The sequence below is a fragment of the Pseudoalteromonas sp. NZS71_1 genome (assembly GCF_015864305.1).
GTDB classification, from domain to species: Bacteria; Pseudomonadota; Gammaproteobacteria; order Enterobacterales; family Alteromonadaceae; genus Pseudoalteromonas; species Pseudoalteromonas arctica.
On the sequence record NZ_JADYXM010000009.1, the window covers coordinates 1 to 57,671 of the forward strand.

48 protein-coding genes, 8 tRNA genes and 1 other RNA gene (1 of these 57 running past the window's edge) are annotated in these 57,671 nt (G+C 39.5%); 37 read left to right on the top strand and 20 right to left on the bottom strand.

Features of this window, described 5'->3' with window-relative positions:
- Positions 1 to 687: 687 nt before the first annotated feature.
- From I6F43_RS13395 to I6F43_RS13410, 4 genes are all read left to right on the top strand, one after another.
- On the top strand, positions 688 to 1,863 hold the full coding sequence (locus I6F43_RS13395) for an exo-beta-N-acetylmuramidase NamZ family protein (RefSeq protein ID WP_197102739.1): 1,176 nt from the start codon (positions 688 to 690) through the stop codon (positions 1,861 to 1,863).
- A 9-nt stretch (positions 1,864 to 1,872) separates the two neighbouring features.
- On the top strand, positions 1,873 to 3,531 hold the full coding sequence (gene pbp4b, locus I6F43_RS13400; RefSeq protein ID WP_197102741.1) for a penicillin binding protein PBP4B: 1,659 nt from the start codon (positions 1,873 to 1,875) through the stop codon (positions 3,529 to 3,531).
- Between the two features lie 191 nt (positions 3,532 to 3,722).
- Complete coding sequence (locus tag I6F43_RS13405) at positions 3,723 to 5,099, top strand: Na+/H+ antiporter NhaC family protein (RefSeq protein WP_197102743.1); 1,377 nt, start codon at positions 3,723 to 3,725, stop codon at positions 5,097 to 5,099.
- A gap of 252 nt (positions 5,100 to 5,351) precedes the next feature.
- Positions 5,352 to 7,094: a potassium/proton antiporter gene (locus tag I6F43_RS13410; RefSeq protein WP_101216810.1), complete on the top strand. Its 1,743-nt coding sequence runs from the start codon at positions 5,352 to 5,354 to the stop codon at positions 7,092 to 7,094.
- 266 nt (positions 7,095 to 7,360) lie between these two features.
- On the opposite strand, the gene I6F43_RS13415 is transcribed toward I6F43_RS13410, so the two are convergent.
- From I6F43_RS13415 to I6F43_RS13430, 4 genes are all read right to left on the bottom strand, one after another.
- Complete coding sequence (locus tag I6F43_RS13415; RefSeq protein WP_197102745.1) at positions 7,361 to 8,860, bottom strand: hypothetical protein; 1,500 nt, start codon at positions 8,858 to 8,860, stop codon at positions 7,361 to 7,363.
- A gap of 127 nt (positions 8,861 to 8,987) precedes the next feature.
- Entirely contained in the window at positions 8,988 to 9,611 is a 624-nt protein-coding gene (locus I6F43_RS13420; RefSeq protein ID WP_197102747.1) for a hypothetical protein, read from the bottom strand.
- A complete protein-coding gene (locus I6F43_RS13425) occupies positions 9,598 to 10,200 on the bottom strand; it encodes a sigma-70 family RNA polymerase sigma factor (RefSeq protein WP_231614086.1) in 603 nt (200 codons plus the stop codon). Before I6F43_RS13425 ends, I6F43_RS13420 begins: the two co-directional genes overlap by 14 nt.
- 13 nt (positions 10,201 to 10,213) lie before the next feature.
- Entirely contained in the window at positions 10,214 to 10,843 is a 630-nt protein-coding gene (locus I6F43_RS13430) for an energy transducer TonB (protein WP_197102749.1), read from the bottom strand.
- A 155-nt stretch (positions 10,844 to 10,998) separates the two neighbouring features.
- Here I6F43_RS13430 and I6F43_RS13435 point away from each other — a divergent pair, with 155 nt between their 5' ends.
- The 3 genes from I6F43_RS13435 to I6F43_RS13445 all read left to right on the top strand — a co-directional run bounded on the left by I6F43_RS13435 (position 10,999) and on the right by I6F43_RS13445 (position 12,609).
- Positions 10,999 to 11,505: a DUF3087 domain-containing protein gene (locus I6F43_RS13435; RefSeq protein WP_007583795.1), complete on the top strand. Its 507-nt coding sequence runs from the start codon at positions 10,999 to 11,001 to the stop codon at positions 11,503 to 11,505.
- Positions 11,506 to 11,550: 45 nt separating this feature from the next.
- The gene (locus tag I6F43_RS13440) at positions 11,551 to 12,000 is read left to right on the top strand and encodes a low molecular weight protein-tyrosine-phosphatase (protein WP_197102750.1); all 450 of its coding nucleotides are present in this window, start codon (positions 11,551 to 11,553) and stop codon (positions 11,998 to 12,000) included.
- A gap of 99 nt (positions 12,001 to 12,099) precedes the next feature.
- The gene (locus tag I6F43_RS13445) at positions 12,100 to 12,609 is read left to right on the top strand and encodes a hypothetical protein (protein ID WP_007583799.1); all 510 of its coding nucleotides are present in this window, start codon (positions 12,100 to 12,102) and stop codon (positions 12,607 to 12,609) included.
- 56 nt (positions 12,610 to 12,665) lie between these two features.
- Here the strand turns inward: I6F43_RS13445 and I6F43_RS13450 are convergent, their stop codons facing one another.
- Positions 12,666 to 14,039 (bottom strand): IS4 family transposase, encoded by a 1,374-nt coding sequence (locus I6F43_RS13450; RefSeq protein WP_197102752.1) that lies wholly within the window; start codon positions 14,037 to 14,039, stop codon positions 12,666 to 12,668.
- A 132-nt stretch (positions 14,040 to 14,171) separates the two neighbouring features.
- A complete protein-coding gene (locus I6F43_RS13455; RefSeq protein WP_197102754.1) occupies positions 14,172 to 15,287 on the bottom strand; it encodes an energy transducer TonB in 1,116 nt (371 codons plus the stop codon).
- A 249-nt stretch (positions 15,288 to 15,536) separates the two neighbouring features.
- Here I6F43_RS13455 and I6F43_RS13460 point away from each other — a divergent pair, with 249 nt between their 5' ends.
- The 6 genes from I6F43_RS13460 (at position 15,537) to csrA (ending at position 21,609) form a co-directional block, all read left to right on the top strand.
- Positions 15,537 to 16,160: a GTP cyclohydrolase II gene (locus tag I6F43_RS13460; RefSeq protein ID WP_010555489.1), complete on the top strand. Its 624-nt coding sequence runs from the start codon at positions 15,537 to 15,539 to the stop codon at positions 16,158 to 16,160.
- A gap of 81 nt (positions 16,161 to 16,241) precedes the next feature.
- Complete coding sequence (locus tag I6F43_RS13465; protein ID WP_007378958.1) at positions 16,242 to 17,030, top strand: BPSS1780 family membrane protein; 789 nt, start codon at positions 16,242 to 16,244, stop codon at positions 17,028 to 17,030.
- Positions 17,030 to 17,482 carry a regulatory protein RecX gene (locus tag I6F43_RS13470; RefSeq protein ID WP_121954069.1) on the top strand — a complete coding sequence of 151 codons (453 nt, stop codon included), beginning with the start codon at positions 17,030 to 17,032 and terminating at the stop codon, positions 17,480 to 17,482. Before I6F43_RS13465 ends, I6F43_RS13470 begins: the two co-directional genes overlap by 1 nt.
- 19 nt (positions 17,483 to 17,501) lie before the next feature.
- A complete protein-coding gene (alaS, locus tag I6F43_RS13475) occupies positions 17,502 to 20,102 on the top strand; it encodes an alanine--tRNA ligase (protein ID WP_121954070.1) in 2,601 nt (866 codons plus the stop codon).
- Positions 20,103 to 20,108: 6 nt separating this feature from the next.
- Positions 20,109 to 21,326: an aspartate kinase gene (locus tag I6F43_RS13480; protein ID WP_197102756.1), complete on the top strand. Its 1,218-nt coding sequence runs from the start codon at positions 20,109 to 20,111 to the stop codon at positions 21,324 to 21,326.
- A 91-nt stretch (positions 21,327 to 21,417) separates the two neighbouring features.
- Positions 21,418 to 21,609, top strand: coding sequence for a carbon storage regulator CsrA (gene csrA / locus I6F43_RS13485; protein ID WP_004587515.1), 192 nt, complete (start codon positions 21,418 to 21,420; stop codon positions 21,607 to 21,609).
- A 50-nt stretch (positions 21,610 to 21,659) separates the two neighbouring features.
- Here the strand turns inward: csrA and I6F43_RS13490 are convergent, their stop codons facing one another.
- The 3 genes from I6F43_RS13490 to I6F43_RS13500 form a co-directional block, all read right to left on the bottom strand.
- Positions 21,660 to 22,127: a YcxB family protein gene (locus I6F43_RS13490; protein ID WP_010555487.1), complete on the bottom strand. Its 468-nt coding sequence runs from the start codon at positions 22,125 to 22,127 to the stop codon at positions 21,660 to 21,662.
- A 132-nt stretch (positions 22,128 to 22,259) separates the two neighbouring features.
- Complete coding sequence (locus I6F43_RS13495) at positions 22,260 to 22,451, bottom strand: hypothetical protein (RefSeq protein ID WP_007378921.1); 192 nt, start codon at positions 22,449 to 22,451, stop codon at positions 22,260 to 22,262.
- A gap of 58 nt (positions 22,452 to 22,509) precedes the next feature.
- The gene (locus I6F43_RS13500; RefSeq protein ID WP_002961939.1) at positions 22,510 to 22,683 is read right to left on the bottom strand and encodes a DUF1328 domain-containing protein; all 174 of its coding nucleotides are present in this window, start codon (positions 22,681 to 22,683) and stop codon (positions 22,510 to 22,512) included.
- 519 nt (positions 22,684 to 23,202) lie between these two features.
- On the opposite strand from I6F43_RS13500, the gene I6F43_RS13505 reads away from it, so the two are divergent.
- From I6F43_RS13505 to I6F43_RS13525, 5 genes are all read left to right on the top strand, one after another.
- Positions 23,203 to 23,445: an OadG family protein gene (locus I6F43_RS13505; protein ID WP_007583814.1), complete on the top strand. Its 243-nt coding sequence runs from the start codon at positions 23,203 to 23,205 to the stop codon at positions 23,443 to 23,445.
- A gap of 11 nt (positions 23,446 to 23,456) precedes the next feature.
- Entirely contained in the window at positions 23,457 to 25,238 is a 1,782-nt protein-coding gene (oadA, locus tag I6F43_RS13510; protein ID WP_165722092.1) for a sodium-extruding oxaloacetate decarboxylase subunit alpha, read from the top strand.
- Positions 25,239 to 25,251: 13 nt separating this feature from the next.
- On the top strand, positions 25,252 to 26,382 hold the full coding sequence (locus I6F43_RS13515; protein ID WP_197102758.1) for a sodium ion-translocating decarboxylase subunit beta: 1,131 nt from the start codon (positions 25,252 to 25,254) through the stop codon (positions 26,380 to 26,382).
- Between the two features lie 142 nt (positions 26,383 to 26,524).
- Positions 26,525 to 27,496 carry an aldo/keto reductase gene (locus I6F43_RS13520; RefSeq protein ID WP_007583820.1) on the top strand — a complete coding sequence of 324 codons (972 nt, stop codon included), beginning with the start codon at positions 26,525 to 26,527 and terminating at the stop codon, positions 27,494 to 27,496.
- Positions 27,497 to 27,509: 13 nt separating this feature from the next.
- On the top strand, positions 27,510 to 27,686 hold the full coding sequence (locus I6F43_RS13525) for a hypothetical protein (protein ID WP_007583822.1): 177 nt from the start codon (positions 27,510 to 27,512) through the stop codon (positions 27,684 to 27,686).
- 74 nt (positions 27,687 to 27,760) lie between these two features.
- Here the strand turns inward: I6F43_RS13525 and I6F43_RS13530 are convergent, their stop codons facing one another.
- Entirely contained in the window at positions 27,761 to 29,074 is a 1,314-nt protein-coding gene (locus I6F43_RS13530; RefSeq protein ID WP_007585425.1) for a peptidoglycan DD-metalloendopeptidase family protein, read from the bottom strand.
- 322 nt (positions 29,075 to 29,396) lie between these two features.
- Here I6F43_RS13530 and tyrS point away from each other — a divergent pair, with 322 nt between their 5' ends.
- A complete protein-coding gene (tyrS, locus tag I6F43_RS13535) occupies positions 29,397 to 30,596 on the top strand; it encodes a tyrosine--tRNA ligase (RefSeq protein ID WP_007585427.1) in 1,200 nt (399 codons plus the stop codon).
- Between the two features lie 95 nt (positions 30,597 to 30,691).
- On the opposite strand, the gene I6F43_RS13540 is transcribed toward tyrS, so the two are convergent.
- From I6F43_RS13540 to folE2, 4 genes are all read right to left on the bottom strand, one after another.
- The gene (locus tag I6F43_RS13540; protein ID WP_197102759.1) at positions 30,692 to 31,636 is read right to left on the bottom strand and encodes a cobalamin biosynthesis protein CobD/CbiB; all 945 of its coding nucleotides are present in this window, start codon (positions 31,634 to 31,636) and stop codon (positions 30,692 to 30,694) included.
- Entirely contained in the window at positions 31,637 to 32,344 is a 708-nt protein-coding gene (gene mtnN, locus I6F43_RS13545; protein ID WP_197102760.1) for a 5'-methylthioadenosine/S-adenosylhomocysteine nucleosidase, read from the bottom strand. It lies immediately after the preceding gene.
- Between the two features lie 122 nt (positions 32,345 to 32,466).
- Positions 32,467 to 33,063 carry a DUF2726 domain-containing protein gene (locus I6F43_RS13550; protein ID WP_007582968.1) on the bottom strand — a complete coding sequence of 199 codons (597 nt, stop codon included), beginning with the start codon at positions 33,061 to 33,063 and terminating at the stop codon, positions 32,467 to 32,469.
- 116 nt (positions 33,064 to 33,179) lie between these two features.
- Positions 33,180 to 34,100 carry a GTP cyclohydrolase FolE2 gene (folE2, locus tag I6F43_RS13555; protein WP_024589695.1) on the bottom strand — a complete coding sequence of 307 codons (921 nt, stop codon included), beginning with the start codon at positions 34,098 to 34,100 and terminating at the stop codon, positions 33,180 to 33,182.
- Positions 34,101 to 34,332: 232 nt separating this feature from the next.
- On the opposite strand from folE2, the gene arcB reads away from it, so the two are divergent.
- On the top strand, positions 34,333 to 36,651 hold the full coding sequence (gene arcB, locus I6F43_RS13560; RefSeq protein ID WP_165722089.1) for an aerobic respiration two-component sensor histidine kinase ArcB: 2,319 nt from the start codon (positions 34,333 to 34,335) through the stop codon (positions 36,649 to 36,651).
- 16 nt (positions 36,652 to 36,667) lie between these two features.
- On the opposite strand, the gene arcA is transcribed toward arcB, so the two are convergent.
- The 4 genes from arcA to trmB form a co-directional block, all read right to left on the bottom strand.
- Complete coding sequence (gene arcA / locus I6F43_RS13565; RefSeq protein ID WP_002962549.1) at positions 36,668 to 37,384, bottom strand: two-component system response regulator ArcA; 717 nt, start codon at positions 37,382 to 37,384, stop codon at positions 36,668 to 36,670.
- A gap of 491 nt (positions 37,385 to 37,875) precedes the next feature.
- Positions 37,876 to 39,480, bottom strand: coding sequence for a sensor histidine kinase (locus I6F43_RS13570; protein WP_024594519.1), 1,605 nt, complete (start codon positions 39,478 to 39,480; stop codon positions 37,876 to 37,878).
- Positions 39,481 to 39,631: 151 nt separating this feature from the next.
- Positions 39,632 to 40,657 (bottom strand): methyltransferase, encoded by a 1,026-nt coding sequence (locus I6F43_RS13575; protein ID WP_197102761.1) that lies wholly within the window; start codon positions 40,655 to 40,657, stop codon positions 39,632 to 39,634.
- Between the two features lie 66 nt (positions 40,658 to 40,723).
- On the bottom strand, positions 40,724 to 41,449 hold the full coding sequence (gene trmB, locus I6F43_RS13580) for a tRNA (guanosine(46)-N7)-methyltransferase TrmB (RefSeq protein WP_007582957.1): 726 nt from the start codon (positions 41,447 to 41,449) through the stop codon (positions 40,724 to 40,726).
- A 161-nt stretch (positions 41,450 to 41,610) separates the two neighbouring features.
- On the opposite strand from trmB, the gene mutY reads away from it, so the two are divergent.
- The gene (gene mutY, locus I6F43_RS13585; RefSeq protein WP_197102762.1) at positions 41,611 to 42,672 is read left to right on the top strand and encodes an A/G-specific adenine glycosylase; all 1,062 of its coding nucleotides are present in this window, start codon (positions 41,611 to 41,613) and stop codon (positions 42,670 to 42,672) included.
- 35 nt (positions 42,673 to 42,707) lie between these two features.
- The gene (locus I6F43_RS13590; protein WP_007582954.1) at positions 42,708 to 42,980 is read left to right on the top strand and encodes an oxidative damage protection protein; all 273 of its coding nucleotides are present in this window, start codon (positions 42,708 to 42,710) and stop codon (positions 42,978 to 42,980) included.
- Between the two features lie 52 nt (positions 42,981 to 43,032).
- On the opposite strand, the gene I6F43_RS13595 is transcribed toward I6F43_RS13590, so the two are convergent.
- On the bottom strand, positions 43,033 to 45,810 hold the full coding sequence (locus I6F43_RS13595) for an ATP-binding protein (protein WP_197102763.1): 2,778 nt from the start codon (positions 45,808 to 45,810) through the stop codon (positions 43,033 to 43,035).
- A 341-nt stretch (positions 45,811 to 46,151) separates the two neighbouring features.
- On the opposite strand from I6F43_RS13595, the gene I6F43_RS13600 reads away from it, so the two are divergent.
- The 11 genes from I6F43_RS13600 to I6F43_RS13650 all read left to right on the top strand — a co-directional run bounded on the left by I6F43_RS13600 (position 46,152) and on the right by I6F43_RS13650 (position 53,838).
- Positions 46,152 to 46,227, top strand: a tRNA-Phe gene (locus I6F43_RS13600).
- 71 nt (positions 46,228 to 46,298) lie between these two features.
- Positions 46,299 to 46,374 (top strand) — tRNA-Thr (locus tag I6F43_RS13605).
- 193 nt (positions 46,375 to 46,567) lie between these two features.
- Positions 46,568 to 46,643 (top strand) — tRNA-Phe (locus I6F43_RS13610).
- Positions 46,644 to 46,700: 57 nt separating this feature from the next.
- A tRNA-Thr gene (locus tag I6F43_RS13615) sits at positions 46,701 to 46,776 on the top strand.
- Between the two features lie 55 nt (positions 46,777 to 46,831).
- Positions 46,832 to 46,907 (top strand) — tRNA-Phe (locus tag I6F43_RS13620).
- Between the two features lie 57 nt (positions 46,908 to 46,964).
- Positions 46,965 to 47,040, top strand: a tRNA-Thr gene (locus I6F43_RS13625).
- Positions 47,041 to 47,095: 55 nt separating this feature from the next.
- Positions 47,096 to 47,171: transfer RNA gene (locus tag I6F43_RS13630), tRNA-Phe, on the top strand.
- 102 nt (positions 47,172 to 47,273) lie between these two features.
- Positions 47,274 to 47,349: transfer RNA gene (locus tag I6F43_RS13635), tRNA-Thr, on the top strand.
- 687 nt (positions 47,350 to 48,036) lie between these two features.
- A complete protein-coding gene (locus tag I6F43_RS13640) occupies positions 48,037 to 49,452 on the top strand; it encodes an efflux transporter outer membrane subunit (protein ID WP_197102764.1) in 1,416 nt (471 codons plus the stop codon).
- A complete protein-coding gene (locus I6F43_RS13645; protein ID WP_010554901.1) occupies positions 49,442 to 50,758 on the top strand; it encodes an efflux RND transporter periplasmic adaptor subunit in 1,317 nt (438 codons plus the stop codon). The genes I6F43_RS13640 and I6F43_RS13645 overlap by 11 nt, the downstream gene beginning before the upstream one ends.
- Complete coding sequence (locus I6F43_RS13650) at positions 50,755 to 53,838, top strand: efflux RND transporter permease subunit (RefSeq protein WP_007587324.1); 3,084 nt, start codon at positions 50,755 to 50,757, stop codon at positions 53,836 to 53,838. The genes I6F43_RS13645 and I6F43_RS13650 overlap by 4 nt, the downstream gene beginning before the upstream one ends.
- A gap of 188 nt (positions 53,839 to 54,026) precedes the next feature.
- On the opposite strand, the gene ssrS is transcribed toward I6F43_RS13650, so the two are convergent.
- A non-coding RNA gene (gene ssrS / locus I6F43_RS13655) (6S RNA) lies at positions 54,027 to 54,209 on the bottom strand.
- Positions 54,210 to 54,402: 193 nt separating this feature from the next.
- Between ssrS and I6F43_RS13660 the strand changes: the two genes are divergently transcribed.
- The 4 genes in view from I6F43_RS13660 to I6F43_RS13675 are tightly spaced (at most 30 nt apart) and all read left to right on the top strand, a layout consistent with a single transcriptional unit that may run on beyond the window.
- Positions 54,403 to 54,966: a UPF0149 family protein gene (locus tag I6F43_RS13660; RefSeq protein ID WP_007587323.1), complete on the top strand. Its 564-nt coding sequence runs from the start codon at positions 54,403 to 54,405 to the stop codon at positions 54,964 to 54,966.
- A 30-nt stretch (positions 54,967 to 54,996) separates the two neighbouring features.
- Positions 54,997 to 56,319 carry a Xaa-Pro aminopeptidase gene (gene pepP, locus I6F43_RS13665; RefSeq protein WP_101216071.1) on the top strand — a complete coding sequence of 441 codons (1,323 nt, stop codon included), beginning with the start codon at positions 54,997 to 54,999 and terminating at the stop codon, positions 56,317 to 56,319.
- Positions 56,320 to 56,334: 15 nt separating this feature from the next.
- Positions 56,335 to 57,522 (top strand): 2-octaprenyl-6-methoxyphenyl hydroxylase, encoded by a 1,188-nt coding sequence (ubiH, locus tag I6F43_RS13670; RefSeq protein ID WP_197102765.1) that lies wholly within the window; start codon positions 56,335 to 56,337, stop codon positions 57,520 to 57,522.
- Positions 57,519 to 57,671, top strand: partial view of an FAD-dependent monooxygenase gene (locus I6F43_RS13675; RefSeq protein ID WP_101216069.1) — the beginning only. The gene runs 1,014 nt beyond the window's last position; 153 of the gene's 1,167 nt are visible here — the first part of the coding sequence; it begins with the start codon at positions 57,519 to 57,521; its stop codon lies off the right edge, out of view. The genes ubiH and I6F43_RS13675 overlap by 4 nt, the downstream gene beginning before the upstream one ends.

The following is a 57,671-nucleotide window of genomic DNA, read 5'->3' on the forward strand; positions in this document are numbered from 1 at the left end:
ATATCAACGGATATTACAACAACGTTAGACCGCATCATTATAATGCTGGTTTAGCGCCAAATGAATCTGAGATTAGATACAAAGACTCTAAAACTGTGGCCAAATTTTATTGACCACTACATTTCAAGTAAAACCAGCTCTAATCTTTAAATCCAAACTCCGAGCTTATTCATTCGTTGTAGACGCTGAGCTTGCTCGCGTGAGAAGCGCCAGCTTCTATTCCTCCCTCAAAAATATAATTTATAAGATTTTATTTGTTGGCAACGCCAGAAATAAGTGATTTATTCACAAAGAGTTTAAGAGGCGCTGCGCTTTTAGAGGTAGTAATAAAGCTAAGTTAAACTAATAAACCCGGGCTTATGTCTTCTCATTTACTTCTCTTTGTGTAATAGATCTTTAAGTGGTTCATTGACCAAGAAATTAAATAACTAGAAGCGTTTAGCTCTAAGAAGGTTAAATACGGTCTTTAAGCTTAAAATGGGAGGTGGTATTTTCAAGTAAAACTAGCCCTAATCTTTAAATCCAAACCCGAGTTTATTTATTCGTTGTAGACGCTGAGCTTGCTCGCGTGAGAAGCGCCAGCTTCTAATCACTGTATCTGCTCAAGCCCACTTAACCCTTTTCTAAAGCTGCTCTTTAATATTACCTATGTTATTTTAAACGCCTTGTTTAAAAGGATATTGCAGTATGTTTAAAACCCTATTTATTACGTTATTTTTTATTTTTAGCGCTATTTTTATTTCCAGCGCACAAGCCAACGAAGCTAATAACTCACTTGTGGTAGGTGCGCAGCAATATGCTAAATATTTACCGCAGTTAAAAAATAAACGTATAGGGCTCGTAGTTAATCAAACATCAACGGTAGGGCAAGCTCACTTAGTAGATGCTCTGCTGACTAAAAATATTAATATAACTAAAATTTTTGCACCTGAGCATGGCTTTCGCGGCGATCACGATGCGGGCGCGCATGTAAAAAATGCCGTTGATAGCAAAACCGGTATTCCGCTTATTTCTATTTACGGTAAAAATAAAAAACCAAGCCAAGTTGCTTTAGCTGATGTTGATGTCATTATTTTTGATATTCAGGATGTGGGAGTGCGCTTTTATACCTACATAAGCTCTATGCACTACATGATGGAAGCCGCTGCAGAGCAGGGGATAGAATTTTTAGTACTCGACAGACCCAATCCAAATATTGCCTACGTTGATGGGCCAATATTAGAGCCACAATTTAAATCGTTTGTAGGCATGCACCCAATTCCTGTGTTACACGGCATGACCGTTGGCGAACTTGCCAAAATGATCAAGGGCGAGGGCTGGATCAATAAAGCGCCCGATTTAAAATTAACCGTGATCCCTGTTGATCATTACACTCGCAAAAGTACTTACAGCTTGCCTGTAAAACCAAGCCCTAACTTACCTAACGATCAAGCCATTGCACTTTACCCATCACTTTGCTTTTTTGAAGCAACGCCTATCAGCATTGGTAGAGGCACCGACTTTGCGTTTCAGGTAATTGGCTATTCGCCAGTTGCATTAGGTGATTTTAATTTTACACCGCGCGCAATTAAAGGCGCTGCTTTAAACCCTAAATTTAAAAACCAAGCCGTGCAAGGGCTCGATTTAAGACAAGCAAATATCACAGGCCTAAATTTAACTTACTTAATAAATGCGTACATGGAGCTTAGTAAAAACAACATCTCGTTTTTTGAGCGCGCTGACTTTATGGATAAACTAGCGGGTACTAATAAATTGCGCTTAGCTATTGAAGCAGGGCAATCAGAAGCGCAAATAAAACAAAGCTGGCAGGCGGGGCTTGCGCAATTTAAAGCGCAAAGAGCGCCTTACTTGTTATATAAATAAGGGCTAAGCATGTTTATTGCTTTAAAAAATCAAAGGTGTAGTTATATAAAAAAAGTATTTATAGCTACGTTAAGCCTTATTGTCGTGGGTTGTAGTACACCACCTGAGCCTATTAGCTCGGTGCTACCACTTACAAAGAGCCAACTTGTAGAGCTGCCTAATGCACAAGTGGTTGTAACGTTTCCTGAGGTAAATCCAAGTAGCCGGTTTTATGTAAATAACCGAGGAACGTTTAAAGCTTACAAAGGGCGCGGGCAATTATTAATACAAAACCACAACGCACAAAGCGCCGATATTTATATTAATAATCAAAAGCTCGACGTTAGCCAACTGAGCGCAAATACTTTATACAATTACAGTTTGGCAAAAAATACTCACAATGGTGTTAATACTTTTAAAGTTGAAAATATTCTCCCTGTTGGCGCAAGTTTAACGCTGCGTTTTGCATTTCCTACTTTAAACGATGAGCCAATAAAGCACGTAGATTTTAGTGAAGTAGATGCATTAATTGAACGCGATATAAAAGCGGGTTTTCCTGGGGCTGTGTTGGCTGTTGTTAAAAATGGTGAACTAATAAAATTAACCGCCTATGGCGATGCAAAGCAATATCAGCAAAGTGATTTAATGCTACTTCGTCCAGAGCCCATGCAAGCTAATACCTTGTTTGATCTTGCCTCAAACACCAAAATATTTGCAACCAATTTTGCACTTATGAAATTAGTAAGCGAAGGGTTATTGGATATAAATAAACCCGTGCAAAGCTACCTAAGCGAGTATAAAGGCGAAGGGCGAGTACAACGTACAGTAAAAGAGTTACTCACTCACAGCGCCGGATACCCGCCAGTATTTGACTTTCATCGTAAAGATGGCAGCAATGGCGACGCGTTTTATTCGCAAAACAGTAAAACCACCAAACAGCTATTACTTACCAGCGTGCCTTTTAGTAGTAAATCATCTGGGCAGCATGTTTACTCAGATATTGATTACATGATTTTAGGTGTGCTAGTTGAGCGCATTACAGGGCAGCCTCTTGACGAATACCTAGAGCAGCAAGTGTACGCGCCACTAAAATTAACTAACACGTTATTTAATCCACTTAAAAAAGGCTTTAAGCCGCAGCAATTTGCAGCCACCGAGCTTAGCGGCAACACGCGAGACGGGCGCATTAAGTTTGATAATGTTCGAACTGGGGTTTTACAAGGCCAAGTGCACGACGAGCGCGCTTACTATTCTCTTGATGGTGTAGCAGGGCATGCGGGGCTATTTAGTAACGCTCACGACTTAGCAGTGCTTTGCCAGCTATTATTAAATAATGGTGGCTACGGCGACCAACAATTATTTAGTGCAAGCGCCTTAGCGCAATTTTTAACGCCGCAATCAAGCGATGAAACCTACGGGCTTGGTTTTAGGCTTGCCGGTAATAACCAAGCAAGGCGCTGGCACTTTGGCCCTTATGCAAGCGCGCAGGCTTATGGCCACACAGGTTGGACGGGTACAGTGACCGTAATTGACCCCGCTTACGACTTGGCTATTGTTTTACTTACCAATGCTCGCCATAGTGCAATTAAAGGCTCGCTAAAACGTTACGAATTTACAGGCAAACAATTTGAAACCGCACAGTACGGATCGGTAGTGTCGCTTATTTATGAAGCGTTACTAAATCAATAAGCTATCGTATAGGTTAAAACGTACTAACTGTGCCACCTTAAGTGATTTATTTACAGGTGACTTGAGTAAGCCAATCCATTAAGCTAAGCGGTCTATAAAACTAAGCCGGTTTATGTTGTTAGGCTTAACAAATAAGCGTTAAAACGCGTACAAAGCGAGGTTTACTCGCTAATAATTAAGGTTAACTTTTTATGCATTGGTATTCTATTTTACCGCCGCTAATTGCGATTGCTATCGTGTTTTGGCGAAAAGAAGTGATTATGGCGCTACTTGTTGCTGTTGCTTCTTCTGAGTTTTTACTCGCCTTTCAGGGCGAAGGTAATAGCTTGTTTGATACTTTTTTAAATACCATTGAACGTATTATTTCGGTTGCCAGCTCGCCAGGTAATACACGCATATTAATATTTAGTATTTTAATTGGTGCACTGCTTGCCTACATTCGCGAATCTGGCGGCGTTGCAGCAACTGTTAATATGCTAATGAACAAAGGCATTGCAAAAAGTAAGCGCCAAGTGGGCTTTTTAACCATGTTTACCGGCATTGCGGTGTTTATAGAATCTAACCTGAGCGTACTTACCTCGGGTATTTTATCGCGTGGCTTGTTCGACAAATTTAAAATGAGCCGAGCGCGTCTAGCGTACATTATTGACAGCACCAGTGCGCCAGTGTGTATTTTAATACTACTTAACGGCTGGGGCGCATTTGTACTTGGTTTGTTAGGTAACTACGAGCTAGGTGAGTCGGCTGTATCGGTATTGTGGGGCAGCGTAGGGTATAACTTTTACGCCATAATTACCCTTGCCATTGTTTTTTACACAATCGCGTTTGATAAAGTGCACGGCCCAATGAAAGAAGCCGAAGAAAAACTAGAGCTTCAAACAACCGACTTAAAGGATGAAATAAAAGCCTCTAAAGCGCGTTACATGTTAATCCCGCTTATTACGCTCATTACCAGCATGGTTGGCTTTATGTATTACACCGGTAATGGTGTGTTGGCAGAGGGTAGTGGCTCTAAGTCAGTATTATACGCAACAGTTTTAGCTATTGTTGTGGCTTACTTTTTAATGATTGGCTCACGTAAATTTACGCACCATCAATTAGTTGATACAGGCTTTAAAGGCATGGGCGAATTAATGCCATTAGTTGCCATTGTATTGCTTTCGCTTACACTTGGCGCAAGCCTAAAAGAGCTTGGCACTGGCGTATTTGTAGCGTCACTTGTTGGCGACTACTTACCTATTTACCTAATAGTACCGGTGCTGTTTTTAACTGGCGCGGTAATGTCGTTTACTACAGGTACATCGTGGGGCACGTTTGCTATATTAATCCCAATTGGTGTGCCACTTATTCAAGCGCTAGGTTTACCGCCATCGCTTGTTGTTGGTGCTATTTTGGGTGGTGGTATATTTGGCGATCATTGCTCGCCTATATCCGACACCAGCGCTGTATCGGCTATTGCATCGGGATGTGACTTACTCACTCACGTTAAAACGCAGCTACCGTACGCCTTATTTGGTGGTGGCCTTACGTTTTTAGCGTACTTAGTAACAAGCATTATTGTTTTGTAAAATTTGATTATTTAAATACTCAAAAGCCTGCTTAGTCGCAGGCTTTTTTGTTTTCAAAATAAATAAAGCTAATTAAGATAGAGCCAAGCAATACCAAACTCAAAGGCTCTATAATTATTAGAAAAACTATTTAATTATAGACTTAATTACCCGTATTTATATTTTTTAGGTTATTGTATAGCATGAGCTTTAAGCTTTTTAATAGCTATAAATTCTTACTTTTCAACTCATATAAGGCTGTAAATCCACACTATGTTTGCAATTGATAATATCATTCTCGTTAGTGCCATATTAATTTTACTAGGAGTGATCTCGAGCAAGTTATCTGCACGCGTTGGCTTACCTGTACTGGTGCTATTTTTACTTGTAGGTATGCTCGCAGGTGAAGACGGTATTGCAGGTATTTCATTCGACAACGCAGAGGCCGCACATGCTTTGGGTACTCTTGCGCTTGCCATTATTCTATTTGATGGCGGCTTACAAACGCCTACCAGTTCAATTAAACAAGTTTGGAAACCCGCGTCTGCTTTAGCAACCGTCGGGGTGTTATTTACCGCTGTAATTACAGGCCTTGTGGCCACTTATATTTTAGACCTGCCCATACTACAAGGTGTTTTACTGGGCGCTATTGTTGGCTCTACAGATGCCGCAGCAGTGTTTGCGCTTTTACGAAGTGCAGGTATTCACTTAAACAAAAAGCTTAAATCTACCCTTGAAATAGAAAGTGCATCGAACGATCCAATGGCTATTTTTCTAACAGTTGGTTTGTTAGAAATGCTCGTTAACGACATGCCAATAGGGCTGGATTTACTACAGTTATTTGCTCAACAAATGGGTGTTGGCGCTATTTGTGGTCTTTTAATTGGTAAGGTATCGGTTTGGTTTATTAATCGAATTAAACTAAATGCATCGGGTTTGTATTTAGTGATGGTAACCGCATTTGGACTGCTTTCTTTTGGCCTTTCTGCAACGCTCGGCGGCAGTGGGTTTTTAGCTGTATTTATAACGGGTGTTATTTTAGGTAACAGCAAATTTGTATATAAACGCGGTATTTTTCTTTTTCATGACGGCTTAGCATGGCTTGGGCAAATAACCATGTTTGTTGTATTAGGACTTCTTATTAATCCGTCGTCGTTGGTTGATGTATGGCTAGAAGGATTGCTTATTGCATTGGCACTCATTTTTGTTGCTCGCCCATTAGCGGTAGCGCCTATTTTAAAACTGTTTGGCTTTAATAATCGCGAAACCCTGTTTGTATCTTGGGTTGGCCTTAGAGGCTCAGTACCCATTATTTTAGCTATATTCCCATTACTATTTGGCCTTTCAGGGGCTGAGCTTATTTTTAATGTTGTTTTTTTCGTGGTGTTAATTTCAGCCACGTTACAGGGCTCAACAATGCCTTGGATGGCTAAAAAACTAAATTTAGTAGAGCCGCCACCAGATCTCGCTGCTGCAACGCTCGAAATTACAGCACTAAACGATATTGATATAGAAATTGTAGAATACACCTTAAGTGACGTTTCTAGGGTTTCTGGGCGCAGCTTGTCACATGCCGCACTTCCCGAGAGTGTGGTTGTTGCTATGATCACACGGGGTCCGTCAATCATACCGCCACGAGGTTCAACTAAGTTAAAAGCAAATGACCACTTATTTGTTGTTTTAAAACCAGACAACAGACCTTTTGTTGATTTAGTTTTTACAGCAACCGATAAAACAAACCATCAAGATAGCCACTTAGCCCACAACGAACTTAAAGTGAAAGGGGTAACGTTGGTAGGCGATATATTTTACTCTTATCACATGCAAATAGACGCCCCAGAAGAGATAAGCTTGGAAGAAGTGATCAACCAAAAGCTTTCAGGAGAAGTCAGTAAAGGCGATATTGTTGTTATTGGTAATGTGCAAATACGCGTTATAACAATGGTGCATACACGCATAGTTACCATTGGCTTAAAGTACTTAAACAATCCAGAAAAGCGACTCTTGAAGAAGTAATTATCAACAGAGATTTATTAAGTGGTGACAGCACATTTATAGCGTACGTAGGTTGGGTTGAGTGACACGAAACCCAACGGATCACTAATGTAATGAGCACTCCCAAAGCTAGTTATATGTAGTGTTTGTTGTTGGCGAACAGCTTACTGGTTCGCTTTGCATTAGCCCTATGTTTTTTGCTTACTTTATTACAAGAATTATTGTTTTATAAACATTCAGTACTCAAAAGCCTGCTTATTGCAGGCTTTTTTGTTTCGGCTATACGCCTATCTTTTAGTACATCGTTTTACAGCCACTAAAAAATGCCAAGTAAAAGTTAAAAATAAAATATGGTAAATCAAAGTTACGAACTCCATCCCCTCTTTTAAAAATCTACCATATGGTGGTATTCCTTTGGCAAAGGTATTGAAAAAATTTGTAATGCTAATTATGTATTCATTTAAAGGTTCATATATTTTATACAAGTAATTATTTTCATAACCTAAAATAGAAAAATAATAAATAACTGATGTCATCACCATTAAAAATAGTGGAGTAAATATACTCGAACCAAAATTTGATATACTTTCATTCAGCCATAGGACAGCTTTTTCGGCTGACAACCCCTTTTTAGCTTTGAGCTCCTCCTTGTACTTTTTCATTTCTAAAGCGAAGTATTTATTGGCTTCAATTTGATTCCCGATCTTGTCGAATGAATGCTTTAAGATTCTGAAGGTTTCTCTGTTTGTATTTTTATAATTTATTTCTGCATTTAAAAAGTTTGGTGATTCCTTTAAATTGGTATTTTCAAAATCTAACCCATTATGAAATTTAGCTTTTCTAAAATTAGTGAAATTAAGAAATGTAACATATTCAAATCCGATCTTTTTCAAGCTTATATTAGTACTACAGCCAAACTCACATTTTTCAAAGCCCGAAAAGTCATCAAAAATACTTTGTTTTATCTCGAACTGGTTAAATTTCGTTTTGTAAGCATCGAATAATGACTTGAAGTTAACATTAGATATCAGAGCATATCTAATAACACACTCTTTAATATCAACTTTTCCTTCGAATAACATATTCTGAATTATTAATGTGTCTACCTCACTTTTATTAAGAGATAGCCCTTCCTCAAACTCACAATTTTCTATTTTTAATTCAGATATTTTTTGAATATATTTATCAGTATTATTGAAAATACTTTTTTTGTAAGTGCCTCTAAATAGTGATAGGTGCTTGTTAAATGTACAGTCATTAAATATGTGGTTTTCTAATTGAAGAGTACTTCTTGAGTCTTCCATTAGTGAGCTTGTAACTTCTCTTTGAAAGGTACAGTTTTGAAAAAGTGTTTGATAACTAATATCTTCAATGATTGAAAATGGGTAAATGTACCATGTGTTTTTAAATATACAGTCTTGGAAAAAAAGCTGAATGTCAGGTAAGTTTAAACTGTCAAAACTTATCGTCGAATTATCAAAATGTAGTCCTTTGACCATTTTGAAGAGCTCAAAATAATCAAATGCGTCTCTTGGATCTCTATCTGGAAACTGAATATCTTTTAGATGGATTATCTTGTACTTTAGAGCTTCGACACTTCCTTGTGCTGGCACTTCGGATTCACCAAAAGCCTCATTCAGAATATACCTTTTTAAATCTTCGTAGAAATCTGATAGCTTTTCGCTCATTCGATCAGTTGAATAATCACCCTTATTACAATGAAGAGAGCATTTATTATTATATTTAGCAATTAGTGTGCAATCATCGTGAATACAAATCTTAGACAATGTTATTTCCTTATATTTTGACTTTTTTATACATAGTAAACGTAATATCAGGGGGGTGACATGGCAAGTTAGTTTAAACACTTATAGCACAACTATTAACCTATAAATTATCATTTATCTGATAAATCTAAGCTCCACATTGCCTAACCCCAGCTCCCGCATGTTTAAGCGCAATAATCTGCCCTTTATCGTTATGCGCCATAGCCAACATGTCACCCGTATTTAGACCACTTTCTACCGCATGTTTACCTTTTAAATCACTTAACAGTGAATGCTTAATTTGTACGAGTACCTCGTCATTACAGCTGGCTATGTACCAGTCGTTATCTACCTTCACTAGAGTGCCGTATTCTATGTGACGTTGTTGGTGGCGGCGTAAATCGTTAGCTAATTGACTATCAAGCGCGTGTTTTTGCTCTGTAATAGAGCTTGCGTAGCTACCAGCTTGATTTATTTCGTGTGTTTTAATAAATGAATAGTCGTGAATGTCTATAGTCTTAAATACGCTGTTAAGCACGGTTTTAGGTGCGTGGTTAATGCCATCGTTATTATCAAACACAATAAATGCAAACACACCCAGTGCGCAGGCAAGGCTGGTTAGCTGCAGCGTAAAGCCGAACTTTTTAGGCTTTGTGTGCGTGGCTTTATTAAGTAGCGCTTTTTGCTGAGCGCTTGTAAGTGTTGTGCGCGCTTTTCGCTCTTTGTAGTGTTGTGTGAGCTTTTGATCAAACGGCTCATCAGGCTTGTTCATTGTTTGCTCCTAATAAACGTTTAAGATTTTGCTTGGCATAGCGCAGCCTTGTTTTAATGGTCTCGAGGCTGCTTTGCGTTATAAGTTCTATGTCGGTGAGCGAAAAGCCTTCTTGTTGTAATGTAATGGCTTCGCGCTGTACAAAGCTGAGTTGTTTTAGGGCGGCGTCGAACGCTTTATAACTTATGTTTGAGCTGCCTATATTCAAGTTATCTATATGCGAGTTTCCACTAGTTAAGTCGCTTTTATCATTTTGTGCTGCTAAATGCGTGTTTTCGTCAAGCTCTACAAAGTGCTGTTGCCTGCGGTATTCGTCAATGAGTGTGTTGCGGGCAAGTTTAAATAACCACGCTTTGGGTGTGGTTTGCGCTTGGTAAAGGTGGCGTTTTTCGATTACTTTTAGCCATGTTTGTTGGCTTACGTCGTATGCTAAATGCGTATTAGATTGCGTAACAAGGTAGTGGTATAAGTCGTTACTGTAGAGGGCAATAAGCTGCTCTAAGTAACGATTGTCGCCACTTTTTGCGTAACTTGCCATGCAGTCCTTGCCTGGCGTTTCAAATAACCATGACTTAATACTTAGTAGCATAGGCTCATCGCTTTTATTGTTGTAATTTAAAATCGAGCTGTACGGTTTGACCTGTTTGTAATTGTGCCACACCTTCAATTACTTTGGGGCGATATTTCCAGCGTTTAATGGCTTTTATTGCTTCGCGGTCAAAGGTACGTTTTGGCTCTGCGTTAATAACTACTGGGTCGATTACTTCCCCCGTTGGCGAAATACTAAAGCTTAGTTGTACCCAACCTTCAATACCATCGCGCGCTGCTGTGGTTGGGTATTTAGGGTTAATGCGCACAATGGGTGTTGCATCCCCTGTTGGGCGATTAATGGTGTTGTTAATGTCGCCACCAAAATCGTCAATTGTAATCGGCGTAAAGTCGCTAATTGCCAACACAGGATCGGCTGATGTATCAAGCGGTGGAGCTTTTTGCGGCACTTTAGGCATTGGCGGTGGCGGCTGTATTTTTTGTATATGCCTTAGCTTTGAATCCTCAGGCGCCTGAAAAATCTCTACTATAATATCGTCCCCTGGTTTAACCGGTGCGCGTTGCTCGCCACTTATTAAATATTGCATAAACGCAAAAGCTGCAAAGGTCATTGCGGCGCCGCCGATAACGGCAGTCGATGTTTTAATAAATACTGGGTTGTTGGGTATTTCAAGTGTGTGCATAAGCCGCTCCAAATTTTATTGACCACTACAATTAGGGTGTTTTCAAAGCTATAACGGGTGGCAAATCAAAAAGGGGTGAAATAATTTTATAAAAAATGTGGGGTTTAGTTACAATAGCCATTCGCAAATATTAAAACTTAACTTTTTAGGCTGTTATGCAACTCATTGAAATAAATAAAGCACGTTACCGTAAACATTTAAACCGTGTTATTGCAGGATGTGGTATTGGTTTGGCGGTAGGCAGCTTGGCTATATCGCAAACGCTGATTGCTTTATTTCCTGATGAAAGTGGTAGCCATTTTCATTGGAACTTAATAGGTGTTGCTATTACTAGCGTTGGGCTTGCGTGGTTACTTCATAAATACCGTACACATACGTTTATGACAGAAGTTGTTTATGTGTGGGAGCTTAAAAAAGCACTTAATAAAATAACCCGTAAAATGGCTAAGTTAAAAGCTGCTGGCCGTGAAGGTAATGCCGATGCGTTATTAGCAATTCATTATAGCTACGCGGGCTCTCGGTTATTGTGGCAGCTAGACGATAACCTAATCACTATGGACGATTTAGCCATTAAACAAGCTGAGCTTGAATCTGTTGCAGCGCAACATAACGTAACGCTTAACGTTGAAGATTACGACGCAAGTATTTTAAAACAGTTTTAAAACAGTTTTAAAACATAGGTTTTTAAATTAGTTAGAGGAGCCTTAATGAAAAAAGTACTCATAGTGTGTTTAGGTAATATATGCCGCTCGCCAACCGCAGAGGCGGTATTAAAAGCCCGTGCTAAAAAACTAGGTGTTAACGTTAAAGTTGATTCGGCGGGCACTATTGGTTATCACGAAGGTAAAACGCCTGATAGTCGCTCAATGGCAGCAGGGGAGAAGCGCGGTTACAGCTTTAAAGGTATTTATTCACGCAAAGTACGTACAAGCGACTTTACTGAGTTTAATTTAATTTTAGCGGCCGATACGCAAAATTTAGCTGATTTAAAAGCCCAATGCCCTGAGCATCTACAGTACAAATTAGCGTTGTTTTTAGAGTTTGGTGAACAGAGCGTTAGTGCGATTCCCGATCCTTATTACGGCGGCGATGATGGCTTTGAAAATGTGCTCGATTTAATTGAAGCGGCTAGCGATAAAATACTCGCTAAAATTTAATCCCTATTTTATTACTAAAGCTAAATTTAACGAGCTTTTTGTCGTATTGCAGAGTGTTCCTAAAGTAAGTACATTTTATACTTACTCAAAGGGAACTTTATGAAAATAAAAATATTACTACTGACTTTATCTATCGCTTCTTGTTCTACTTTTGCTAATGATGTTAGTTTTTCTATTGGGGGTGGCTATCCTTATTTGGTTATTCCTGAGGTGTCTTTATCGGCTAACGACGACACACAACGCTGGTATGCAAACTATAAACTAGGCCTTGATGATGGATTTTCAGCAGGTTTTGAACAAGCAGTAAGCGATAATAAAAAACATGCTTTTGGCGCGCTTGTGGGCGCTATTGGCGCAAGAGATACAGACCAAGAGTGTGAAAGTTCAACAAATGATGTAGCAACTGACTTTGCTAATACGCTAGGTTGTGTAATTGGCGGAATTTTTGATGAAGAAACAACAAACGGCATAGGGCTTACGTACAGCTATAACTTTAATGGATTGAACAGCGCTGGTTTTAGATTAGAGCTAGATGTGGGCTATGGTAAAGCAAGCGACAGCAACGAAAAAAGAGCCGATGGCGGTATTAGCGTAAGTTACGAATTTTAACTACGTAGAATTTGTATTAGTTGGTATTAAAAAAGGCGCATAAAGCTGTCTCTTGATCACAAGTCTGACTCAAGAGATTTTGCTAAATCGTAGCCTTCCAGGATGGCTTGTAACTTAAGCCATCCTTGCCATAACACTTTCACAGATGCACGCCCTGTGCGCTTGGTATCTTTCCAGCCTCCTAACTTTGCCAGTTCCTGATACGCCCATGACATATTTGGAGCAGTTTCAGGCAATGGTGTTTTTATTCTCTTTAACCACAATAACTTCCATGCTTTGGGAGATAACAGTTGTTCACAACTTGGAGAATCAGGCTGCTCATTGGTGAACTTTAGTTGCAGTATTCGCGTCGCAATAAAGCCATTAATCGTCACCAATCTTTCCATGTTATCTTGGCTTTGAATGCGTAAACTTTCGATATCCGTGCCATCACTTTTCCAGACTTTATGGTATTCCTCTACAAGCCAACGGTGCTCATAGTAGGTGATGATAGCTAAGGCGTCTTCTTTGCTGGTGACTGGTTCACTGGTTAATAGGTGCCAGCTTAAGCCGTTCTCAGCGTTTCCTCTCTCTGCACAGCCGACATAGTAAACTGGGAGGGAGCGTCCTTTCTTATTGTAAGGCGCTTTGAGTGTCACTGGCGCATAGGTGATATCCAGTGTTGCGCTTCGGGCTTTTCTTCCTCCTTTTTGTGCAATGTGGATGTGTTTGGTGCCTGCACTCATCAGCTCGCTTGCAAACGCATAGAGCTTATCCTCACCTTCTTCAATATGACGACTTTGCATCGAGCGTACGACGAATCGTTGCTGCTCGGTCAGTTTATACTGCAAGTATTCGTAGATGTCCGCTTCGCGGTCACACACCGATATCACGTTCGCCATTTGTCCTTGCAGCCGCTCTGCCATCGCTCGTGACGCTGACTCCCACTTGTAACTTTCTTTTTCTTCGTAAGAAGTCGTCGCGTGTTTTTCTCTTTTTCCAATCGTGTTGATATCACGACTCCAGCGAGACTGTTCAATTAATCCCACAACCTGCTTTGTGTCTGGCGCAAACAGTAATACGCTATGAGCTAACAAGCCTCGTTGTTTTGCTCCTCGTCCGACATGACCCAAATCATCTCGAATGGAGGAATGTTTATAAATTAGTGTGGTCGTGTCTTCTAATGCGAGCAATAAGTTATGACTTTTTGCTTGTTCAACCGTGGCTTTAAAGCCTGACTCTGCTATAGCCGTTGCGTCAATATTCTCGTTGCGAATAAAGCGGTAGGCACCTTCCATATCGGCGGGGGATTGAGTGATGTTTACAAGTGGTTTTCCTGGTTCATTTGCAAGCGTTGATGCTAACTTTACCAGACGCGCTGTTCTTCTTGGATCACCTAAGTCCGATTTACCGAATTGTTGTTTTGCCCAATGAGTATGTTCGTTAATCATAATGTGCCCTCAAACAAGATTTGAAGATCTGATCATGACATTGAGATTTAGTTCAAAAAAATCCCCGCTAATTTCTTAGCAGGGATTTGTGTATAAGAGACAGCATAAAGCGCCTTTTTTAATGAGCCGCTTTTAGTGGCGGTTAATTTTAAAGTCGAGTTGTACCTGAGAAATAGCGCTAACAGGTTTACCATTTTCAAACTTTGGCGCGTAACGCCATTGCTCAAGCGCTGCTTTGGCTGACTTTTCAAATGCGCTGCCGCCTTCAGAGCTAAGTACTTTTGGGTTTTTTACAAAGCCAGCGGCGTCTACCTCAAACTCCATAATAACGCTACCATCGGTACTAAATCTGGCTTTGTGCACTGGGTATTTAGGATTAACACGATAGAGTGGTGTTTGCTCTTGCGATTCTTTCCATGGCACCATTTGAGCGATAGCGAGGCAGTGTTTAGTTGCTTCTTCGCTTTTGCCTTGTTTTTCGTACAGACCTACAAGTTTAGAGTGAGCGGTTAGCTCAGCACTGTGATCGTATTTTAAGTTATCGTCAAACGCGGTAACTATGTTGTTTAAGCGCTCAATTGCCTGATTATATTTTTTACTACCTTCGGCAAATGCGGCTATTAAAAAGTTAGCTTTAATTTGCTCTACCGAGCTACTAGGCAGATTTTCACGGTAGTATTCGTCGGCTTCTTCTAGGTAGTTTTTCGCTTCGCGATATTTTTTAGAGCTAAACTTTTTAGCAAGCAGTGATGCCGCTTCTAGTTTCATGTCGGCTACAAATTTAGGCTTATTTTGTGTTTTAGCTATATCTATTACTTGTTCTAAAAAGTTAGCTGCTTTGTAAGCTGATGTTGTGTAGTTAGCTTGGCCGAGTAGTGCATCAATTGTTTCTATTGATAGTTTACCGTGGTTTGCAGCTAAAATAGTATGGGCTTCGTTATAAAGTGCAAAACGCTGTTCGTTTAGCTCATCGCCGTAGCCTTTTATTGCTTTAGCGTAATTAATAGCTAAGTTGGCAGTATTGTCGTCGCTTTTACCGTAAACGGCTTTACCTGACGTGTAAGCAAGTTTGGCAGTTTGTTGTACGTTTTCGCCTGCTTTAACTGCTGCTAAATAGCTTTGGTATGCTTGGCTAAATACCGCTTGAGGATCGCTTGCTTGACTGGCGAATGCTGTAGTGCTTAAAGTTGTTGCGCTTAAAGCAGACAAACTTAAACCGATAAATAAAGCGAGTTGCTGACGTTTCATAATAATCCCTATCGTTGTTTAAAATACAAAATACCAAACGCGCCTGTAGGTGTCACTGATTAAGGTAAATCAACGTAAATAACATTGGCTGTTATTTGTATTAATTTATTGCTTAACAATCATTGAAAATAACGCCTGTCGTCGCCATATATTTGCCATAAACAGTCTTGTACTACGGTGTATTTATCCTATTTTGTGATATTATCACTTTATTGTCGTGTCGTAGTTATTTAAATATTTGGATTTGTCGTGGCGCAAGTAAGAGCAAGAGTCCAGCTTAATGTTGGCAGAAATAGTGATATCCCTGCGGAAATAATCTCATTTACTGATTTAAAAGATGGTAAAGAACATATTGCTATGGTGTTTAACAACGCCGATACAGAGCAAGATGTACCGCTTATTCGTATGCATTCAGAGTGTTTAACAGGTGATGTATTTTACTCATCGCGTTGTGATTGCGGCGAGCAGCTAAATGAATGTATTGAAATGATGCACGAGCAAGGCGGTATTTTATTGTATTTACGCCAAGAAGGCCGTGGCATTGGTTTATACAACAAAATTGATGCTTACGTATTGCAATCGCAAGGTATGAACACCTACGAAGCTAATAATCATTTAGGCTTTGCTGATGATTTACGTGATTTCTCGGATGCCGTGTTAATGCTTAATGCGCTTAATTTAAACCACGTTAAATTAATGACCAATAATCCTAAAAAGCTTAACGCATTAAAAGATGCAGGTATTAATGTTGACTCGGTTGTGGGCACGCATGCGCACATTAAAGCGGGTGTTGCGGGTAATAAATCGTACCTAGAAACAAAAATTAAGCATGGCGCGCATATGTTAGATATTAAGAAAATTAAAAAACCTTAATTATTTAATTACGTTTCGTCTATTAATACCCCCTCACGCCAAGTTATACTTGGCGTGTTTCGTTTTAAATTAAGAGCAAGTATGTCTACACAATTACGAATTTTTAAAGCCGATGCAGGGCTAAAGTGGTTAAAAGCCGGATGGCTTATTTTTAAAACCCAGCCAGCAACCTTTATTTTTATGCATTTATTTATTGGTATTGTAGGGCTGCTGTCTTTATTTTTACCGCTGCTGCAAGTAGTAGCAGCACTAGCTACGCCATTTTTAACCGCAGGGTTTTACCAAGCGGTGCTTAGTAAGCAGCAGGGCGGAAAAATTATGCTAGCCGATATTCTCAAGCCATTTACGGCTAAGGGAAATCGTTTAGGGTTATTACGTTTAGCACTTTATCAAATGGGTGCGGGCATTTTAATGGCGTTACTTGCTAATGGCTTATTTGCCGATGCAGTGGCTGTTATGAGCCAACCAGGACTTGATCCAAACGTAGCACTTGAACAAATGCTTGAGAGTATTTCGGGCGCGAATGTAATTTTGTTTTTTATGGCAATGCTAATTTATTTAACGGCGTTTGCTTACGCTGTACCGCTTGTTTATTTTAGTAAAGAAACACGTATTTTAACGGCGCTTAAAAAATCGTTAATGGTGTTTTATCATAACATTTTGCCACTTGGCGTTTTTGGCCTTATTTGCGCATTATTTATGGCGCTTTCGATGTTCTTATCGTTCTTACCACTGTTGATTTTAATGCCGATTTGCTACATTAGCTTTTTTGTATCTTATCAAGCCATTTTTATGCCTGTTGTACCACCAAGTGACGACATTAATGTTAAGCCACTTAGTAGTGAAACAAGCGGGCGTTTTGACGCTTAATGGATGATAAATTAAAGCAAAAACTAAAAAACTATGTACTTTGGTTACTAGGGCGCCAAGAATATTCGCGTCGTGAGTTAACGCTCAAATTACAGCAAAAAGAAGCCACAGAAGAGTTTATTGAAACGCTGCTTGATTGGTGCGAAAAGCATAATTTTATTAACGAGCAGCGATACTGTGAAGGCTTTGTAAGAAAACACATATTTAAATGCCACGGGCTTAAGCGAATACAAAGCGAAGCTATGGGCAAAGGGATTGATCGTTCGCTACTTGAATTGGTAGTTGAAGAGCTTGAAGTAGATTGGTTTGAGCTTGCGCAGGATGCGTACAATAAAAAATATTCAAATACACCGCCAGATCTCGATTACAAAGATAAAGCTAAGCGCGTGCGCTACTTAATGTATCGGGGTTTTAGCTACGATGAAATTAATTTTGCAATGCAAGCACAGTAAATACAGGTGAGACTTTCAAATGCAGCACATGACTACCGCACAAATTAGGCAACAGTTTTTAGACTTTTTTGCCAGCAAGCAACATCAAATAGTACCTTCTAGCTCGCTTATACCGGGTAACGATGCCACGTTGTTATTTAACAATGCCGGCATGGTGCAATTTAAAGATGTATTTTTAGGCGCAGAAAGCCGCCCTTATACACGTGCGACAAGCTCGCAGCGCTGTGTACGTGCTGGCGGTAAGCATAACGATTTAGAAAACGTAGGCTACACTGCTCGCCACCATACATTTTTTGAAATGTTAGGTAACTTCAGCTTTGGTGATTATTTTAAGCAAGACGCGATTAAGTTTGCATGGGAGTTTTTAACTGAGGTAGTAAGCCTACCTAAAGAAAAACTTTTAGTAACTATTTATCATGATGATGAAGAAGCGTTTGGTTACTGGGCTAACGAAATTGGCTTACCTGAAGACCGCATTATTCGTATTGCGACCTCAGACAACTTTTGGTCTATGGGCGATACTGGCCCGTGTGGTCCGTGTTCTGAAATATTTTATGATCACGGCGAGCATATTTGGGGCGGGCCTCCGGGCTCTCCTGAGGAAGACGGCGACCGTTTCATCGAAATTTGGAACCTTGTATTTATGCAATACAACCGTCAAAGCGACGGTACAATGTTGCCTCTACCTAAGCAATCTGTTGATACGGGAATGGGCCTTGAGCGTATTTCTGCTATTTTGCAGGGCGTGCATTCAAACTACGAAATCGATTTATTCCAAGGCTTAATTGCTGCTGCTGCAAGTGTTACTAATGCACAAGACATGGACGACAAGTCACTACGCGTAGTGGCCGATCATATTCGTTCGTGTGCGTTTTTAATCTCAGATGGTGTTATGCCATCTAACGAAGGCCGTGGTTATGTACTGCGCCGTATTATTCGTCGTGCTGTGCGCCACGGTAACAAATTAGGTGCACAAGGTTCGTTTTTCTATAAATTAGTTGCTGCGCTAATTGAGCAAATGGGTCAAGCGTACCCTGAGCTTGCTAAGCAACAAGAAATTATTGAAAAAGTATTACGCATTGAAGAAGAACAGTTTGGTAAAACACTTGAGCGTGGCTTAGCTATTTTAGAAGAAAGCTTAAGCGACCTTAAAGGCGATATTATACCGGGCGACTTAGTATTTAAACTTTATGATACGTATGGTTTCCCAGCTGATTTAACGGCCGATGTTGCGCGTGAGCGCCAGATGACAATTGATCATCAAGGCTTTGAAGAGTGTATGGCTGTACAACGTAAAACAGCGCAGCAAGCAGGTAAATTTGGTGCAGATTACAATGACCAATTAAAATCAGATAAACACACTGACTTTAAAGGTTACGACAGTACACATTACAGCGCGACCGTTATTGAAATTTTTGCCGGTGGCGAAGCTGTTCAGTTATTAGAAGATGGTCAACAAGGTATTGTAGTACTAGACCGCACACCGTTTTACGCTGAATCAGGCGGCCAAACGGGTGACACGGGTACTATTACAGTTGCTGGTGGCGAATTTAATGTTACTAATACCACTAAGCTTGGTAATGCTTTTGCTCACCACGGTACTGTACAAGGCCGTATTGGTGTTAATGACAAAGTTGACGCAACAATTGATGATACGCGCCGCGACAGCATTAAGAAAAACCACACAGCTACGCATATTTTACACGAAGCACTACGCCAATTATTAGGCGACCATGTAGGCCAAAAAGGCTCACTTGTTCAGCCAGATCGTTTACGTTTTGACTTTTCGCATTTTGAAGCAGTTACTAAAGATGAGCTACGTGAAATTGAGCGTGTAGTTAATGACGAAATTCGTCGTAACTTTGCACTTAATACTGAGCTTATGGCTATTGATGATGCTAAAGCGAAAGGTGCTATGGCATTGTTTGGCGAAAAGTACGATGACGAAGTACGTGTAGTTACTATTGGCGACTACTCTATTGAGCTTTGTGGTGGTACTCACGTTGAGCGCGCTGGCGATATTGGTTTATTCAAAATTGTATCTGAAAGTGGTATTGCCGCAGGTGTTCGCCGTATTGAAGCCGTAACCGGTGCAGATGCTGTAGCGTACGTTAGCGAGCAAGAGCAACAACTTAGCGATGTTGCAGCTTTAGTTAAAGGCGATAGCGCATCGGTACTTGAAAAAGTAACTGCGTTGCTTGAAAAATCTAAAGGCCTTGAAAAGCAAATTGCACAGCTTAGCGATAAACTAGCAAGTGCAGCGGGCGCGTCTTTACTTGATTCGATTGTTGAAATTAATGGCGTTAAGCTACTTGTAGCAAACGTTGAAGGTACTGAATCTAAAGCGCTTCGCGGTATGGTTGATGACCTTAAAAACAAGATTGGCTCAGGTGTTATTGCACTGGGTGTTGCCAGTGGCGACAAAGTAAGCCTAATTGCCGGTGTAACGAAAGACTTAACAGGCAAAGTAAAAGCCGGTGAGTTAGTTAACCATATGGCAGGTCAAGTAGGTGGTAAAGGTGGCGGTCGTCCAGATATGGCACAAGCCGGTGGTAGTGAACCACAAAACCTTGCTGCTGCACTAGATAGCGTTACAGCTTGGTTAACTGAGCGTACTTAAGCCTAAGTGGCGCTTATTGTTCAAAAATTCGGTGGCACTTCGGTCGGCTCAATAGAGCGAATTGAAGCGGTCGCCGACCTTGTTGTTAAAACCAGGCAGCAAGGACATCAAGTGGTTGTGGTGCTCTCGGCTATGTCGGGAGAAACCAACCGCTTAATTAACCTCGCCAAACAAATTGATACTCGCCCGAGTAGCCGTGAACTAGATGTACTTATTAGCACCGGAGAGCAGGTTTCTGTATCACTGCTTGCTATGGCTATTATCAAACGTGGTCATTCAGCTGTAAGCTTATTAGCCGATCAAGTCAATATTCTAACCGACAACATGTTTGGTAAAGCCCGTATTGAAGACGTTGCTGCTACGCGCTTAAAGCATGAGCTTGAGCATAATCGTATTGCTATTATTGCTGGGTTTCAGGGACGTGATATTGAGGGCAATATTACAACGCTTGGACGCGGCGGCACCGATACATCGGCTGTAGAAATAGCAGCGGCTATAAAAGCCGACGAATGCCAGATCTATACAGACGTTGATGGCGTATATACTACAGATCCTCGTGTTGAACCTAACGCGCGCAGAATGAGCCAAGTTACTTTTGCCGAAATGCTAGAGCTGGCAAGTTTAGGGGCGAAAGTTTTGCATATTCGCTCGGTAGAAGCTGCAGGTAGACACAATGTGCCACTTAGGGTGCTTTCTAGTTTTAATCCTGATGAAGGCACATTAATAAGTTTTGAGGAGAACGATATGCCAAGCAATGTGGTATCGGGGATTGCGTTTAATCGTGACGAATGTTTAATTAAAGTAGATGGTGTGCCAAGCGGTACGCAATATCTTTCAAAAATATTGAAACTTTTTGCTGATAATGGCATCGAAATAGATATGATTAATCAAGTTAATCATATCTTTGAAAAAATAGACTATGCTTTTACTGTGCACTCGAATGATTATCTGCAAGCACTTGAATTATTGAGCGAAGATCAAGCTCAACTCAGTGCTCAAAATATAAGCGGATTACCAACAGTAGCTAAAGTTTCTGCTGTTGGAATGGGTATGAAATCGCATTCTGGTGTAGCAAGTTTATTTTTTGATGCATTAGCGCAGGAAAATATTAATGTGGTTTTGGTCTCGACTTCTGAGATTAAAATTTCAGTTTTAATAGATGAAAAGTACCTAGAGTTGGCAGTTCGTGCATTACACAAAGCATTTTTAACAGAAAATGGATAGATTGAGAGTTTTTACTTACTTTTCAGTCTAATTTTCATTAGTATGTTTAAGCGGAATCTTATAATTTTTATTGGAACATGGGAGCAAGAGAATGCTAATACTAACTCGTAGAGTAGGTGAAACCCTAATGATTGGTGACGAAGTAACAGTTACTGTTCTAGGTGTTAAAGGAAATCAAGTTCGAATCGGTGTTAATGCACCAAAAGACGTATCAGTGCATCGTGAAGAGATTTACATGCGCATACAAGCTGAAAAGTCGAACCCTAATCCGGGCAATGCTTAATCAACACGTATACGTAGTTGAGTAATTAACTCAACTAGTCAAAAAGCCACTCACTGAGTGGCTTTTTTGTTTATAAAAACGAGTGTTTCTGGGGTTAGTATTTGTTTTGAAATGTACTGCATTCCGCTTTTATTTTTAATAATAATACCTTGCTGAGTATCTATTACTTCGCTTATGTCTTGCCAAGTTAGCTGAAAGCTTTTGTAATGATTAGCCGATTTAATGCCTTCTTCATCAAAGGTAAGTGTTACCTCAGAGCCTGACGCTCTGCTGAGCATTTGTCTGGTTACCCACCAAGGTCTGCGATAGTAAAAAGCGACGCACTCTAGTACACCTAGCATGATCATAAACGATCCTAAGTAATGATCGTTTAAAACATAAATGCCAAATAAACCAAGCGCAACGAGGAGTACAAGTAAAAAGTACTTAGGTTTGGCGCGCTTACTGTACGGGAGTGACTCATCAAAGCACTCGTAAAAGTAAGGTTTATCTAGTGTGTAGGTTGTTGTAAATGCCATATTGCCTTGCTTTAAATATCGTTTTTTTTATTTTAACAAGCTAACCGCTAAATGAGCAGCTTTATAGTCAGTGATTTTATTACAGACACAAAAAAACGGCCCTAAGGCCGTTTTTTAGCGATACAAGAAGAATTAACAGTTAGTTTCTTCAGCGTTTACGCCTTCTTTAACATTTTCACATGCATCTTCTACTTTGTTTTGCACGTCAGTTACTGCTTCGTCAATACGTTCGCCTGCGTCTTCTGCGTGATTGTCTTCACAACCCATGATGAAGAAACTTGCGAATAGACCGATTAGTGCTGCTTTTACAGTTGTTGAATTCATAATGTAATTCCTTGTAAGTATTAATTAAATTTTAGTGTTTGTTAGTTGAATGCTTTATCTACCTGGGTGATTTACCACGTAGTGCACCTGAAACTAATGAGATCACTAAAAGTACTAAAAATATAAAAAATATAATTTTTGCTATACCAGCTGCGGCACCTGCGATGCCACCAAAACCTAACACTGCAGCGATTAAAGCAATAACTAAAAATGTAATTGTCCAGCGTAACATTGTTTTCTCCTTGGTTATCAAATTTGCTCACAATAACTAATGCCAGTTATATGCCAAAGTTTATTTTTGTTTTATATCAGGTAGTTATGGTTTTTAACTGTGTTTTTAGTTATTAGTTAGTTAGTAATTTTTACGCTTTGTTATGTAAGTTATTCACACTGTTACAAGTTACCGGTAAATATTCACTAAAAATAATGTTTTTGGTAAGACCAATTAACAATTGATGTGTGTTTTTGTACTTATTATAAAATTTGGCGGTTATTTTTATTAAGTTGAATAGTTAATTAACAACTTCCATATAACTATTAGCTATAGTCGTTATTTTCTGTATGTATTGTAGGGCGCATGATTGCTGGGTTATGGCATGTAAATTTGTTGAGTGTTATGTTGTTTATAGTTTAATTGGTTTTACCAATTTACAAGATGTAGACAAAGCGACTAGTTTTGTTATTATCCAGTGAATAAATATTTAATTAAATCGATTTTTTATTTTCGATATGGGTTTCAAGGGGGAGAAAAATGGATATAGGTGCTCTACTCACAACGGCTGGTAGCTTAATGCTAACTGGTATGGTTGGGGTGTTTGTATTTCTGTCGATATTAATTGGTGCAGTAACGCTTATGTCTAATTTGGTGACGCGCTATAGCGAACCAGAGGCATCACCAGCTAAATCACCGTCTTTTAAATCTCAAGGTGTGCCTAATGAGCACATCGCTGCTATTAGTGCTGCCATTGCTCAGTACAAATCAAATAATAAATAAGGGGCACACACATGGCTAAATTAAAATTAACAGAATTGGTATTACGCGATGCGCACCAATCATTGCTCGCAACACGTATGCGCCTAGACGATATGCTACCTATTGCTAGCAAGCTAGATGATGCAGGTTATTGGTCTATTGAATCGTGGGGCGGTGCTACATTTGATTCGTGCATTCGTTATTTAGGCGAAGATCCTTGGGAGCGTATTCGTGCGCTTAAAAAAGCGATGCCTAATACTAAACAGCAAATGCTATTACGCGGTCAAAACCTATTAGGCTACCGCCATTACGCTGATGATGTAGTTGAAAAGTTTGTAGAACGCGCACATAAAAATGGCGTTGACGTATTTCGTATTTTCGATGCAATGAACGATGTACGTAACCTAGAAACAGCGATTAAAGCGGCTATAAAAGTAGGCGCACATGCTCAAGGTACTATTTCGTACACAGTAAGTCCTGTTCATACGCTTGATATGTGGCTGACTCTTGCTAAGCAATTAGAAGATTTAGGCTGTCACTCAATTTGTATTAAAGACATGGCGGGTTTATTAAAGCCGTACGATGCTGAAAAACTAATTAAAGCACTTAAAGAAACCGTATCGGTTCCTATTGCTATGCAGTGCCACGCTACAACAGGTTTAAGTACTGCGACTTATCAAAAAGCGATTGATGCAGGCATTGATATGCTTGATACCGCTATTTCATCAATGAGTATGACTTACGGACACACAGCAACTGAAACTATTGTATCGATAGTTGAAGGAACTGAGCGCGATACCGACCTTGATTTAAACCACCTAGAAGAAATTGCTGCTTACTTTAGAGATGTACGTAAAAAATATGCGGCATTTGAAGGTAGCTTAAAAGGGGTTGATGGTCGTATTTTACTAGCTCAAGTACCAGGTGGCATGCTTACAAACATGGAAAACCAACTTAAAGAGCAAGGCGCGGCAGATAAGCTTAATGAAGTTTTGCTTGAGATCCCACGCGTACGTGAAGATCTTGGTTTTTTACCTTTAGTAACACCCACGTCGCAAATTGTAGGTACTCAAGCAGTACTTAACGTGCTAACCGGTGAGCGTTATAAAACAATCACTAAAGAAACTGCTGGCGTATTAAAAGGTGAATATGGCTTAACACCAGCACCAATGAATAAAGAGCTACAAGAGCGTGTGCTTGATGGAGCAGAGGTTATTACTTGTCGCCCTGCAGATAACATTGCACCAGAGCTTGCAACGCTTGAAGCTGAATTATTAAAAGAAGCGCAAGAGCAAGGTTTAACACTTGCTGATGAGCAAATTGATGACGTACTAACTTATGCATTATTTCCACAAGTTGGTTTGAAATTTATTAAAAATCGTAATAACCCTGATGCATTTGAGCCTATTCCTACCGTTGAAGATAAGAGCAATAAGGCAGCACCAAAATCGGGATCAAATAATAACAGCGTTAAAGCTGAGCAATACAGCGTAAAAGTAGATGGTAAAGTTTACGACGTAGTAGTGGCGCAAGGTGGTGAGCTAAAAGAAGTAACATTAAAAGACTCTGAGCACATTCCTCAGTCTGCTTCAGTTGCATCGGGTGAAACACTTAATGCCCCTTTAGCCGGTAATATTTTTAAGATTAAGGTAAAAGCTGGGCAAGTTGTTAACGAAGGTGATGTAGTGATTATTATGGAAGCCATGAAAATGGAAACCGAAATACGCGCAATGCATACCGGAACTATTGCCGAAGTGTTGGTTGGTGAAGGCGATGCCGTAACTACCGGCGACGCTATGATTGCATTAGCTTAGGAGCAAATAGAGGATGGACGGTATTTTAAACCTCTGGAATGCGACCGGCATTGCTAACTTTACAATCCCATCGTTAATAATGATTGCGGTAGGGTGTTTATTACTGTTTTTAGCGATAGCTAAAGGCTTTGAACCTCTATTATTATTACCAATTGGTTTTGGTGCAATTTTAACAAATATACCTGTGGCGGGATTGTCAGACCCAGGTGGGCTTTTGTACTACGTTTATTACGTGGGTATTGATACGGGGATTTTTCCGTTATTAATATTTATGGGAGTAGGGGCGCTGACCGATTTTAGCGCACTTATTGCAAATCCACGTATGTTGCTATTAGGTGCGGCGGCACAGTTTGGTATTTTTGCTACATTGTTTGGCGCAATATTATTAAATTATGTACCAGGCTTTGAGTTTACTCTACAGGATGCATCGGCTATTGCCATTATAGGTGGTGCCGATGGACCGACTGCTATATTTTTAGCGTCAAAACTGGCACCTGATTTACTTGGTGCAATAGCGGTAGCCGCATACTCATACATGGCATTAGTACCAATTATTCAACCGCCAATTATGCGTGCGTTAACAACCCCAGAAGAACGTAAAATTAAGATGCCAGAGCTTCGCAAAGTATCTAAAAAGGAAAAGATTATTTTCCCTCTTATGGTGCTTAGTTTAACGGCTATGTTTTTACCGGCTGCTATACCGCTTGTAGGTATGTTTTGTTTAGGTAACTTAATGCGAGAGTCGGGTGTTGTTGATAGATTAAGTAACAGTGCTCAAAACGAAATCATCAATGTTACAACTATATTTTTAGGTTTAGCTGTAGGTTCAAAGCTTGCTGCAGATAAGTTTTTAACTGTTGAGACGATTGGTATTTTAGTGCTTGGCGCACTGGCTTTTGCAATTGGTACGGCATCTGGCGTATTTATGGCAAAAGGACTTAACCGCATATCTAAAACACCTATAAACCCATTAATTGGGGCAGCAGGTGTATCGGCTGTGCCAATGGCGGCACGAGTAGTTAATAAAGTTGGCCTTGAAAGCAACCCACATAACTTTTTACTTATGCATGCTATGGGACCCAACGTAGCGGGTGTATTGGGTAGTGCAGTTGCTGCGGGTATTTTATTAGCACTTGTTGGCTAATAATTAACGTGGTAGTTAATAAATGATTTAGCGCAGTTTACTGCGCTTTTTTTTGTTCTTAATTTGTTCACCGCTAAATGGTTTCTTGTTCAGCGCTTTTTGTTTACAGTAACAGCTCTTCAAAATTTTAAGGATAGTTATCATGCTTCACACACCTTTAGCAAAGCACTTACCTCATGTTAGTAAACTTGTATTCGGATGCATGGGTCTGGGAGGCGGTTGGAATAAAGACGCAATCACTGATGCACATGTTAAGCAAACTCATGAATGCATAGATAACGCTATTGAAGGTGGCATTAACTTTTTTGACCATGCTGATATTTATACTTTTGGTAAAGCGGAGCAGGTTTTTGGTAAAGCATTAAGCGAGCGACCAGAGCTTAGAGAGCACATGTATATTCAATCTAAGTGTGGTATTCGTTTTGAAGATGACTTAGGGCCAAAGCGCTATGATTTTTCATCAAAGTGGATTGAGCAATCAGTTGAAGCATCCTTGAAGCGATTAAATACAGACTATTTAGACGTACTTATGCTACATCGTCCTGATCCACTCATGGAAGTTAACGAAATTGCTCGTATATTTAGTTGCTTAAAAGAAAGCGGTAAAGTGCGCAATTTTGCAGTATCGAATATGCAGCAACATCAAATGAATTTTTTACAGCATGCACTTGATATGCCGATTGTGGCTAATCAAATTGAGGCTAGTTTACAAAAACATCAGTTTGTTGATGAAGGTGTATATGCCGGTAACAGTGACGGTAAGGATCTTAATTTTACGCCCGGTAGTATTGAGTACTGTCGCCATTTTGAAATTCAAATTCAAAGCTGGGGCAGTTTATGCCAAGGATTATACAGCGGCAGTGATTTATCAAACGCATCGCAGGCTGATATAAACACGAGTCTTTTAGTTAATAAGCTGGCTGCGCTTTATGATACTTCTGCTGAGGCTATTGTCATTGCATGGTTACTGCGCCATCCCGCATCTATTCAGCCTATTATTGGAACAACTAATGCCAAGCGTATTAAAGCCTCTTGTGATGCTGTAAACGTACAACTAACTCGTGAGCATTGGTATGCACTTTATGTAAGCGCTAAAGGCCATGAGCTACCATAAGAAGGGCATTGATATGAATATATTCGTTATTTTAATTGGTTTGTTTGTCGCGCTAGCGATACTTATTCCATTGCTTGAAAAATATCAAAGTAAAATAGGGCTCAACGGTGCAACCAAATACAGCAAATATATTTGGCCATTAGTGATGGTGTCTTTAGTGATTCAGCTCATTTATGTATTAATGTATTAATGGTTTTTAGCGTATACAAAAAAGCCTTTGCAGGTTTAACCTGCAAAGGCTTTTTTAATGTTTATTAATAAACTTTATTTAAGTGCTAACTGTAGCTCGCGATTGCGCTCAAGTTGGGCAATAAAGTTATCTGCAATCGGTTTAAACTTAGCAAGTTCTGAGCGAGGTAGTGGCTCTGACTTAGGAAGTTTTACTGTTTTAGGATTACGGTGAACGCCATTTACTAAAAATTCATAGTGTAAATGCGCGCCAGTAACACGACCCGTAGAACCTACAGTACCAATTTGTTGGCCCTGTTTAACTTTTTGGCCCGTTTTAACTAGTTTCTTATTTAGGTGTAAGTACTTAGTTACATATTGTGTGCCATGGCTAATAAATACGTAGTTACCGTTGTACTTGCTGTAACCCGCTTTAACTACCTTACCGTTACCTGATGCAACCACCGGTGTGCCAGTGCGTGCCGCAAAGTCAATACCACGGTGCGCTCTAACTTGCCCAGTAACTGGGTGTAAGCGACGAGGATTAAAGCTCGAACTAATATACTTAAAGCTTACAGGTGCACGTAAAAATGCTTTTTTCATGCTACGCCCTTCAGGCGTATAAAAATTGCCGTCGGTATGGCGAATCGCTGCAAAGCGCTGACCTTGGTTTACAAATTCAGCTGCAATAATCTTACCTGTACCAATAAACTCGCCATCAACATAGTGAGACTCGTAAATTAAGCCAAATACATCGCCTTTACGAATGTCGTTTGCAAAATCAACATCCCAACCAAATATGTCAGCAAAGTTCATTATTTGACGTTCGCTTAAACCAGCCGCTATTGCTGAGGTCCAAAAGTTGTTAGATATTTCGCCGCCAGCGGTTTTGGTTAGCGTTTCAATTTCTTTACTATCAATAGCTGTATCGTAGTTACCTTCTTCATTTAAGGTAACAAATAAAGTATCGGTTTTTGAAATTACATAGCGCAGTTGAGCCAAAGAGCCATCTTCAGCTGTCGCAAAGCTAAGTATTTCACCGGGGTGAATTTTAGTTAGCTTGCGCGTTTCTGCGTTAGTGTTAATTAGTTTATGGAGCGTTTGAGCTGAAAAACCAGCACGTTTGAAGATAATTGCTAAATTGTCGCCATTTTTAACTTTATGATCGACAAAGTCGTATTCTGGTAATTTTTCTGCTGCTTGCTCTGAATTTAACTCAGTTAATTTTTCGTTGTCATCAACTTTAACTTGTAACTCATAGCGCTTGCCTATCTCTAATGCATCTGCATTATTGTCTTTAGAAGCAGTCGCTTTTTCAGAAGGAAGAAATGCCAAGCCGGCAATAGCAGAAACTAAACCTAAAATAAGCAATTTGTGTTTTTTTGGGAGAGTGTTAACCACGTGAACCATAACGTGCCTTTTTCTGCTGTCAAGATAATAAATACATAATATTGCAGGATATACTTAATAATGTACGAATACTAGTGCTTTGTAGATTTAAACTAACCTTAAACTACGCTAAAATCAGGGTTAAGAAGCCTTTTTTAACGTCCTATCTAACTAAGACTCAATTCATTTTGTTTAGTTGCATTAATAACTTAAAAAGTTATTTTAATTAGGTAGAAATTTGTTATGTTAGCTACATATATATATTCGGTTTAAACCTATATTAAACCGTGATTACAAGTAACTAGTCCGCCCCTTCGTAGGCAGAATTTTGGAGTAACACAAAGTGGATTTACAAACCGCTCTAGCAGAGATAAAACGCGGTGCAGAAGAAATATTAATTGAAGACGAACTAGTTGAAAAACTAAAGTCGGGCAAAAAGCTAAAAATAAAAGCTGGCTTTGATCCTACAGCCCCTGATTTACATTTAGGGCACACTGTACTCATTAATAAAATGAAAACCTTTCAGGATTTAGGTCATGAGGTTATTTTCTTAATTGGTGACTTTACTGGCATGATTGGTGACCCAACAGGTAAAAACGTAACGCGTAAACCACTTACTCGCGAAGACGTACTAGCCAATGCCGAAACATATAAAGAACAAGTATTCAAAATTCTAGATCCTGCTAAAACCACTGTTGCATTTAACTCTACTTGGATGGAAAAGTTAGGCGCTGCAGGCATGATTAAACTTGCTGCAAACCAAACTGTAGCGCGCATGCTTGAACGAGATGACTTTAAAAAGCGTTACGGCAGCGGTCAACCAATTGCAATTCACGAGTTTTTATATCCACTGGTACAAGGTTGGGATTCGGTTGCACTAGAGTCAGATGTTGAACTGGGCGGTACTGATCAGCGCTTTAACTTGTTAATGGGTCGTGAGTTACAAAAGGTTGAAGGTCAAAAGCCGCAAACAGTATTAATGATGCCATTACTTGAAGGTACTGACGGCGTTCAAAAAATGTCTAAGTCGCTTGGTAACTACATTGGTATTACTGATGCGCCAAACGATATGTTTGGTAAAATAATGTCAATTAGTGATGTGCTAATGTGGCGTTATTACGATTTATTAAGCGCGCTTTCTATTGAAGAAATTGCAGCTCAAAAAGAACGTGTTGAGCAAGGTACTAACCCGCGCGATATTAAAATAGAACTAGCTAAAGAGTTAATTGCTCGTTTTCATAGTGAAGCTGATGCACAAGGTGCACATGATGATTTTATTCAGCGTTTTCAGAAAAAAGCGTTACCAGATGAAATCCCAGAGCTGACAATCACTATTGCAGAAGATACTATTTTAATTGCTAACTTGCTTAAAGAAGCAAATTTAGTAGTAAGTACATCAGAAGCAATGCGTATGATTAAGCAAGGTGCAGTTAAACTTAACGGTGAAGATAAAATCACAGACACCAAACTTGAAATAGCAAAAGGCACAACAGCTATTTACCAAGTAGGTAAACGTAAGTTTGCAAACATCACTGTAGCTTAAATACCGTTTGAAAACTAAAAAACCAGCCTAGGCTGGTTTTTTTGTGCTCGTATTTTGGCTGAAAAATTAGTTACGAGGTAGTCACTAAATAGTCACTAAATCACTTTTAATATTTCGATACTTACAATTACTAACAACCAAAATACACGCGCCTGATTTAATCTATTAATTATTACAGGTACATCCTCGGGTGTAGGTAGTCTATCAGTACCAATACGCATTTTATTAAAGCGAGTACCTAAATAAACTGCAGGCCCGCCCAGCTGCACACCAAGTGATGCAGAGCATGTGCTTAGTAGCCAACCTGTATTTGTTTGGTAAAAATGTCTGCCATAATGCTTTATGTAGTGCATGCTTTTTTTGCTCGCTCTACTTGCTGCAATAGTTAAAGCGAGTAAGCGCATTGGGATATACTCAATAATAAACAAGAGAGTTTTAAGCGGTTTTAAAAAGTAGCTATTTGGGGATATATCACTACGCCAGGCTTGTTGTATTAAAGTAAGCAATCGATAGGCGAGGGCAGCAATAGGGCCAAAGGCTAAAAATATAAATATAACTACGAAATAGTATCGAGCAGTGCGCAGTATTAAGCTTTCAATTAATGCTTTAATAATACCAGGAGATGAAAGCCTATTAACTTCACGGGCAAGCAGTGGTTTTAGTAATTCGCGTGCTGTCGATTTTTGATTTTGTTTAGTTAGCTTTGCAATGCGAAGTGCTTTTTTATCAATACTCTTACTTTCTAAGCATAAGTATAAAATAAGACCTGCGAGTAATTCAGGGTAAAAAGCAAACTCGAGTAGTAGCACTACAATAATGAGAATGACACTTAAAATGAGCGTGCTTGCGAGTATAGCTGCTAAATATTGATAGCTTTTAGGTTCTTTGCTTTTGTATATGCGCTTGCCAATAGCACTAAAAACAGCATTTAACGCTGTATTAGGATGATACCAGCTAATAAGGGGAATAAAGCGCTCAGCAAGGAGCGCTAGTATGAAGGCAATAAAGTCCAAGTGGTTTTGAACAATATTGCTAAGCATTTACAGAGACACTGCAGTTAGCTTTTCTAAAAGTGCGACAACCATTTTAGATGAGTTGATTGATGCTGTTTCTAGGTATTCTTCAAATGATTGTGGTGACTCTTTACCTGCTATATCAGACATTGAGCGAATTACAACAAATGGTGTGTTAAGCGTAAAACACGTTTGTGCAATTGAAGCGCCTTCCATTTCAACGGCAAGCATTGTAGGAAAATCACTGCGTGCTTTATCGATACGCACAGGGTCACACATAAATGTGTCACCAGTACAAATTAAGCCAACAAGTGTTTTAACATCACTGATTTGTTCGATTGTTTGTTGTGCTGCTTCAACTAATTTAGGGTGAGCTGCAAAGCCTGCTGGCATTTGTGGTACTTGGCCAATTTCGTAGCCAAAAGCAGTAACATCTACATCGTGATGACGTACTTCTGACGAAATTACTACGTCGCCAACACTTAGAGAAGGATCGAATCCACCGGCAGAGCCTGTGTTAATTACGCAATCAGGTTTGAAGTTATCAATCAGTAAGGTAGTTGCAATTGTTGATGCTACTTTACCAATACCAGATTGAACAAGTGTTACTGTGTTACCAGCCAATTCACCAGTATAAAAAGTGAAACCTGCTTTAGTTAAAATTTGTGGGTTTTGCATCGATTCACGTAAAATTTTAACTTCTGGCTCCATTGCGCCAATAATACCAACATTCATAATGTTTAATTCCTGAGTTTGAATCACTTGATTATACGTGAAGTTAGCAATAAAAAACAAAAAAGCGAGCTTGTTTATGAGCTCGCTTTAAATACTTTTTAGGAGAGTATTTAATTTGGTTTTTAAATTTCAGCTAAAGCAGTTGTTTGTGCTTTGGCTTGAGAAGGTGAAAGTACCGCTGGCTTATGTGAGCGATTACGAACAGGGCGCTGCGTTTGTGTTGCTGCAGGCTTACCAAGTTTAAACATAATTGCATCGCGTACTTCAGAAGGACGGTAGCCCGATTTAACTTTCATACGAATATGTGGAATGCCCGCAGACTCTAGTGCACCGTTTACAAACCAGTCACGTTGAGCTTTGTGGCCATCTTTATTGGCATTGTTAACTAGGTCAACGGCCGCAACAATAGTTAGTTTTTCTTTATCGATTAATACAAAGTCGAGTTGCTTATTTTTAGCTTTAGCTAAAGCAGCACGTTTAGATTTAATAGAAAGACCTTGCTTACAGTCAATAACGTCAATTAGCTTAACGCGACTAACAATTTTATATTGATCGCCTACAGCACGCTCGAGAAGATTTAAAAAAGCGCCTTCAACCTGCGTAAAAACAGTTTGCTTGCGGGTAAAAGGATACGGGTTTCCGCCATCGTCATTAAATTTTGACGCAACAACAGAAGCCCCGACAACTAATACTAGAATTAATAATAAAGCGAATTCCATACGGTAACTCCATAACAACAAATTGACACTGCTCAAATAAAGCAATTTACGTGCCTAAAAAGTATGAGTTATAAAATAATTACCAACTGTTTATAAAAGCTAAAACTATGTAGCTATTAAGCTTTGTATCCACCTTCAATACCTTTAACCGCAATAGCTACAGCATCGTGTGCATGGAGTGATTCATAATGGTTTATTTGCAGCCAGTAATCGCTGTAATTATCTGTTTCTAATAAAGCTTTAATTTTACGCGCTGCATCTTCACAAAACATAAGATTTTGACCATTTAAACGGGCAAATTCTTGCTCGTCTTCGCGTTTTACTGCCGCTTGTACAGGCGTTTTAAGTTCAGCTTCGAGGGTGTTTATTAGAGTCACTACGTCAAACTCTTGAATATTGCTATCAAGCTTTACTTTTACGTTGGCAATAGAGCGCTGCGAGTGAGGTGTAGCAACTATGCCTTGTGTAGTGCCTAGCCATTCGTGCACATCTTTTTGGCTTAAGGTTTCTTGGTTAAACTTTTCGTTAAACGCGTTTTGTATAAGCTGGCGTGCAAGTGCTGCAGAGCAAGGGCATGTTGAAGAATAGGTAACATCTACGGTTAGCTCGTAGCTAATAATGTTATTTTCAATTGTACTGGTAAGTACAACTGGGTAGCTTTTCCAGCCTGCTTTACCACTTAATAGTGACTTACGGCGTAGCGGTAGTTCAAATTTAAATTCAATTTGTGCTTTATCGCTCAGCCCTTCGTGGCTAGTTATAAAGGTATCGAGTGCTTGCGCTATTGTTTGCGGATTGACTTGCTGCTCAGTTGAAAGCAGGTCAAGTGCTAAAAATAGACGTGACATATGAATGCCTTTGGCATCTTCTTTATGCAAATTTACAAATGCACGAGCTTTGGCATTTACTGTAACTGGAGATAAGTCTCGTGACTCAAAAATAAATGGCAGTTCGATTTCGCCCATGCCAACCCAGTCTAATTTACCTGTTTGTAAGGCGGGTGCAGTGTCTGCTATATCTGGCATATTGGTTTGCATGTGCGCTACTCGTATTTTGGAGATAATAAAGCGGGGCATTTTACACTAAATAATTTATTGCTGAAATGATGAGTTTAAGAGATGAGCAAAATCAAACATGAAAAATTCTGTTTTTATCGCACAACATGGGTAGTGGTAGGAGAAAAATGCTAAAATCTGGGAAAATGGTATGTTTATACATGCGCATTGCCTTCTTTATATTTAAGCACACAGCTAAGAGATAAAATTACGTATGACCGATTATTCTTTGAGCCCTTGGGCTCGGGTACTTTCCAGCTCAATAACGCGATTTGGTGAATTTAAAACCGCAGCTATTTGTTACACTTTATTTTTAACTGTATCTCTTATTTTATCGAGCATGTTTTATTATGTTGCGATAGGCGAATTACACCTTGTTGATATTTTGGCTGTGGTATTTTTTACGGCTGTAGTTTCTCCTTTAATTATAAGTGTATTACTTAATTCAATTCGTCAATTAGATGCCTCGTATGCTTATTTAGATAGCGCAACCAAGCAGGAAAAGCTCTTAAACCAAACCCTAAAAGACAACATTAGTCGTTTAAATATTGAAATTGATGAGCGTAAAATGGCATTTCATGCCAAGCATCGCGCTATTGAAGAGCTGCGCCGAGAAATTGCTGAGCGTAAAAAAACACAACAAGAACTTGCCCAACAAAGTATGTTGCAACGCTCAATCGTTGATTCATCTCCCGATCTATTTTATTACCGCGATAACAACGGTGTATTTGCCGGCTGTAATAAAATGTTTGAAGAGGTAATGGGAAAATCAAGTAGTGAGTTAATAGGAAAAACGGTTGAGCAGATATTCCCGAGTCATTTTTTAGCTGAAGTTTTGGCAACCGATAAAGAAGTAGAGCAAAGCCATAAAGCACTAACTATAGATGTAGGCTATGAAGTAAATGGTGAAACACGTTGGTTTGAGCTGCGTAAATTACCTTTTATAAATGATGACGGTGACTACATTGGTTTACTGGGCTTTGGTCGTGATATCACTAGCCGTAAAGAAGCTGCACAAGCACTCGAAACTGCCTATAAAGACAAAGGTAAGTTTATTGCTACGCTGAGCCATGAACTACGTACTCCTTTAAATGGCATTGTTGGTTTAACGCGTATGTTATTAGATACAGAGCTTAATAAGCAGCAGCGTAGTTGGGGCAATACTATTTTTTCGAGTGCTGAAACACTCGGTAATATTTTTAACGATATTATAGATTTAGATAAAATAGATAGGGATCAGCTCGATATAGCAACCAATTCTATTAATGTGTCAGACTTTATAAACGATGTAGTTAATTTTGCAGGCTTAATAGCTGAGCAGAAAGAGCTTGAGTTTGATATTAAGCGCAATGGCATACTTGATGTTTACGCGCAGCTCGATCCGACTCGATTACGCCAAGTTGTTTGGAACTTAATTAACAACGCCGTTAAGTTTACTCAGCAAGGCAAAGTAACACTCGAATGCAGCAGAGAAAATCGCGTAGAAGGCCCATGGTTAGTTATTAAGGTACTGGATACCGGTCAAGGTATTCCACCAGAGCAACTTGCCCATATATTTGATATGTATTACAAAGCGCCGGATTTAAAAGGCACTAACGCGATAGGTTCAGGTATTGGTTTAGCTGTAACTAAGGCACTTGTAAGTGCAATGAAAGGGATAATTACGGTAAATAGTACTGAAGGCGAAGGAAGTTGTTTTACAGTGCAAATACCGCTTAGTTTATGTGTTGCACCAACAGAGCAAAGTTATGTTGGCCGTGGTTTGTATATTCTACTAGTAGAAGATGTGCCTCTTAACGCCGAAATTGCTACAAACCTATTAGAGCAACGCGGCCATGAAGTGTTATGGGCTGAAACCGGTGAAGATGCACTCTCGTTTGTCGAAACCGAAGATGACTTAGATTTAGTACTACTTGATATGCAATTGCCAGATATAAACGGTGACGTGGTTGCTAAACAAATACGCTCAGATAGCCACTTCGATAAATTACCTATTGTTGCTCTAACTGCCAATGTACGCAGTGCTGAAAAAGAGCTTGAAGGTATATCAATACAAGGTGCGTTGGCTAAACCAATTAACACAGTCAAGCTTGATAAAATGCTGGCTGACTTATTTGGCATTAAGCAAAGTGAGTGCACAGAGCCACAGCTAAAAGTAAGTGAAGAGGCGCTAGAGGGCATTGATGCACACTTATTAGATATTGAAACAATAGAAGACTTTGTAAATTCGATGGGCTTGGTTGTATTTAGACGCAGTAGTCAGTTATTCGAAAAGCTAAGTCCACAATATCAGCAAGAATTACTTACCTCATTAAATACCGGCGATAGAGAAGAGTATGAATCAGTAGCGCATAAACTTAAAGGTGCGGCTGGATCAGTAGGTTTAAATGATGTGCAGCTTCATGCCAAAATAATGGAGCATGGTGCGATTGATGAATCTGATGAAATGTTAAAGCAGTGGTTAGATGTTTTAGCAGATAAAATAAATGAAGGACAAAAAGCCCTTCATTTATTTTTACAGCAATTAGAGTAAAACTAATTAGCTCTAATTAAGCGTCAATTTTACCAATGAAACGGTAACCTTCACCATGGATGGTGCTGATTAACTCTGACGTTGAGTTATCACTTTCAAAATGCTTACGAATGCGACGAATAGTAACATCAACAGTACGGTCATTTGCGCGAAGCTCACGGCCTGTCATGTGCTTGATTAATTGCTCACGACTAAAAATACGACCTGGAGAATCAAGCATTAAACGAAGTGCTCTGTACTCACCTTTTGGTAAACGTTTAGCGTCGCCATTTGGAGAAGTAAGACAACGGCTATTTTCATCAAGTTCCCAACCGTTAAACGTAATAACACCATTTGTTTCTAGTGCTGACTCTTCACCGCCTAAAGCAGTACGAGTAATAAGGTTGCGAGCTCTAATAGTTAATTCACGCGGGTTGAATGGCTTAGTAACGTAGTCATCTGCGCCAATTTCAAGACCTAAAATACGGTCAACATCGTTGTCACGACCCGTTAGGAATATAAGACCTACTTTACGCTTTTGGCGTAATTCACGGGCTAAAATAAGACCGTTTTTACCAGGAAGGTTGATATCCATAACTACAAGATTAACGTCATCGTTATTTGTAAGCTTGTCATGCATATCATCGCCATCAATGGCTTCAATAACTTTGTACCCTTCAGCTTCAAATAAACTAACTAGGTTCAGTCGAGTTACGTCTTCATCTTCTACGATTAGAATGACTGGCGTTTGCATTATTAATTAACCTTTTGGAATATTTTATTTATAAAAAAACCGGTGACGAATTTATAACCGATTACTAGAGATTATAGGATTATACCCATTTGTTAACAAGGAAAAAACAAATTGGATAAAAATAAAACAGTAGGGTGTCCAAAGTCTACTAAAAAGGGCAGTGCAAAAACTACTGTTTAATTGATATATACGTGGATGTAGCTATTTGAATCATAAAGTCGAAGCCATTTTCCTTTAATAATTGATACATCATTCAATCAAACAAGGTACTTAAAATAATCAGACTAATTCAAAGCAAAACTATATCACTTTCTAACCTTTCATCAATGTATGTGATACAGCAAAGATAAAAAAGTTCATAAATCGCTTGGTAATATTTATTTAATGCAATTAAATAATGTTACGCGCTTATCACATGCCTCATTAATGAGGTCATTAAATGCTAATTCAAGGATAAATTTTAAATATATGCACTTTTTAGTGATCTTTATTTAAGGAATAGTAATTATAAAGCGAGCACCGTGTTTTTCTTCAAGATCAAACATAACTCTTCCGCCAAGTGCTTGTGTTACTAGGTTGTAGACCAAGTGCATGCCTAAGCCGCTTGCGCCTTGTCCGCGCTTTGAAGTTACAAACGGGTCAAAAATTCTATTTTTAATGTTTTTATCAACGCCTTGACCATTGTCAGAATAAACTATTGTTAATTTTTTCCCTACCAGTTCTACGTCAAAGCGAATTTCATTATTTTCTTTACCTATAAATCCATGAATCACAGAGTTCATGAGCAACTGCTGAAACACTTGTTGCAGAGGTTCAGACTTACTATGAATAGCCAAGTCGGTCGGACAGTTAATAATAACGACAGGCTTTTTAGGCAGTAGTTCAGATTGAATCGATGTTAAAACATCACTTATTAATTTATGTACATTAATATGGGTATTAACACCGTCATCTTGAATAACGGCCACTTTTTTAAAGTTAGATATCAGGTCTGCGGCACGATTTAGATTACGATAAATTAAGTCTAAGTTTTCAATACCTTCATCTATAAAGCGTTTTAGATGGCTTGAGGTAAGTTTTTTATCGTCAAAGCTTTGCTGTATATCTGCCAGTTTATCTCGAAGTAATGTAGAGCCTGTAATACCTAGCCCTATTGGTGTATTCACTTCATGGGCAACCCCAGCAACCATTTGCCCAAGCGATGCCATTTTTTCGTTTTCAACAATTTGCGTTTGGTACTGATGCATTCTCTCAAGGGTTGATAAAAGCTCTTGATTTGCTTCTCTGAGAGCGATTGTTCGCTGGTTTACTTTTTCTTCAAGGCTCTGGTTTAGTTGTTTTATTTCTTGTTTATCTTTTTCGTGGCGCTCAAGTTGCTTTTTGGTACGTGTAAGCATGATATTTAAACTATTTGAAAGAGCGGTTATTTCTTTTACATCGGTTATTGGCGCGCGTGCATCATAGTTATGATTTTTAGATACATCCTGCAATAGCATGCTTAACTGCTCTATTGGCTTGGCTATACGTCGTTGAACTTTTATAGCAATAAAGTAAACAACGATTAAAATTAATAGAGTTAATAGCACGTCTATTAATATTTTTCTCTCAATATAAGTCTCTAAACTTTCGAGGCTCCCTCGCATATATACATAACCTACCAACTTTTCGTTATCGTAAATAGGGCGGGTTAGTTCAATATGATCGCTCGTAATTCGTGGCGTTTTTAGCTCATCAACACTGTCTATTCTTAACGGCACCGGAGGCGTTTTTTTTGCATTAAAGCTAATAAAAAAAACAGGTTTTTGAGATGCTTTTTCTATTGAATAAATATGTATGTTTTTTACAAGGGGGATATTTTCAAATGACTTGAGGCGTTTTTCTTCTGTTTTTCTATCATCTTCAACTACTGATTTACCAGCATCAAAAGCTACAATTTCAGAAAGTATGACGAGTTTATTAATGATTAATTGCTTTTGCTCTTTTACGCTTAAATAAGTAGATATCGAAATAGATAGCGACAAGCAAATAGCTGTAATAAGCATAATTAAATTTATGAGTGCTTTGCGAATGCTACTTTGATGAACTTTTTTAGGCATTATTTCGTTATCGCCTGAATTAATTTTGATTATTTAGAGTTTTAGTTTAGCAAAGACGGGAGAAAATGAAGGAAAAAAGCTAAATTAATTCTTATATTTATGCGAAGGTTAGCTTGAGCGCGTTTGCACTCAAGCATTTTTAAAAATAATACTAGCTGCTATATACGGCAAACTTGTTATTTTTAAATACCGTTTGGTAGCTTTCAAATTGCGTTTCTAAAATAGGCGGGTATTTTAAAAAGCTGTTAGCAACAATATTCAGCTTTCCTACTTTAGTTAAATGCTGTTTTGCATTTGCTAAAAATGTTTCTGCTACTGTGTAGTCGGTTGCAATACCTGTATGAAAAGGTGGATTGCTAATAATTAAATCAAACTTACCGGTAATGCTTTTAAGGCCGTCACTTAATATCGCTTCGCCTTTGATGCTGTTAAGCTTTAGAGTTTGCTGTGTTGCGTAAGTTGCCAGTGCACTTACATCACTACACACAAACTCAAGTGCTGGATTATGCAGCCCTAAAAAGGTTGCTATTAAACCTGCGCCACAGCCAAAGTCGAGAACCCTACCTTGCTTAATTGTCGGTGCGTTTTCGAGTAGAACTTTCGTTCCCATATCTAAACTACCGTGATTAAACACCCCTGGGACACTAATAGCTGTAAACTCGGTGTCGGCAACATTAACAACAAACTTTTTATGGTAGGTCGTAATATCAAAGTCAGGATGCTGGGTAATCTCAGCAAATGAGTAAAGAACGCAGTGCTTAGCTGAATCAATTTTGTTACTAAACTCAGCTTTACCAGCTAATTGCTTTTCAATTGATTTAACACCACTTTTGTTTTCACCTACCACCAATAGTTCGGCATCGTCAGTAATAGCAGATCTAATATTATCAAGCGCCATTAATAACTCAGGTTTTGATTTAGGATAGTAAAGAATAACTAAATCGTAGCCGTTACCAGGTATTGTGTGATTTACACAAACCTCAACGTCTTTGGTGTTTTTAGCAAACTCACCGTTAGCATGGTTGTAGCTAAATGCAGTTACCTTGCTTTGCGGGTTAAGTTTTTTAAGCTCTGTTAAAAAGCCATCTTGAACAAAGTTGACCACCAAGATAGATTTGCCCGTTAGTGCCTCGCTATTACGAAGTAACAGTAAACTTGGGTTGGTTAGTACGCTCATAAATGGCTTTGCCTTACAGTATGTTTAGTTTTATTAAAAATAAAAGTGAGTGCTTAAAGTTACAAATTACTCAGTACGTTCAAACATTAAATCCCACACGCCATGACCTAGGCGATGTCCGCGCTGCTCAAACTTAGTAAGCGGGCGCAAATCTGGACGTGGAACATAATCGTTTGTTTCTGATTGGTTTTTAAAACCAGGAGCTACATTCATTACTTCGAGCATATGCTCTGCATAGTTTTCCCAATCTGTTGCCATATGAAAAACGCCACCCATTTTCAGTTGGGCTCTTAGTTTTTCAACAAACTCAGTTTGTACAATACGGCGTTTATGATGACGCTTTTTATGCCAAGGATCAGGGAAAAACAACTGTAGTGTTGTTAAGCTTTCATTAGGTATACAGTCTGCAAGTACTTCAACTGCATCGTGTTCAAAAATACGTAAGTTAGTAATGCCTGCTTCATCGGCATCCATTAAACAAGCACCAACGCCTGGGCGGTGTACTTCAATACCAATAAAGTTTAGGTGAGGGGCATTTGTTGCCATTTCGACAAGCGATTTACCCATACCAAAACCAATTTCTACTACTACATCGTTGTTGTTGCCAAAAACTTCGCTTAAATCAAGCATACCGTTTTTATGCTCTAGGCCCATTGTTGGCCAGCATTTTTCGATTGCAGCGGCTTGGCCTTTGGTTAATCGACCTTCGCGTTTTACAAAACTGCGAATGGTGCGGATGTATTTACCTTCTTGCTTAGCTTGCTCAAGGTTAGTGTTGCTTGATTCACTCATATTATTGGCCTGACAAAAACAATGTGTTTAAAAATGGTTGCATATTATCCCTGACCGAGCCCGCAATCACAAGTATTAGCTGGTTTTACACGCCCTATAGCTTGATCTTTTTATTAACTACAATAGACTGAGCCGCCATTGAGCATCAGTAAAAGTACAATATGTTGGATTTAAATAAAGAACAGTCTAATTCGTTTTCTAATCAAGTCGTTGATTGGTATCACCTTCATGGGCGTAAAACACTTCCATGGCAGTTGGGTAAAACACCTTATAAAGTGTGGGTGTCTGAGGTGATGCTCCAGCAAACTCAAGTTATTACTGTTATCCCATATTTTGAAAAATTTATGCAAAGCTTTCCAGATATTATTGCTTTAGCCGATGCTGATGAAGATTTAGTACTGCATCACTGGACCGGCTTAGGGTATTACGCTCGTGCGCGTAACTTACATAAAACAGCTAAAATAGTACGTGACAAGTACCAAGGCGAATTTCCGCAAACGCTTGATGAAGTAATGGATTTACCGGGAATAGGACGCTCTACTGCCGGGGCTGTTTTATCATTGTCGCTTGGGCAGCATCATCCAATTTTAGATGGGAATGTTAAGCGAGTCTTAGCGCGCTACTTTATGATAGAAGGTTGGTACGGTGTTAAAAAAGTCGAAAACCAGCTTTGGCACTTATCAGAGCAATTAACACCTAAAAATAATGTCACCGAATTTAATCAAGCTATGATGGATTTAGGTGCGAGTGTTTGCTCACGCAGTCGTTTTGATTGTGAGGCTTGCCCATTAAATTCAGGTTGTGGTGCTTTTAATGCAGGTAAAGTAAAAGAGTTTCCACATTCTAAACCTAAAAAAGCAGTGCCGAAGAAGAGTTGTCATCAGTTAATTATTCAGTGCGGCGATAAAGTGCTTATGGAAAAACGCCCTAACAGCGGTATTTGGGGAGGACTATTTGGCTTTTTTGAATTTAATGAGTACGAGGAGCTTCAAATGTTTTTAGCTCAGCAAGGATTAGAAGCCGACTTAGTAGAGCTTGAAGCGTTTATTCATGTGTTTTCACATTTTGAGCTGAAGATTAATCCGCATGTGCTCAATGTTAAGAACATTCCTGATGTAGTAAATGACAAACAATTAGTGTGGTATCCGCTTGATCAATCAATAGAGGTTGGCCTAGCAGCGCCAACTAAAAAGTTGGTTAAACAAATTACAGCAATAGTATAGAATAGCCCCATATTTAGCGTTAGAGAGAATCAATCATGGCACGTACAGTATTTTGTCAAAAGTTACAAAAAGAAGCCGAAGGGCTTGGCTTTCAGTTATACCCTGGTGAAGTTGGTGAAAAGATTTTTAATAACATCTCTAAAGAAGCGTGGGGTCAGTGGCAGCATAAGCAAACAATGCTTATTAACGAAAAGCATTTAAATATGATGGACCCAGAGCACCGCACATTTTTAGAAGAGCAAATGGTTGGCTTTTTGTTTGAAAACAAAGATGTGGAAATTGAAGGTTATCGACCGCCTGAAAAATAATATTTTGAACATTAAAAAAGGGCTAAATAGCCCTTTTTTTGTGTGCGATTATTTAATCACTTAACTCATCTTCTTGCTCAGAGATTTTAATTTGTTCTTTTAAAAATTGAGCTGCCTTAGAGTATTCAATTTCTAACTTATCTCTTAAGTCTATTAATTCATCGGTAGTGAGTTCACCTTTTTTACATTTATCTTCAAATGCACTTGAAAGTTCAGCCACCGTTAGGGCACCAATTGTTTTAGAGATCGATTTTAATTGATGACACCCTTCAATAATCTCATCTAAATCGTTAACCATAACGCCTGAATTAATCCCCTTAATTAGCCCTTGGCTTTGTTCTAAATACATTTTGAAAAAGCGTAACTGTTTAGCTTCGTCACCATTTACATATTTAGCAACCGCTTCCATATCAATAGGTAGCGCCATGGTTTGATGGATAACTACATTTGGGTTTTGGCTTTGCTTATCGCTCCAGCGTTTTAAGGTGTCCTCTAACGCGTTTAGCTCTATAGGTTTGGTAATGAAGTCGTTTATACCTACGGCTAAACAACGCTCTTTTTCGCCTTTAAGTGCGTTTGCTGTTACAGCAATAATGTAAGGCTGTGCATCAATTGATTCTAATAGCTCTGCTTCGTTACGGATTTTTTCGACCATATCGTAACCCGACATTTTAGGCATGTGTAAGTCGGTTAAAATAAGTGAGTAATCACCTTTTCTCCACATATCTAAGCCTTCTTCACCGTTGTTTGCTATCTCAACGCCAAAACCTAGTATGTGTAATTGATCGGTCAGCACTTGTTGGTTTAAAAGGTTATCTTCAACAAGTAAAACCAATTTGTTTGATTTACGAGCTTGCTCAACATTTAAATAGTTATTAAGTGTTTTGGTTTTTTTAATTTGTTTAGGTGTATGCAAACCTGCAGCGACTAAAATAGACAGCATAAAGTTAGACTTACATAAAGGAGAGGCATTAATATAAAAAATATTATTATGATTTATAGCCGCTTCATCAAGCTTGCTTAGTACAACAACTTGTTGGTTATAATCCTCTAATGAATAAAATAAGCGTCTTAGCAGCGCGTTTGTTTTATCCATATTGTCTATGCCATCAGCCACCCAAATAATATCTTGCGAATGTTGGTGCTCTTCAATTTCTTCTTCTGTGTGTGCATAAACTATTTTAGCGCCCATAAACGATAAATAACGGTACATTGTTTTTTCACGTTCTAGGTGATTACTAACTACAACAATTTGCTTACCATTTAATGCACCTTTGTGTGCGTACTTAATTCTACCCGATGTGCTAAACGGCAGTTCAACAGTAAACTCACTGCCAATTCCTGTATGGCTAGTTACATGAATAGTACCTAGCATAAGCTCAGTTAAGCTTTTACAAATAGAAAGACCTAAACCTGTCCCTCCATATTCTCGGGTAATCGAATTTTCGGCTTGAATAAACGGATTAAATATTTCGCGTAGTTGTGCCTGCGACATGCCTTTACCGTTATCAGTTACGCAAAAGCGTAAGGTAAAGTGATCAGTCGTATTATGTACCACCTCTACTGATATTTTTACATGCCCTTGGGTTTTTTCATCAGTGCTCGTAAATTTAATTGCGTTGCTACATAGGTTATAAAGAACCTGACGTACACGTACGCTATCACCGGTAAGATTTATAGGAATATCTGGTGCTATTGCTAGCTCTAAATCAAGCTCACGTTTTTTAGCAACAGATGAGAGCACACGAGCAACTTCTTCAATAGTATCGGTTACCGAAAATGGGATCGGGTCAATATTTAGCTTTCCAGCCTCAATTTTAGAAAAATCTAAAATATCATCCAAAATGCTCAATAACGAAAATGCTGATTCACGAATAATCGTACTTAAACGATGCTGAGCGCCATCAAGTTCGGTCTGGCGCAGTAAATCAATAGTACCTATAACACCATTCATCGGTGTTCTTATTTCGTGACTCATCGTTGCTAAGAATGTTGTTTTAGTTTCGCTTGCACGCTCTGCTTTTAATGTGGCTTGCTCAAGCGCTAAGGTACGATTTTGCACTTCGGCTTCTAGGCCATTTTGTAATTTATAAAGCTCTTTTTGTGCAGAGTCATTCTCGCTCATTGCAGTTTGTACTTTTTGTAGCAATAAGTTGATGTTTTTTGCTACTACACCTAAACCAATATCAAGTTGCTCATCAACATTACTATTGTAATTAGCATCTTCAGTAATTGCCTGTAACTCTTGAGTAAGAGTGTCAGTACTTTTACGTAAGCGTGTATTAATGTACATATTAAACATTAAAGTAAGTATAAATAATGCAGCAACACTCGCTATCGCGATGATGTAAGCGATAACTTGAGAGTCTTGAACGCTTAAAGGCGTGGCTGGTATGTTTTGCTTAATAATAAGCTCGCCAATGGGCTGATCGTTTAACAATAGTAGGTGATGCAGGATACCTTCTTCTTTTAAGTGCTTTTCAGTTTTAACAGAAGCGATGGCTGGTTTACTGCTGCTATATACCAACTGAGTATCTGATGTAGCATTGAAGCGATATAGAGTATATTCAAAGTCACCGTCTAATAAGGAGGTTAAATCAAGTAACTGTTTTACTTTACCTTGACCATACATAGTTAATGCATCAACCATAGGTAAGTCTAATCTATCGGCAAGCGTTACAATATTAATAGATGATGCTGGTTGGGCTGTCTTAACTTCAGTTTGTGTATAAAATGAGTGGGCAACAATGGCGAGCGCTGTTACAGCAATATTAATGATTAAAAAAAGTGGCAGTAAGCCTTTAACTGGCGATGAGAATTTACTCTGCATTGATTGTTTCCAATTGATGTGTTTTTACTACGATAAGTCCCTATCGTACGTATCTAAGCTAATCGTAACATTTACAAAAAATAATTCACTACGGTTTTAGTCTGATTTAGTTATATTTATTTATAGTTATAGCCCGATTTGTGGTAAAAATGAACGTTATTAATAAAAAATGTACTGAGTTGTCTGAAAACCGTTCAAACAGTTATAAAGAAGAAAAAAAAAGTTGACTTGTAAGGGCAAAACTCGTTTAATACGCCGCACGCCCAGATAGCTCAGTCGCTAGAGATGAGTGGGAATTGCATTAAAAATCCTTTAAGATTTTTAATTCGCACTGTTTAAGTGCCTCGATAGCTCAGTTGGTAGAGCAGAGGATTGAAAATCCTCGTGTCCCTGGTTCGATTCCGGGTCGAGGCACCATTTATTAAAGTAGTGGTGTTTAATCAACAGTTTAAACATTATTACGCGTGCCTTAGCACACAGTTTTGTGTGCCGACTTAGCTCAGCTGGTAGAGCAACTGACTTGTAATCAGTAGGTCAACCGTTCGACTCGGTTAGTCGGCACCATTTATAAAGCTAAAAGTTAAATAGTTATTTTAGCTTTATAAATGGTGCCGACTCGGTTAGTCGGCACCATTTATAAAGCTAAAAGTTAAATAGTTATTTTAGCTTTATAAATGGTGCCGACTCGGTTAGTCGGCACCATTTATAAAGCTAAAAGTTAAATAGTTATTTTACTTTTAGTTAGCACAGTTTATGTGCCTCGATAGCTCAGTCGGTAGAGCAGAGGATTGAAAATCCTCGTGTCCGTGGTTCGATTCCGCGTCGAGGCACCATTTACTTTAAGTTCTCAATCTTTAAAATTGAACGTGCCTTAGCACACAGTTTTGTGTGCCGACTTAGCTCAGCTGGTAGAGCAACTGACTTGTAATCAGTAGGTCAACCGTTCGACTCGGTTAGTCGGCACCATTTATAAAGCTAAAAGTTAAATAGTTATTTTACTTTTAGTTAGCACAGTTTATGTGCCTCGATAGCTCAGTCGGTAGAGCAGAGGATTGAAAATCCTCGTGTCCGTGGTTCGATTCCGCGTCGAGGCACCATTTACTTTAAGTTCTCAATCTTTAAAATTGAACGTGCCTTAGCACACAGTTTTGTGTGCCGACTTAGCTCAGCTGGTAGAGCAACTGACTTGTAATCAGTAGGTCAACCGTTCGACTCGGTTAGTCGGCACCATTTATAAAGCTAAAAGTTAAATAATTATTTTATTTTTAGTTAGCACAGTTTATGTGCCTCGATAGCTCAGTCGGTAGAGCAGAGGATTGAAAATCCTCGTGTCCGTGGTTCGATTCCGCGTCGAGGCACCATTTATTGAGAAGCCTTGCTTATGCAAGGTTTTTTTATTTTAAGTGCTTTATAAAAGTTCTCAATCTTTAAAATTGAACGTGCCTTAGCACACAGTTTTGTGTGCCGACTTAGCTCAGCTGGTAGAGCAACTGACTTGTAATCAGTAGGTCAACCGTTCGACTCGGTTAGTCGGCACCATTTATTTAAAAGCCTCGCTTATAGCGAGGCTTTTTTGTTTTCAACTTGAGAATTAAAAATACCCATAGTTAAGAGCAAAGCAACTGACTTGTAATCAGTAGTCTGTATAAGTTATCCGTTCGACTCGGTTAGTCGGCACCATTTATTCAAAAGCCTCGCTTATAGCGAGGCTTTTTTGTTTTCAACTTGAGAATTAAAAATACCCATAGTTAAGAGCAAAGCAACTGACTTGTAATCAGTAGTCTGTATAAGTTATCCGTTCGACTTAGTTAGTCGGCACCATTTATTCAAAAGCCTCGCTTATAGCGAGGCTTTTCTGTTTCTATATGTCTAATACCAATCCGCAATAATACTTAATCAATTTTAGGGATTAAACCTGACGCTAACTGCGTTAAAAATTTCTGATATAGAGCAACTAAATAACGAAATTTTTGCCTTGTTATCGACACGATTTTCTTACCTCAAAATAGATCACTTAATTAAGCGAATTGGTATAATCTCTTAGACACACTACAAAAAGTTAATTTTTTATTATTAAAAATTGCTGATCATTTGCTCATTTTTACCGTATAACTGGCTATTATGTTAGTTCATCGCTAGCTATGTAATGTTATGTAAAGTAGGTTGAGCAAAAGTTGCCAAAGTGCTTGAATTACGTTCATAAATAGCAGTAATTTAGGTTTAATTATGATTTGGCAATGCAAGCCAACCCTATTGGCAATTAGTGTGATGCTGCTTAGCGGCTGTGCGAGTGATTTTAACTCGTCGCAGCGCATGCAAGCGCCTAATAATATGCCACAGCAATGGCAGCAAGAAGCATCAAGCTCGGTATTAAAAGTACAAGAGCAATGGCTTACACAACTACAAAACCCTACGCTTAACAAATTTGTACAACAAGCACTTAAAAACAACCAACAGCTTTTACAAACTAGTTACGATGTAGAAATTCAAAAACAACAGCTTATAGTATCGGGCGCTGCGCTTTGGCCTAGCCTCGATTTATCAACGCGTACTAGCCGTAGTAAAGACAACCGCCCAGTGAGCTACGACAACGCAAGTTCAGTTAGTTTAAACTTAACTTACGAGGTTGATTTATGGGGTAAGCTTTCAGATTCAAAGCGCGAAGCTAATCTTAACTATTTAGCGCAACAGGCCCGGTTTGAGCAAGCTAAACAGCAACTCGTTGCTGATGTAGTAACTGGCTGGTTTGATGTTGTTACATCGCAACAATTACTCGATTTATTTAAACGTCGCGAAGCCAACGCACAGCAAAACCTAGATATTATCGAGTCTGGCTATCGCCAAGGTATAAACGAAGCACTCGATGTATATTTAGCCCGTAATGAGCTCAATACTGAACGCGCTCGCATTGCCACTCAAACGGCAAACCTATCGGCTTCAGCACGTGCACTTGAGCGTTTACTGGGTGAATACCCAAAAGGTGCCATTACTGCTAGTAGCGACTTACCCGTTATTAATACCGATATTCCACTAGGCTTACCTTCTGAACTTATAACACGTAAACCTACGCTGCGAGCAAGTTGGTATGATCTTTTAGCCACCGACGCTTCATTGGCGTATGCGCACAAACAACGCTTTCCAAGTTTAGATTTAACAGCTTCACTAAGTGATAGCACCGACAGAGTAAGCGACTTGTTTTCTCCATCAAGCCTTGCATGGTCGTTATTAGGTAGTATTTCAGCACCACTTTTTGAGGGCGGACGCTTAAAAGCGAATGAAGAAATAGCGCGCCTTAATACTCAAAAGCAAGAGCAACTTTATTTGCAAACGCTTTACGATGCATTTGGTGATGTAGAGAATGCGATTTCACAGCAGCAGTCTCTTAAATCACAATATAGCAGCACCCTTGAGGCGCAAGAAAACGCACTTGCAGCAGAGCAGTTGTCGTTTGAGCAATATCAAAGTGGCTTGGTAACTTACACTACGGTGCTTGACGCACAAGATAGGTCTTTCGATGCACAAAGCTCCTTAATCGACATTAAAAACCAATTAATAGCTAACAGAATTAACTTACACGTTGCCCTTGGTGGTGATTTTGCAAAGCCCTCAAGTGAACTAAAGAGCAATAATGATGAAAACTAAAACAGCAAAAATTATTATTCCAGCGGTGGTTATTATTGCCACTATTTTAATTGTTATGTTTATTAAAGGTAATCCGCCAGAGGCTAAACGCTTTGGCTCACCTCCTAAAGCATCAATAAGTGTGGCTGCGCTTGAGCTTAAACCACAAAATTACCAAGTGATGATTGATAGCTACGGTACGGTAAAACCACGTACACAAAGTTTATTAGTTGCTCAGGCATCTGGGCAAATAATTGAAGTAAGTGATGACTTTAGAGAAGGTGGCTTTTTTGAAAAGGGCGACGTACTTTTAAAGCTAGACGATAGAGATCATCAAGCTGAAGTTAAATCTGCTCAAGCCAATTTATTAACGGCAGAGCAAGGCTTATTAGAAGAAAAAGCGCGTGGACAACAAGCTATTACTGATTGGAAACGCCTTGGCGGCTCAAATCAGGCAAGCAGCCTAGTACTGCGTGAACCACAACTTGCAGCAGCCGAAGCAGAAGTTTTATCGGCTCAAGCAGTACTTGAAAAAGCCATGCTTGATTTAGAGCGCACTAAAGTAACCGCGCCATACGCCGGGCGTATACTCAGCCGTAGTGTTGATTTGGGGCAAGTTGTTACTAACAATACCCAGCTTGCCACTATTTACGCAATCGATAGCGTAGAGATTCGTTTACCGATTAAAAATAAAGATCTTCCGTTCGTAAATTTACCAGAGCAATATCGTGATGGCGCCAAAAATCAAGCAGGTTCAATTGTTAAATTTACCTCTGACTTAGTGGGTGAGCAAACGTGGCAAGGGCAGCTAGCGCGTACCGAAGGTGCTATAGATGAAGGTGCACAACAGCTTTACGTAGTTGCTAAAATTAACGACCCATATAAAGCAACGGCTAATAACCAGTACCCAATAAAAATAGGGCAATACATAAAGGCGCAAATTACCGGTAAAACAGTTCCTAACGCACTTATAATCCCTAACAGTACTATTTATCAAGGGACGTATGTTTATGTTGTTGAAGAGGGTGTACTCAAGCGTAAAGACATTACACTTGCTTGGCAAAATGCGACACAAGCGATGATAAAAACGGGATTAAATCCAAATGATAAACTGGTTATTACTCCACTAGGGCAAGTGAGTTCTGGAACTCAGGTAAGTATTTTAGGCGAACAAAGCACAGAGCAACCTAAAAGCCGAGGAGCTAATGGGCAAGGTAAAGGAAAGCGCCCGACGCCAGAGCAGCTTGAGCAAAAAGCAAAAGAGCAGGGTATTAGTGTTGAAGAGCTAAAAAAACGCCGCGCAGCAAAGCAAGGAGATAAGCCATGATCGCTTGGTTTGCCAAAAACCATGTTGCTGCTAACTTATTGCTAGTAACGCTGTTACTGTCGGGACTTTTTAGCTTATCAAGCAAAATACCGCTTGAGGTATTTCCTTCATTCGAAACTGACATGATAAGCGTAAATGTAAGTTTGCGTGGTTCAACACCAGAGGATGTAGAGCAAGGTGTAACTATACGAATAGAAGAAGCAGTACAAGATTTAGAGGGCATAAAGCAAATATTTAGTCGCTCTTCTGAAGGTTCTGGCTCTGTGACAATAGAAGTGGAAAGCGGTTACGACCCTCGTGAGCTTTTAGCTGATATAAAAAGTCGTGTAGACGCAATTAACACTTTTCCAGCCGATGCTGAAAAGCCGATAGTAGCGCTTGCTGAGCGAATTCGTGAAGTTATCGCGGTTACCGTATCGAGTGACTATGGCGAAAAAGAAACCCGCGAATACGCAGAAACAGTACGCGATCAAATCCTACGTTTACCTAATGTAACGCAGGTAGAGCTAAGTGGCGTTCGTGATTACGAAATAGCCATTGAAGTAAGCCAAGATATTCTTCGTCAGTACGATTTAAGCTTGGCACAAATATCGAGTGCTATTTCAAACTCAAGCTCAGATATTTCTGCTGGTAACTTAAAAACAGAAGGCGGGGACGTACTTATAAGCTCTAAAGGGCAAGCATATCGTAAAGATGAATTTGCCAGCATTGTTGTTAAAAACCAAGCCGATGGCACTATTATTCGCTTAGGTGATATAGCGACTATAAAAGATGATTTTGAAGAAACACCAGTACGTACTCGCTTTAATGGTAAGCAAGCTGCATTTATCGACGTATATCGAATTGGTCCACAAAGTGCGATTACAGTTGCTGACGATGTTAAAAACTACATAAAAGAGCAACAAAGCTCTCTCCCGCAAGGGTTTGAACTAAGTTACTGGGATGATGATTCGGAGCTGGTTAAAAGTCGTATTTCGACCCTTACTACCAATGCTTTACAAGGCGGTATTTTAGTACTGGCTTTACTTACTTTGTTTTTACGCCCTGCAATTGCATTTTGGGTATTTATTGGTATTCCGGTTTCGTTTATGGGCGCGTTTATAGCGATGCCTATTTTTGGCGTAACCCTTAATATTATGAGCTTATTTGGCTTTATATTGGTACTGGGGATTGTTGTTGATGACGCCATAGTTACCGGTGAAAACGTCTACACCCATTTAAAAACAGCTACGTCGGGCGAGCAGGCCGCAATTTTAGGTACTCAAGAAGTAGCAACACCAGTAACATTTGGTGTGTTGACTACCGTTGCTGCCTTTTTACCTTTGGCCTTTATTGAAGGGGCGCGTGGTGCCTTGTTTGCACAAATACCGGTAGTGGTTATTCCGGTATTATTGTTTTCATTGATTGAATCTAAATTTGTACTACCAGCACATTTAAAATATATAAAACTACGCCACGAAAAAGGCGAACCTTCAAAGTTTGATGTTATTCAACAGCGTTTTGCAGATGGATTTGAAAACGCGATTTTAAAATACTATCAACCCACTTTAAATTTAGCACTGCGCCATAAATTGGCTTCGGTAAGCTTGTTTATTGGTGTATTTGTTATAATTTTAACCATGATCACCAGCGGTTGGACTAAGTTTGTATTTTTCCCGCGCATACCAAGCGAAACAGTCCGCGTTAACTTAACACTACCAACAGGTACACCGTTTGAAGTAACGAATAAATACGTAATTGACATGTCGCAAAAGGCGCAGCAATTACAAGAAAAATACCGCGACCCAGATACTGGCGAAAGCGTTATTTTAAATATATTAGCCACAACAGGCGGGCGTGGTGGTGTATCTAATTCAGGCTCTGTACGCTTTGAAATAACACCGGCTGAAAAGCGTGAATCAGACATAGGATCACGAGAACTCGCCAGCGAATGGCGCGATTTAATTGGTGTGATACCAGGCGCCGAAAGTTTAACGTTTAGAGCCGAAATTGGCCGAAGTTCAGACCCCATTGATGTTCAGCTTAGCGGCACTTCGTTGACTATTTTACAAGACGTGGCTGATCACATTAAAACCCGTTTATCGACCTATCCAACGGTATTTGATATTGCCGATAGTATGTCCGACGGTAAAGAAGAGTTACAAATAGAGCTTACGCAACAAGGTTTAGCGCTGGGCTTAAATAGAGTCAATGTAGCAGGGCAAGTACGTAACTCGTTTTTTGGCTCGCAAGCACAACGTATTCAGCGAGGCAGGGATGACGTACGTGTAATGGTACGCTTACCTATAGATGAGCGCCGCTCTGTAGCTGACCTACAAAACATACTTATAAATACGCCTGATGGAGGCTCAGTGCCTTTATCGCACGTGGCAACACTTACTGCTGGGCAAAGTCCATCAACTATTAATCGAATAGACCGTTACCGCACATTAAACGTAACAGCCGATATCGAAAAAAATAATACCAACATGACCATACTGCAGGCTGACCTAACGGAGTATTTAGATGGGTTAATGCAGCAATATCCTGGAGTAGATTACAAACTAGAAGGTGAGGCTAAAGAGCAAAGAGAGTCGTTTGGGTCGTTGGCTTGGGCACTTGTGTTTGTATTTTTTATTATTTATGCGCTATTAGCAATACCGCTTAAATCTTACTTACAACCAATCATAGTAATGAGTGTAATCCCATTTGGCATGATAGGTGCTGTAGTAGGGCATTGGATCATGGGAATGGACTTAACCATTATGAGTTTACTCGGTATGCTTGCGCTAACCGGGGTGGTGGTAAATGATTCGCTTGTACTCGTTGATTTTATTAATAAAAAGCGCAGTGAAGGTGGTAAAGTTCTCGATGCTATAAAAATTGCAGGTGCATCACGTTTTCGCCCTGTAATGCTAACTAGTTTAACGACCTTTATTGGCTTAATGCCATTACTGTTTGAAAAAGCGACTCAGGCACAGTTTTTAATACCAATGGCGGTGAGCTTAGGGTTTGGGATTATTTTTGCTACCTTTATTACTTTATTGTTAGTACCAATAAACTACATGCTAATGGAGCGTTTTCAAGGTTGGTTTAAATAACTTCACTCTTAAATACGTGATTATTAAAGCTGTAGGTAAGCAATTACCTGCGGCTTTTTTATAAGCTAAAAAGTAATATTAGACAATAGAAGATAAGTGAATAAAAAATTTAGATAAATATAAGAATAAACAGGAAGGTTAATTTCTTTTTTGATAAAGCCTTTTAAAGGCGAGGGTTTGCTAAAAAGGTGTTCCCCAAGATACGGTACTCGGTTTCAGTCCTGAAACCAGAAGGTTTCAGGGCGGGAATCTGCGGTTTACCGTAGGCTTCTCGGTACATGCCGAGCCTGCACAATAGTAGACGAACAGAAACCCTGGTATAAAATTTATCGGCTCAGGGACTTAACTAAGCTCCGGTACCCCAGGGAACAATTTAAGTATATAAGACATAATCCAATCCTTAAACCCCAAACGTAAAAAATTAAACCGTTCGCTTAGTTTTTCCGCACCTTTAACTCATCATTTACTTTATCGCATGGTTTTTGAGCTTGATCATACAATTAATTGGAGTTGCTTTTTATCGAGTGGTAGCATTGCCTTAACTTGCAAAGCGAAGATTCGATTATGAACGATTTACCCGATTACGAAAAAGCTCAACTGCTTTTAGAAAAAAACGAAATATTTGTATCACCTGCTGAAGCGCATGGTGTGATTAGTGGTTTACTTGCGTGTGGTTTAACCATTGACGACAAAGAATACTTAGGCCTTTTGAGTGATGTGTTTAACGATGGTGAATCGTTTAGTAACGATTTAAAGCAGTTTTTTGGCACTATTTATAAGCAAGTAGTCGCGAGCTTTAATGATGATGAATTTCAGTTTGATTTATTTTTACCAAGCGACGACGAAACACTCATCGATCAGGCTAATGGCCTCGTATCATGGGTAGCGGGTTTTATGCTTGGTTTTGGTTTAAAGCAAAAAGACTACGGTAAACTATCGAGTGATGTTAAAGAGGTTATTACTGACTTTAGCGAAATCACTCGCCTAGATACTACTTTTGAAGAAACCGAAGAAGACAGCCAAGCGCTGCACGAAGTGATTGAATATGTGCGTGTATCAGCACTACTTTGTTTTGCAGAGCTTGGTAAAGAGCAAAGCACGCAAAGTACTAAAAAAACACTTCATTAACTTTTAAAAAGTAAAACGGGTTGGTTAATAATGGTTGAAGTACAAAAGTCAGAATTTAAAGCACGTCGCGAGCGCTTACTTGCTCAAATGGATGAAAATAGCGTTGCTATTATTCCCGCTGCGAGCGAAGTGACGCGCAGCCGCGATACCGAATATGCATTTAGACAAGATAGCGACTTTTTTTACTTAACTGGCTTTAACGAACCCGACGCCGTACTTGTACTCTGTAATAACAGCGATGCACCCAGTACTTTATTTTGCCTAGATAAAGACAAGCTTGCAGAAATTTGGCATGGCCGCAGAGTTGGCTTTGATAAAGCTAAAAGTGACTACTTGTTTGATGAAGCTTACCCGCTAAGTGAATTAAACGATAAAACACTCGATATGCTAAATGCAAAAAATGCGCTCTATTTTGCACAAGGTGCTTACCCCTCATTTGATACCAAAGTGTTTTCGTTACTAGGTACGCTTCGAAGTGGCTCTCGAAAAGGCCTCAAAGCACCGAGTAATTTAAAAGAAATACGCGGCCTTATTCACGAAATGCGTTTGTTTAAATCGCCAAGCGAGATAGATGTTATGCGAGAAGGCTGTGAAATTAGTGCGCGAGGGCACATGCGCGCTATGCGTTATTCGCATGCGGGTGCCACAGAGTTTCAGCTAGAAGCAGAGCTACATCATCATTATGCAATGAATGGTGCGCCTCATCCTGCGTACGGCACAATTGTTGGTAGTGGCGACAACGCCAATATTTTACATTACACACAAAATAGCGACGTATTAAAAAGTGGTGACCTAGTACTTATAGACTCCGGTTGTGAGTTACAAGGTTACGCTGCTGATATAACGCGTACATTTCCGGTAAATGGTCAATTTAGCGAAGAGCAAGCCGCGCTTTATAATATTGTACTTAAAGCGCAAGAAGTTGCTTTTGATGACGTAAAACCCGGTGGTTATATGTCGCATGCTAATAAACTAGCAATGGAAGTAATGACCCAAGGTTTACTCGACTTAGGTATTTTAATTGGCGACTTTGACGAGCTAATGGCAAAAGGTGCGTGTAAAGAATATTACATGCACGGGCTTGGGCATTGGCTTGGTTTAGATGTACATGATGTTGGCGATTACAAAGTAAATAACGCTGAGCGTGCATTTGAGCCGGGTATGGTACTCACCATAGAGCCAGGGCTTTATATAAGCGAAGACTCAAGCGCACCGCAAAAATACAAAGGCATTGGCATTCGTATCGAAGATAACTTGCTAGTTACCGAAACCGGCCATGAAAACTTGACCCTAAGCGTACCTAAAAAAATTAGCGATATAGAAGCACTTATGCAAAGTGCTAAAAACGTATAAAGCTCGGAGAGTAAAGTGGCTAAGCAGTTTGATGTAGTTATTATTGGCGGTGGTTTAGCGGGAGCAAGCTGCGCATTAAGTGTGGCTAAAACTAATCCCGCGTTAAATATTGCCGTTGTAGAAGCTAATCAAGTAACCGGCGACTACCACCCAAGCTTTGACGACAGAAGCATTGCACTTGCTCAGCAATCGGTAGAGTATTTACAAAGCCTCAATTTATTTGAGCAAAATGCCCCTTACACCGCAGCAATCAAAAAAGTGAACGTGTCTGATAGAGGCCACTTTGGCAAAGCGCACATTAATTGCGACGAATTTGCTAAGCCCTCACTTGGTTACGTAGTAGAAGTAAATCCTTTTGGCCGAGCGCTTCACCTGCGTTTAACGCAGTCAAATATTACGCTTTTGTGCCCCGATAGCGTAATTGCCATTGAGCAAACTTTGCATAGCAATACACTCACCTTACAAAGCGGCGAGCAATTAAACGCCAAGCTATTGGTTATTGCTGATGGCGCACAATCACCAACACGTAGTTTACTTGGGCTTGGTTTTAATACCCAGCCTTATGAACAAGGCGCAATTATTGCTAATGTAGAAGTGGCTGGTGGGCATAATAATCATGCCTTTGAGCGTTTTACACAAAACGGGCCTATGGCGTTATTACCCATGAGCAATAACCGTTATTCGTTAGTGTGGTGTATGCGCCAAGATCAGGTTGAACAGCACATGGCACTCAGTGAACAAGGCTTTTTAAGTGCCCTGCAAAGCGCGTTTGGTTATCGCGGTGGTCAATTTACTAAAGTAGGCATGCGCACGAGTTACCCGCTCGTTTACGGGCAAGTTGAGTCTTTAACTGCGCACCGTACAGTGGTTATTGGTAATGCTGCACATGCGATTCATCCTATCGCAGGGCAGGGTTTTAATTTAGGTCTTCGCGACGTACAAGTACTTAGTAATTTAATAGCAAATAGCCAACACGATTTAGGCAGCTATGCGTTTACACGTGAATATTCAAAAAAGCGCAGTGATGATATAAAAACCGTAATGAGTTTAACCGATGCACTTGTTAGGCTTTTTTCGAACTCATCGCGAGTGCTCGCATTGGGGCGCAGTATTGGGTTGTTTTCGATGGATTTATTTCCCGCATTAAAAGCGCCATTAGCTAAACAGTTAATGGGGCAAGTTAAACAAGGTAGGCGTTTATGAAGCAAGCACAGGTTTGTATTGTAGGTGGCGGCTGTGTAGGGCTAACACTAGCACTTGGATTGGCAAAAGCCGATATAAGCGTCGTTGTACTCGACGGCGCACCAACACAAGCGTTACCAACTGACGAATATGGTTTGCGTGTAAGTGCG

Excerpts from the sequence above, each read along its gene's own strand:
- I6F43_RS13395 (WP_197102739.1), top strand. The coding sequence starts at position 688 with ATGTTTAAAACCCTATTTATTACGTTATTTTTTATTTTTAGCGCTATT.
- pbp4b (WP_197102741.1), top strand. The coding sequence starts at position 1,873 with ATGTTTATTGCTTTAAAAAATCAAAGGTGTAGTTATATAAAAAAAGTA.
- I6F43_RS13405 (WP_197102743.1), top strand. The coding sequence starts at position 3,723 with ATGCATTGGTATTCTATTTTACCGCCGCTAATTGCGATTGCTATCGTG.
- I6F43_RS13410 (WP_101216810.1), top strand. The coding sequence starts at position 5,352 with ATGTTTGCAATTGATAATATCATTCTCGTTAGTGCCATATTAATTTTA.
- I6F43_RS13420 (WP_197102747.1), bottom strand. The coding sequence starts at position 9,611 with ATGAACAAGCCTGATGAGCCGTTTGATCAAAAGCTCACACAACACTAC.
- I6F43_RS13425 (WP_231614086.1), bottom strand. The coding sequence starts at position 10,200 with ATGCTACTAAGTATTAAGTCATGGTTATTTGAAACGCCAGGCAAGGAC.
- I6F43_RS13430 (WP_197102749.1), bottom strand. The coding sequence starts at position 10,843 with ATGCACACACTTGAAATACCCAACAACCCAGTATTTATTAAAACATCG.
- I6F43_RS13435 (WP_007583795.1), top strand. The coding sequence starts at position 10,999 with ATGCAACTCATTGAAATAAATAAAGCACGTTACCGTAAACATTTAAAC.
- I6F43_RS13440 (WP_197102750.1), top strand. The coding sequence starts at position 11,551 with ATGAAAAAAGTACTCATAGTGTGTTTAGGTAATATATGCCGCTCGCCA.
- I6F43_RS13445 (WP_007583799.1), top strand. The coding sequence starts at position 12,100 with ATGAAAATAAAAATATTACTACTGACTTTATCTATCGCTTCTTGTTCT.
- I6F43_RS13450 (WP_197102752.1), bottom strand. The coding sequence starts at position 14,039 with ATGATTAACGAACATACTCATTGGGCAAAACAACAATTCGGTAAATCG.
- I6F43_RS13455 (WP_197102754.1), bottom strand. The coding sequence starts at position 15,287 with ATGAAACGTCAGCAACTCGCTTTATTTATCGGTTTAAGTTTGTCTGCT.
- I6F43_RS13465 (WP_007378958.1), top strand. The coding sequence starts at position 16,242 with ATGTCTACACAATTACGAATTTTTAAAGCCGATGCAGGGCTAAAGTGG.
- I6F43_RS13470 (WP_121954069.1), top strand. The coding sequence starts at position 17,030 with ATGGATGATAAATTAAAGCAAAAACTAAAAAACTATGTACTTTGGTTA.
- alaS (WP_121954070.1), top strand. The coding sequence starts at position 17,502 with ATGCAGCACATGACTACCGCACAAATTAGGCAACAGTTTTTAGACTTT.
- csrA (WP_004587515.1), top strand. The coding sequence starts at position 21,418 with ATGCTAATACTAACTCGTAGAGTAGGTGAAACCCTAATGATTGGTGAC.
- I6F43_RS13490 (WP_010555487.1), bottom strand. The coding sequence starts at position 22,127 with ATGGCATTTACAACAACCTACACACTAGATAAACCTTACTTTTACGAG.
- I6F43_RS13495 (WP_007378921.1), bottom strand. The coding sequence starts at position 22,451 with ATGAATTCAACAACTGTAAAAGCAGCACTAATCGGTCTATTCGCAAGT.
- I6F43_RS13500 (WP_002961939.1), bottom strand. The coding sequence starts at position 22,683 with ATGTTACGCTGGACAATTACATTTTTAGTTATTGCTTTAATCGCTGCA.
- I6F43_RS13505 (WP_007583814.1), top strand. The coding sequence starts at position 23,203 with ATGGATATAGGTGCTCTACTCACAACGGCTGGTAGCTTAATGCTAACT.
- oadA (WP_165722092.1), top strand. The coding sequence starts at position 23,457 with ATGGCTAAATTAAAATTAACAGAATTGGTATTACGCGATGCGCACCAA.
- I6F43_RS13515 (WP_197102758.1), top strand. The coding sequence starts at position 25,252 with ATGGACGGTATTTTAAACCTCTGGAATGCGACCGGCATTGCTAACTTT.
- I6F43_RS13520 (WP_007583820.1), top strand. The coding sequence starts at position 26,525 with ATGCTTCACACACCTTTAGCAAAGCACTTACCTCATGTTAGTAAACTT.
- I6F43_RS13525 (WP_007583822.1), top strand. The coding sequence starts at position 27,510 with ATGAATATATTCGTTATTTTAATTGGTTTGTTTGTCGCGCTAGCGATA.
- I6F43_RS13530 (WP_007585425.1), bottom strand. The coding sequence starts at position 29,074 with ATGGTTCACGTGGTTAACACTCTCCCAAAAAAACACAAATTGCTTATT.
- I6F43_RS13540 (WP_197102759.1), bottom strand. The coding sequence starts at position 31,636 with ATGCTTAGCAATATTGTTCAAAACCACTTGGACTTTATTGCCTTCATA.
- mtnN (WP_197102760.1), bottom strand. The coding sequence starts at position 32,344 with ATGAATGTTGGTATTATTGGCGCAATGGAGCCAGAAGTTAAAATTTTA.
- I6F43_RS13550 (WP_007582968.1), bottom strand. The coding sequence starts at position 33,063 with ATGGAATTCGCTTTATTATTAATTCTAGTATTAGTTGTCGGGGCTTCT.
- folE2 (WP_024589695.1), bottom strand. The coding sequence starts at position 34,100 with ATGCAAACCAATATGCCAGATATAGCAGACACTGCACCCGCCTTACAA.
- arcB (WP_165722089.1), top strand. The coding sequence starts at position 34,333 with ATGACCGATTATTCTTTGAGCCCTTGGGCTCGGGTACTTTCCAGCTCA.
- arcA (WP_002962549.1), bottom strand. The coding sequence starts at position 37,384 with ATGCAAACGCCAGTCATTCTAATCGTAGAAGATGAAGACGTAACTCGA.
- I6F43_RS13570 (WP_024594519.1), bottom strand. The coding sequence starts at position 39,480 with ATGCCTAAAAAAGTTCATCAAAGTAGCATTCGCAAAGCACTCATAAAT.
- I6F43_RS13575 (WP_197102761.1), bottom strand. The coding sequence starts at position 40,657 with ATGAGCGTACTAACCAACCCAAGTTTACTGTTACTTCGTAATAGCGAG.
- trmB (WP_007582957.1), bottom strand. The coding sequence starts at position 41,449 with ATGAGTGAATCAAGCAACACTAACCTTGAGCAAGCTAAGCAAGAAGGT.
- mutY (WP_197102762.1), top strand. The coding sequence starts at position 41,611 with ATGTTGGATTTAAATAAAGAACAGTCTAATTCGTTTTCTAATCAAGTC.
- I6F43_RS13590 (WP_007582954.1), top strand. The coding sequence starts at position 42,708 with ATGGCACGTACAGTATTTTGTCAAAAGTTACAAAAAGAAGCCGAAGGG.
- I6F43_RS13595 (WP_197102763.1), bottom strand. The coding sequence starts at position 45,810 with ATGCAGAGTAAATTCTCATCGCCAGTTAAAGGCTTACTGCCACTTTTT.
- I6F43_RS13640 (WP_197102764.1), top strand. The coding sequence starts at position 48,037 with ATGATTTGGCAATGCAAGCCAACCCTATTGGCAATTAGTGTGATGCTG.
- I6F43_RS13645 (WP_010554901.1), top strand. The coding sequence starts at position 49,442 with ATGAAAACTAAAACAGCAAAAATTATTATTCCAGCGGTGGTTATTATT.
- I6F43_RS13650 (WP_007587324.1), top strand. The coding sequence starts at position 50,755 with ATGATCGCTTGGTTTGCCAAAAACCATGTTGCTGCTAACTTATTGCTA.
- I6F43_RS13660 (WP_007587323.1), top strand. The coding sequence starts at position 54,403 with ATGAACGATTTACCCGATTACGAAAAAGCTCAACTGCTTTTAGAAAAA.
- pepP (WP_101216071.1), top strand. The coding sequence starts at position 54,997 with ATGGTTGAAGTACAAAAGTCAGAATTTAAAGCACGTCGCGAGCGCTTA.